Consider the following 55,478-nt stretch of genomic DNA (forward strand, 5'->3'; position numbering starts at 1 on the left):
ATACAAGGGCGGGGGTGAGGGCCAGCGGCGGTGGAAGTGCTGAAGTCTTCTTGCTGACTGCCTAGTCCGCTGGCCCTCACCCCAACCCTCTCCCGCAAGCGGGAGAGGGAGCAAGAGGAAAGCGGAGCGCGGAGAGCGTCAGGGCTTCAGTGGATCAGTGATGGTGCCCGTGCGCGCCATGCGCGTGACCGTGCTCGATCTCTTCCTGCGACGCGGCCCGCACGTCCGTGACCTTGACGCTGATCTTCAGATGCTGACCGGCCAGCGGGTGGTTGCCGTCCAGGTGCACGGTGTCGCCCTTGACCTTCACGACGGTGAAGACGTGGAAGCCGTCGTCCGCCGCCGGCTCGTCCTCGCCGTCCTTGGCCTGGCGGATCTGGATCTGGCCGCCGACCTTCACGCCAGGCGGGAAGTCCTTCTTCGGGATCGTGATCAGCAGGCTCTCGTCGCGCTCGCCGAAGCCGGTCTCGGGCGTCAGCTCGATCGTCGTGGCGAAGCCCTTCTCCTGGCCTTCCAGCGCGGCTTCGACGACCGGCAGCGTGTTGCCGTAGCCGCCGATCAGCAGCGCCATCGGCTCGTCGGTCTTCTCGATGATCTGGCCGAGCTTGTTCGCGACCTTCAGTTCGACGGTGGCGATGGTGTCCTTGGTGATCTTCATGGGTGTTGCTTCGGGTGTTGCTGCTTGAGAAGGCCCCGCATGGAGGCCGCTGGGGGTCAGCCCGGGCGCCGGGGCCGTTGGGCGGTCTTGGGACGGAACGCGGCGCAGACCGCGTCGCGTGTTTCGAGGTAGGGGCCGCCGATCAGGTCGATGCAGTACGGCACCGCGGCGAAGATGCCGCTGGCGGCGTCGTGGCCGGCGAGCGTCTCGGCGATCGCCTTGGGCTGGCCCGGCAGGTTGATGATCAGCGCGCGGCCGCGGATCACCGCGACCTGGCGCGACAGGATCGCGGTCGGCACGAAGCGCAGCGAGATCTGCCGCATCTGCTCGCCGAAGCCGGGCATCACGCGGTCGGCGACGTCCATCGTCGCCTCGGGCGTGACGTCGCGGATCGCGGGACCGGTGCCGCCGGTGGTCAGCACGAGGTCGCACTGGCCTTCGTCGACGAGCTCGCGCAGCGTGCGCGCAATCAGCTCACGTTCATCGGGGATCAGGCGCGGCTGGAACTCGATCGGATTGATCAGCGCCGAGCGCAGCCAGTCCTGCAGCGCGGGCAGGCCCTTGTCCTCGTAGACGCCGCTGGAGGCGCGGTCGCTGATCGACACGATGCCGATGCGGACCGGTTCCGGCGGTGCGAGCGCCGCGCCGTTGTCCGACGGGGCCGCCTGTTCACTCATCGGCATCCTCGTCGGACGCGTCCGCATCGTCGCCGGCCGCCGACTCACCCTTGGCGGCAAGCACGTGGCCCTTCACGAATTGGAAGAGTTCGCGCCAGGCGCGGCCGTTGCGCTGCTCGGGCGCCTGGGCGCGGTCCTTGCGGGCGGCGCGGATCAGGCTGCGCAGCTGCTGCGTGTCGACCTCGTCGAAGCTGTCGATGAAGCCCTGCAGCGCGCCGTCTTCGTCGACCAGGCGCAGGCGCCAGCGCTCGGCCTGGTGCAGCTCGAGCGAGTCCTGGGCGCGGCCGAGCTTGAACTCGGCCACGGCTTCGCGGATCGGGGCCGGATCGACCTGGCGCATCAGCTTGCCGATCAGCTGCAGGTGGCGCTTCTTGCCGCTGCGGGCGGTGCCCGCGACGATGCGGCGGCCTTCCTTGATCGCGTCGAGCAGCGACTCGGGCAGGTCGAGCGCGGCCACGCGCTTCTCGGGCAGCGTGAGCAGTTCCTCGCCCAGCGCCTGCAGCGCATCCATGTCGCGCTTGAGCTGGCTTTTGCTGGGGCGGTCGTCTTCGAAGTCGTCGAAGTCCGCGCGGTCGTCGTGGTCGTCGTGATCGGGGGTCATGAGAGGGAGAAAGCGAGAAGCCCCGACCGGAAGGGCGGGGCACAGCGCCCGTATGATAGTCGCCACCCCGTCGCGGCCTCGGATTCCCCCAGGCCGCGCTGCTTTCAAAGAGACCGCATTCATGAGTCAAGCCGAGCAAGGATTCGCCTACAGCCAGGACCACTTCCGCCAGTTGATCGAGGACGTCCTGGCCGAGGCCAAACGCCAAGGCGCCAGCGACGCCGGCGCGGAGGTGTCCGAGGGCAGCGGCATGTCCGTGTCGGTGCGGCGCGGCCAGCTCGAGAACGTAGAACGCAACCGCGACAAGTCGCTGGGCATCTCGGTCTACCTCGGCCAGCGCAGAGGCAACGCGAGCACCTCGGACTTCTCGCCGCAGGCGCTGAAGGACACGGTCAGGGCGGCTTACGACATCGCGCGCTTCACGGCCGAGGACGAGTTCGCCGGCCTGCCCGACGAGCAGGACCTGTCGCTCGACGAGGCGGCACGGCCGTCGCTGGACCTCTTCCACCCGTGGGCCATCACCGCCGAGCAGGCCGCCGAACTGGCGCTGCGCTGCGAGGACGCGGCGCTGAAGACGGACGCGCGCATCACCAACTCGGAAGGCGCGGCGGTGTCGGCGCAGCAGTCGCACTTCTATTCGGGCAACTCGCGCGGTTTCCGCGGCGGGTATGCGAGCTCGCGGCATTCGGTGTCGGTGGCCCCGATCGCCGGGCGCGGCGCCGGCATGGAGCGCGACGCCTGGTACAGCTCGATGCGCGACGCGGCGGACCTGTCTTCCGCGGAATCGATCGGCCGCTACGCCGCCGAACGCGCGCTGGCGCGGCTCAAGGGCCGCAAGGTCAAGACGGCCAGCGTGCCGGTGCTGTTCGAAGCCCCGGTCGCGGCCGGCCTGCTGGGCGCGCTGGTGCAGGCCACCAGCGGCGGCGCGCTCTACCGCCGCGCGAGCTTCCTGCTCGACAGCCTGGACCAGCAGATCCTGTCGCCGCACGTCGAGGTCGTCGAGGATCCGCACATCGTCAAGGGCAAGGGCAGCTCGCCCTTCGACGACGAAGGCGTGGTCACGAAGGCGCGCACCGTGGTCGACGCGGGCGTGCTGAAGGGCTACTTCCTGTCGACCTACTCGGCGCGCAAGCTGGGCCTGCGCACGACGGGCCATGCGGGCGGCTCGCACAACCTGACGATGCGCAGCAAGGCGACGGCACCCGGCGACGATCTGCCGACGATGCTGCGCCGCCTCGGCACCGGTCTGTTCGTGACCGAGCTGATGGGGCAGGGCGTCAACTACGTGACCGGCGACTACTCGCGCGGCGCGAGCGGCTATTGGGTCGAGAACGGCGTCATCGCCTTCCCGGTCAACGAGATCACGATCGCAGGCAACGTCAAGGAGATGTTCAAGCAGATCGTGGGCATCGGCGCCGACACCTACACGCTGGGCAGCAAGACGGTGGGCTCCATCCTGCTGGAGAACATGAAGCTCGCCGGGGCCTGATCAGGCCCCCTTCCTGCAAGCACCGAGCGCCGGCCCAGGAGGCCGGCAGGCCCGCGTCGTCAATCGCGTCGCAGGCTCCGCATTCCTCCTCGGACCTGCCGGCCTCCTGGGCCTTTCGGGGGATGCCGAGGGTGGTGGTTGTCAGGTTGACGCCAGCCCTTCAGTGGTTAATCCTGTTTTCGCTCAGAGGCGCCCGTGACGCGGCGCCCATACCAACGAAAAAGGAGACTTCATGGAGCGTCGTTCGTTCGTCAAGAATGCCGGCCTGGCCGGCGTGCTGGCCGCAGGCGCGGCACCGGCCATCGTGCATGCGCAGGCCAACCTCCGGTGGCGGATGGCGTCGAGCTTTCCCAAGCAGCTCGACACGATCTACGGCGGCGGCGAGGTCTTCGCCAAGAAGGTCAGCGACCTGAGCGGCGGCAAGTTCCAGATCAGCGTGCACGCGGGCGGCGAGTTGATGCCGGCGTTCGGCGTGGTCGACGGCGTGCAGAACGCGACGGTCGAGATCGCGCACACGGTGCCGTACTACTTCTTCGGCAAGGACGAGACCTTCGCGATCGGCGCGTCGATCCCGTTCGGGCTGAACTCGCGGCAGATGACGGCGTGGACCTTCCACGGCAATGGTCTGAAGCTGATGCGCGAGTTCTACCGGAACTACAACATCATCAACTTCCCCGGCGGCAACACCGGCGCGCAGATGGCGGGCTGGTACCGCAAGGAGATCAAGTCGGCGGCGGACTTCAAGGGCTTGAAGTTCCGCATCGGCGGCTTCGCCGGCCGGGTGATCGAGCGCATGGGCGGCGTGCCGCAGAACCTGCCGGGCGGCGAGCTGTATTCGGCGCTGGAGAAGGGCACGATCGACGCGGCGGAATGGGTCGGGCCGTACGACGACCTGAAGCTGGGCTTCAACAAGGTCGCGCCGTTCTACTACTACCCCGGTTGGTGGGAGGGCGGCCCGCAGGTCGACTTCTTCATCAACACCAAGGCTTATGAAGCGCTGTCGCCCGAGTACAAGGCGATCGTCGAGGCGGCCTCCGCGTATGTGCACGTGGACATGCAGGCCAAGTACGACGTGCTGAACCCGCAGGCACTCAAGCAGCTGGTGGCGGCCAAGACCAAGCTGATGCGCTTCCCGAAGGACACGATGGACCTGGCGTTCAAGGAGTCGATGGCGCTGTACGCGGAGCTGTCGGCGAAGAACCCGAACTGGAAGAAGGTCTACGAGGATTACGCCAACTTCCGGCGTGACCAGAACCTGTGGTTCCGCTTCGCGGAGGCGGGCTTCGACGACTACATGCAGTCGCAGCGGTTCTGATTCGCGGCGAGGTCCGGAGCGAGGTCCGGACCGATATCCGCACCGACCTCCACCGCGAACGCCACCGCGACTTCCGCTGACCGCGGGCCGCGCTCCGACAAGGGGCGCGGCCCGTTCCGCTTGTGGGATGCCTGTGCGCCGAGGGCAGGGGCCGTGGCGTCACAATCGGGCCTCGATCAAACGGCATCAGGATGGGTTCATGAATCAGGAAACGCAGTCGCTCGAGGCGCTCCTCAAGGCCCTTCGCGTGCTGCTCACGGTGCTGCTGACGCTGACCGTCATCGCCGTCATCTGCTTCCGCCTCTTCGCTTACTCGTTCACCTATGCGTCGCCGCCGTTCTGGTCGCTCGTGCCGGCGGGTGTGCTCGCGGGGCTGCTGATCATGCTGCCCGTGCCGCAGCCGGTGCGGCGCATTGGTGCGGTGCTGCTGCTGGTGCTGTATGCGCTCAGCATCGCCTTCTTCGGCTGGCGCCATGTCATGGAGCTCTACGCCTCGGACGGTCCCTACGCCTTCGATCTCTTCGAAGCGGTGTTGATCGTCCTGCTGGCCGTGCCGAGTCTGGTGCGACCAAGATCCACGTTCTGAATTCGACGAGTCCACCGCACAGCCGATCGGATGGCTGAGGCCGGTCGCGCCGCAGCGTGCGCCAGGTCGCTCACAACTCGCCGAGGAAGTCGTCCACCGCGAATGGGAAACAGAGGAGGTGCGGCGTGGACACGCTCCGGGCGTGCTTGAGGATCTCCCGCACGACCAATGACTCCTCGCGGCAATCGCCCAGCGTCGCACTGGCAACGCGTGGGCGCTGCCCCTGGAGCAGGGCCAGCATGTCGTCGGTGTTGCGCGAGGCCAGCAGCGTGTCCTTGCTGTAGCGGTAGAGCGCCATCTTCGCCATCGGCACGTCGTATCTCAGCGATGCTTCCGGCAAGCTGTTCACGGTCAGATGCGTGGCGAGCAGGCCGTACTTGCCGTTGACGTAGTCGGCCAGGAAGGACGGCAGGGGCGCGCCCTGGTCGTCGAGCACGGCCTTCGGGTCGTAGCTGAAGCCCTGATAGGCGACCAGGGCGTCCAGCGTCGGGCGCAGGTAGTCCGGCAGACGGGCCAGGTTGGCATCCGTGGCGTAGGGATCGCGCGGCCGCCCGGCGGCCGCGCGGAGCGCGCCGTCGAGCGTGCGATGGATGTCGTACGGCCCCGCGGCGCCGTAGACCGCGCGCACCGTCGTCAGCCGCGACAACGCCGGCAGCGCGGCCATCGCCGAGAAGGCGCCCTGCGACAGGCCGATCACGCGCAGGTCCCGGCCCAGCGGGGCGCGGTGGACTTGCAGGAAATACTCGCGCACCGCCGTGAGCATGTCCTCCGTGTGGGCCGAGGTGTCCTTGCCGATCACGAAGGCCTGCGGCAGCGCGGCCGAGGCGCCGAGGCCGATCAGGTCGGGCGCGAAGTAGACGTGCCCCTTGCCTGCGGACCACAGGCCCGGCAACAGCATGGCGTCGGCACCGGACGACGGCGCGGCCGCGCCGCCGAGGACGGTCGGGTGCATGCCCAGCACCAGCGGCAGTCCGGCGAGGTCGATCGCGGGACCGCCGGCGGACGCAACGGGAAACACCAGCAGGCCGCTGAGCGACACCGGCGCGCCGGCGGCGTCGGTGCTGCGGTAGACGACGCGTTTCACCTGCGCGTCGTACCGCGCGTCGGGCTGGGCGATCCGCGGCAGTTCGGCGCGCAGCAGGATCCTGAGCACGGGCTCGACGGCCCCCGGGATGTCGTGGGCCTTCAACTGCGCCGCGATGAAGGCGTCGGCCAGGGCGTTGATGCGGTCCCGGGGGATGCGGGAGGCAGAGGGCAGCGACGGGAAGTTCACCGTCATGTCGTCCACCTTCAGCAGATGACCGCGCCGTTCCACGCCCGTGGCGAAGGTCGACACGGACCGGCCATCGAGGAAGGCGGCGTAGGCGGTCGACGGCCGGAGGTCCGCCAGCGGCTCGATCGTGAGCGAGCCCACGAGTCCGCCTCCGGGCTTGGCCTGCACGGTGGCGCTCACCGTGCGGGTCGGGACCACCGCGCCCGCGTCGTCCTTCAGCACCAGGCTGTCGCACCCGCCGGCGACCGGCGTGGTGTAGACCACGGAGATCAGCGGGTTGACGACGGCACGCCGGGTCTGACGCTCCGGCGTGATCTTGAGGACCTGGCAGTCGGAGATGTTGGAGACGTCGGAGATCCTGGGGGTGTCCGTCCCGTTCTGCTGGCCGGCGCAGGCCGACAGCACCAGGGGCAGGGCCAGGACAGCGATCAAGGTCAGTCGGTCCATGGCCGTTCAGAGCTCACCGACGAAGTCGTCGATCTGGAAGGCGACGCACAGCGTGTGGGTCGTGAGCTTGCCCCGCTTCGGATCGAAGGCGTAGTTCCCATAGGCCAGGAAACTGGTCATGACGTTGCGGACGTGGCTGGACAGGAAGTCCAGGTTCTCACGCATTGCATAGGCGTCCCGCGCGGCGCCGCCGGCGGCCAGCAGCGCGCCCTGGAAGGTCCGGTAGACGTCATACGGACCCTGCTGTGCGGCGGAGACGATGCGCACCGTGCCCTCGCGGGCCAGGTGACGCAGCGAGGCGATCGTCGAATACGCCCCTTGGGAGCCGCCGACCAGGCGCAGGTTCGTGCCGAGGCGCGCCTGATGCCGCTGCTGGACATGGGTGCGGACCGCCCGCAGCAGGTCCTGCGTCTGGCCGGCGGTGTCGGCGGCCACGAGGTAGGCCTGCGGCAGCGCGCTGGTGTCGCCGACCCCGATCAGGTCGGGCGCCGGGAACAGGTGTCCCTTGCCCGCGGCGATCAGGCCGGGGACCGCCATCGTCGTGGCGCCGGAGGAGGGCGCTTCGGACTCGACGAAGGTCTGCTGGATCGCATCGCCCGGTGTGACGCGCAGGACGTTGCAGGCGACGGCCGGATCCGGGATGGGAATGAGGGTGCTGGACGGAGCGGGATCCGGCGGCTTCGACCCGCCGCCGCAGGCGGCGACCAGCGCGGACAGGCAGAGCACGGAGAACGTCGAGCGAAGGGGACGGCGCATGGAAGAAGGCGGGGATAGGCGGGGAAGGCATCGTCGATGGCCCGACCCCTCGGCTCAATGCGGCAGACGGGTAGGGCGGAGGGGTCGGACCAGCCTGTCGAAGCAGGGTGGCCCACTCAAATGCGGGGGTGGTGGCGGTCGATGGGCCGGACCGGCGTCATCGAGCCGGCCGGCGGCTTCTGTAGACTGCTTCCCCGATGAATCCGCCGGCCCGCTTTCCGATCGCAACGCCTGACCCCGGCATCGACGCCGCGTCGCGCGACTTCCCGACGACCCCGCGTTTCGACCGGCTCGATGCGCTGCGGGGGCTGGCGATGGTCTGGATGACCGTCTTCCACTTCTGCTTCGACCTGAGCTTCTTCAAGGTCGTGGTGCAGGACTTCTACCGCGACCCGTTCTGGACCTGGCAGCGCAGCGGCATCGTCAGCCTGTTCCTGCTGTGCGCCGGCATGGGCCAGGCGGTGGCGCTGGCGCAGGGCCAGACGGCCTACCGTTTTTGGCGCCGCTGGGGTCAGGTCATGGCCTGCGCGCTGCTGGTGTCGATCGGCTCGTGGTGGATGTTCCCGCGCTCCTTCATCAGTTTCGGCGTGCTGCACGGCATGGCGCTGATGCTGATCCTGGTGCGCTTCGGCTTCTCCAGACTGCCGACGGCCGCGCTGTGGGTGCTGGGCGCCATCGCGCTCGCGCTGCCGTTCCTCATCGCGGATCCCTTCTTCGACACCCGCACCACCAACTGGGTCGGCCTGGTCACGCGCAAGCCGCTGACCGAGGACTACGTCCCGATCCTGCCGTGGCTCGGCCCGATGCTGTGGGGCTGCGCGCTGATGCGCGTCGAGGCGGTGCGGCAGTGGATGCAACGCCCGCTGCTGCCGGCGATCCGCCCGCTGTCGGTGATGGGCCGGTGGTCGCTGTCGTATTACATGGTCCACCAGCCGGTGATGATCGGCGCGTTGATGGCCGCGCGGCACTTCGGCATCCTTTGACGGGTCGACAGGGTCGACAGGGCCGCCAGGGATGCGTCCGCCTCGACCGGCGGGCCGTCACGGGTGCGCGACAATCGCGCCCCATGAGCTCCTCCCCCTCCAAGACCCAGATCCTGTTCGGCTTCCACGCCGTCACCGTCCGCCTGAAGACCGCGCCGGCCTCGGTGCAGGAGATCCTGTTCGACGCCACCCGCAAGGACCAGCGCATGCGGGGCTTCCTCGAGAAGGCCGAGGCGGCGGGCGCGAAACTCGTCGAGAGCGACGACGATCGCCTCAAGGCGCTGTGCGGCACGCACCGCCACCAGGGGGTGGTGGCGCGGGTGAAGGCGGTGGCGCAGTCGCATTCGCTGGACGAGGTGCTGGAACAGGTCGAGGGCCCGCCGCTGGTGCTGGTGCTGGACGGCGTCACCGATCCGCACAACCTCGGCGCCTGCCTGCGCGTGGCCGACGGGGCCGGCGCCCATGCGGTGGTCGCGCCCAAGGACCATGCGGTGGGGCTCAACGCCACGGTGGCCAAGGTGGCCAGCGGCGCCGCGGAGACCGTGCCCTACCTGATGGTGACCAACCTGGCGCGGTCGCTCAACGAGCTCAAGGAGCGCGACATCTGGGTGATCGGCACCTCGGACCAGGCGGAGAAGACCTTGTACGACCTGGACCTGACGGGACCGGTGGCGCTGGTGCTGGGCGCCGAAGGCGACGGCATGCGCCAGCTGACCGCGAAGACCTGCGACGAGCTGGTGCGCATCCCGATGCAGGGCGCGGTGGAAAGCCTGAACGTCTCGGTCGCGGCCGGCGTGTGCCTGTACGAGGCGCTGCGCCAGCGTCAGAAGAAGGCCGAGAAGCCCGAGAAGGCCTGAACACCGACGCGAGATAATCGCGACCATTCCGGCGCCCACGAGGCGCCGTTCCAAACTCCGCATTCCCATCCGGTAGCGCCATGCCAGTCATCGAAGTCACGCATCCCCTCGTCAAGCACAAGATCGGCCTGATGCGGGAGGGCGACATGTCCACCAAGAAGTTCCGCGAGCTGACCGGCGAGGTCGCGCGGCTGCTGGCGTACGAGGCGACGGCGGACTTCCCGCTGGAGAAGACGACGATCGAGGGCTGGTGCGGCCAGGTCGAGATCGACCAGATCGCGGGCCGCAAGGTCACGGTGGTGCCTATCCTGCGTGCGGGACTGGGCATGCTGGACGGCGTGCTGGACATGATGCCCAACGCCAAGGTGAGCGTGGTCGGCCTCGCGCGCGACCACGAGACCTTGCAGCCGGTGAACTACTTCGAGAAGTTCGTCGGCAAGCTGGACGAGCGCACCGCGCTGATCGTCGACCCGATGCTGGCGACGGCGGGCTCGATGATCGCGACGGTCGACCTGCTCAAGCAGCGCGGCTGCAAGGACATCCGCGCGCTGGTGCTGGTGGCGGCGCCGGAAGGCGTGGCAGCGCTGAACAAGGCGCATCCGGACATCCGCTGCTGGACCGCGGCGATCGACTCGCACCTCAACGAGAACGGGTACATCATCCCGGGCCTCGGCGACGCCGGGGACAAGATCTTCGGGACGAAGGACGTTTGAGGTCTTCCGGCTGCGAGGCACCAAGTCCTGCTGACAAGGGTCAGAGCGGCGGAAAGCGATTCGTACCTTCCGCTGGCAACTTGTGCATGCAAGCAACGAAGAGCGGACTGACGAGCCAGCCGTTCAGCCAGGACCGCACCGACGGCAAGTCCAGCGTTGAAAACCACTCCGGCTCCACTGCGGCGAACTGGCGCACGAAGGGCAACACGGCCAGGTCGGTGGCACATGGCGTGTCGCCGCCCAGGCAGGGCGCGCTGCTCAGCCGCGCTTCCAGTGGTCGCAGAAGCACATCGACCGCGCTGTCGCGGTGCGCGTCTGGCGCGAGCGTCTCGCTTGCGTAGCGCTGCGGGTACTTCCAGCGGTCCAGGTGGTGCTTGAAGTCGCCGTCGTTGCGCTGGACCAGGTCAAGGTTCTCAGGCGACTGCGCGCGCGCCCACCAACCCTGCGCATCGGGCGCAGCCAGTGCCCAGCGCATGATGTCCCAGCTCTCCTCGATCACGCGGCCATCAGGCAGCTGCAGCACGGGCACCGTGGCCTTGGGAGACAAGGCCAGCAGGCTCGCCGGCTTGTCGCGCAAGCTGACCTCCATGGCCTCGAAGTCCCGCCCGGCCTGCAGCAGCGCCATCCGTGCGCGCATCGCGTAGGGGCAGCGACGAAAGGTGTAGAGCAGCGGCAACTGGCTCATCGCACCCACAGCACTTCGAACTGCTGTCGGACGGAAGCGACCTGGATCGATACTTCGTCACCCTCGCATTTACCCAGCACGGCCCTGCCCAACGGGGCTTCGCTGCTGATGACCTGAACGAGCTGAGCGCCGCTCACCAACTGCATGCTGCCCCCATCGGGGCCGAGAAAGAGCAGTTGCTGCTTGTCGTCGGCATCGACCAGGCAGACCAGCGCACCGAGCTGTATCCCTTTGCTGGCGTCGTAGGCGGGCGGGCGGAATTGGCGCCAATGGGCCATCGCCTGGCGGATGGCTTCGGCGCGACGCGCCTGGCCGGTGGCCAGGTAGGCGGCTTCGAGACCCAAGGTGTCGTACTTGTTTTCGGCGATGTTCTCTTCGTGAGTCGCCGTTTCATGCGCCGCACGCGCGGCCTGTTCAACTTGCAGCAGGTCTTCGGCGAGCCGTTCCAGCACCTGCTGCTGCAGCAAGGATTTATCCATGATGAAAGGTCGACAGCCCGGTCTCTAAACGACCCCGAGCGCGCCCAGCACGCCACCCGCCAGCACCATCCACACGATCCCGATCTTGGTCCGCATCGTGAGGACCACGGTCGCGACGATCATCGCCAGCGTCGCCCAGCGATGGTCAGGCTCGACCAGGTAGGGCGCCGCAAGCAGCCAGCCCGTTGCAATCATCAGCCCCAGCGTCAGCGGCGCCATGCCGACGGTGAAAGCGCGCACCCCGAGGTGCTCGCGGTTGTTGCGCGCCCAGCGCGTCGCCGCCACGACCAGCGTCGTCGACGGCAGCAGGATGCCCGCCATCGCCGCGGCCGCGCCCAGCAACCCCGACACGTTGAAGCCCAGCACCGCGACGAACAGGATGTTCGGACCCGGCGCGGCCTGCGCCAGCGCGATCGAGCTGGTGAAGCTCTGGTCGGTCAGCCAATGGCGTTCGTCGACCAGGTAGCGGTGCATGTCCGGCGCCGTCGTGATCGCGCCGCCGATGGACAGCAGCGACAGCATCAGGAAGTGCAGCATCAGCGCGCCGAGCTCGGGCCAGCTCAAGCTGCCGACCAGCATCTGGGTCCAGCCGGCATGAGCACCGACTTGCACACCGACTTGCGCGCCGACCTGGGCGACGGCGCTCATGCGCGGACTCCCGCGCGGCTGCGCTTGAGCGCGATCAGCGCCAGCGTCATGCCCAGCCCGCCGACGCTCAGCACGATCCAGAACAGCGGCAGCTTCAGCCACACCGTCGCGCCGAACACCAGCGCCGCGAGCGCGAGCCCGGGGGCCAGGCCGATCGGGTTCTTCTTCAGCGAGGGCAGCAGCTTGAAGCCCGTGGCCAGGATCAGTCCGGCCGATACGGCGCCCATGCCGCGCAGCGCCCCGGTCATGCGCGGCGAGGCCAGCCAGGTCGTCGACAAGGCCGCGAGGATCAGCACGATCACCGCCGGGAACAGCATCATTCCCGCCAGCGCGACCAACGCGCCGCGCAGGCCGAAGAAGCGGTCGCCGATCATCAGCGAGATGTTCACGATGTTCGGCCCCGGCAGCACCTGCGCGACGGCGAGCGTCTCGACGAACTCCTCGCGCGTCATCCAGTTCAGGCGCTCGACCAGCTCCCGCTGCGCCACCGCCAGTACGCCGCCGAAGCCCTGCAGCGCCAGCCAGGTGAAGGCCCAGAACAGCTGGGACAGGGACCCGGGTTGCGCGAGCGCGGGCTCGGGCGTGAAGGGGGCGGCGCCGGGCTCGGCGCCTTCAGGGGAAGGGGGCGGCGCGGAGGAGGGCCCCGCGCTCACCGGTGCCCCTTCAGCACATCCGGATTGACGATGTTGGACGGCTTGCCGGCCATGTAGTTCAGGACGTTGTCGAAGGCCGCGTCGAAGTACATCTGGTAGCTGTCCTGCTCGACGTAGCCGATGTGCGGCGTGCACACGGCGTTCTCCAGGCGCAGCAGCGGGTGGCCCTGCAGGATGGGTTCGGACTCGAACACGTCCACCGCCGCCATGCCGGGCCGGCCGCGGTTCAGGCCGGAGACCAGCGCGCCGTCCGCGACCAGCTCCGCGCGCGAGGTGTTCACGAACAGCGAGGTCGGCTTCATCCGCGCCAGGTCCTCGGCGCTCACGATGCCGGTGGTCTCGTCCGACAGCCGCAGGTGCAGCGTCAGCACGTCGGCCTGTTCGAAGAAGGCCTCGCGGGTGTCCGCGGCCTGGTGGCCGTCAGCCTGCGCGCGCAGCCGCGAGGCCTCGCTGCCCCAGACGAGCACCTGCATGCCGAAGGCCTTGCCGTACCCGGCGATCAGCTGGCCGATCTTGCCGTAGCCCCAGATGCCCAGCGTCTTGCCGCGCAGCACCATGCCCAGGCCGAAGTTCGGCGGCATCGAGCCGGACTTCAGTCCCGACTGCTGCCACACCCCGTGCTTGAGCGTCGAGATGTACTGCGGCAGCCGCCGCATCGCGGCCATGATCAGCGCCCAGGTCAGTTCCGCCGGGGCGATGGGCGAACCGCCCCCTTCCGCCACGGCGATCCCGAGCCGCGTGCAGGCGTCGACATCGATGTGCTTGCCGACGCGGCCGGTCTGCGAGATCAGTTTGAGCTTGGGCAGCTTTTCCAGCAGTTGGCGGGGGAAGTGGGTGCGTTCGCGGATCGTCACCAGCACTTCGGCGTCCCGCAGCCGGACCGACAGCTGTCCGATGCCCTTGACGGTGTTGGTGAAGACCTTGGCGTTCAGCGCGTCCAGTTTGGCGGCGCAAGGGAGCTTGCGCACGGCGTCCTGGTAGTCGTCGAGGATGATGATGTTCATAGGCGTGCGGACGTCGATCCTACTCGCCTGGATCGATCACCCCAAGGCCATTGGGCGAGCGTCGTGCAACAGATCGGAACAGGCACTAGCATCGCGCCCGCATCGCATCCCCCATTCCAGACAAGGAGACTCCCATGGACATGTACGCCGCCACCGTGCCGGTGTTCGACCGCATGCTGAGCAACATGCAGACCTGGATCCGCACCGCGCGCGATCACGCCATCGCCAAGGGCTTCGACGAATCCGTCTACCTGACGCTGCGCCTGGCGCCCGACATGCTGCCGCTGCCGCGCCAGGTCCAGATCGCCAGCGACGCCGCCAAGAGCGGCGCCGCGCGCCTGGCCAGCATCGAGGTGCCGAGCTGGCCCGACAGCGAAGCGTCGATGGAAGAGCTGATCCAGCGCATCCAGAAGACCCGCGACTTCATCAAGACGATCACGCCCGAGCAGATCAACGGCTCCGAGACCCGTGCGGTCAGCGTGCCGCGTCGCGACAAGGAGCCGCTGAAGTTCGAGGGCCAGGACTTCGCCCGGTTCTACAACCTGCCCAACTTCTTCTTCCACGCCACCACGCTGTACGCCCTGCTGCGCAACGCGGGCGTGCCGCTGGGCAAGATGGACTTCCTGGGTCAGCCGAAGTGATCAGCCGAGCAGGCGGCGGAGCAGGCTTTTCCCCTGCTCGAGCTGGCGGTTGAGCGCGATCAGGCGCGCCTCGGCCTCCGCCTGGTCGAAGCGTCGGGCCACTTCCGTGTAGATCGCCGTCCGCAGGTGCCACAGGTCCTGTGGATGCCGTGCATGGACGATATGGCGGAGCAGGGCGGTGACGCGCTCCTGCGCGTCCGTGTCGGCGTCGACGGCCAGATCGTTGACGCTGGCGCGGAACGCCATGCGCAGCCTGGCCATCGTGCGGGCGCTGGCCTGGGGACGGCGCCCTTCGCCGGGCCACAGCCGCATCAGGCTCTGGAAGATGGAATCCCCGTTGCGCCGCCGCGTCGGCGCATCGTTCATCGCCGCGCCGCCGGCACCGCCGCCGAGGCGGACCGCCGGTTCCACCCCGGTCTGGGTGTCCACCGCGCGCGTCTCGAAATCGTCCGGCTCGAGGGCTTCCACCGCCTCCGCCGCTTCGACGATCTCATCCCAACGAGACAGACTAGGCATCGCTTTCATGGGCTGCGTTCTTCTTGTCCTGGTTGATCGGACGCGCGTCCCTCGACGTCCCTTGGCGGGCTTGCTCTATCGCGCGGCGTCCCGGCTCTTGGAGGCTGGGATCGCGAGACGATTGTGGAAGTCGGACCTGTAACAAGAAGCTCCGAAAAGGCCGTGACGGGGGCCTCAGATCGTGCTCAAGTTCTCACTCCGGCGGCCGATAAGGGACTGAATGGGCGGGTCGCCGGTGTCCGCGGCATGTCCAGAGGGGGGCTCCCAGGCGGGGAAATAGGCGGTCGGCACCGTCCATTTGCCCGGATGCCTCGCGGGGACGCACGGACACAATCCCGTACAGGCGGCCAGAGGGCCCGAGCCGGCATGTCCGGTCGCGCCCGCCGGACCGCGCCACCGCGCTTAGGAAGCCCGATCACATGGACATCGCCCGCCCCAGCATGCCGAACTTGAGCGTTCCCGCCCCGTTGGCCCAGGAATGGGAGCAGTTGCTGACCCGTGCCCGCGAGGGCGCGCTCCCCCTGCCGGAGCTGATGGACCGCGGCAACTTCTTCCAGGGCCAGAACCTCGGCGATGCCGCCGCCCATCTGTACGAGACCTGGCTCGCGCATGAGGGCCAGGCGCCGGCGGCGCGCCTGGTCGCCCTCTACAACTGGGGCACCGTGCTGGGCAACATCCAGCAGCACGAGCGCGCGGAGCAGGTCTACCGCCAGGCGCTGGCGATCAGCCCGACCTTCGCCCAGGCCCGCCTGAATCTCGGTCACCAGCTGGAGCATCTGGGGCGCGTCGACGAGGCGCTCGGCGCCTGGCGCGAGGTCTATGAGGGCGCCGGTCCGATGGAGGCGCTCGGTGCCGACCAGACGGGGCTGCGCACCCATGCCTTCAACAACGCGGCCCGGCTGCTGGAACTGCAGCGCCGTTATGACGAGTCGGAAGCGCTGATGGTGCGCAGCCTCACGCTCAATCCGGAGCAGACGGACGTGATGCAGCACTACGTGCACATCCGTCAGAAGCAGTGCAAGTGGCCGGTGTACGAGGCCTTCGGCGAAGTCACGCACAACAAGCTGCTGATTGCGACCTCGTTGCTGGCGACGCTGAGCGCCACGGACGACCCCGCGCTGCAGATGGGCGCCGCCCAGCGCTTCGTCCATGAGAAGGTGACGAAGCAGAAAGACGTGCTCTGGCGCCATCCGGTGTCCGTGGCGGCCCGCGAGCAGGGCGGCAAGATCAAGATCGGCTACCTCTCCGGCGACCTCTGCATGCACGCCGTCGGTCTGCTGACCGCCGAGCTCTACGAGTTGCACGATCGCGAGAAATTCGAGATCCACGCCTTCGACTGGAGCCGCGAGGACGGCACCGCGCTGCGCAAGCGGATCCTGATGTCGATGGACAAGGTGTGGCGCCTGAACGCCATGGACGACGCCACCGCCGCCAAGCTGATCGCGCAGGCGGGCATCGACGTGCTGGTCGACCTGCAGGGCCTGACCAGCGGCGCCCGGCCGAATATCCTGGCGCATCGTCCGGCGCCGGTGCAGGTCAGCTACCTGGGCCTGCCGGCGACCTCGCTGCTGCCCGGCGTCGACTGGATCCTGGCGGATCGCTTCACGATGCCGCCTGAATACCTGCCGTACTGCAGCGAAAATCCCATTTACCTGCCGCATTGCTACCAGGTCAGCGATCGCAAGCGCGACATCGGCGCCGATCCCACCCGCGCCCAGTACGACCTGCCCGAGGACGCTTTCGTCTTCTGCTCGTTCAACAACAACCACAAGATGAACGCCGAGATGTTCGGTGCCTGGATGCGCATCCTGCACGGCGTGCCGAATTCGGTCCTGTGGCTGCTGGCGGACAACGAATGGGCCAAGGGCAACCTGCGGCGCGAGGCCGAGGCCGCCGGCATCGATCCGTCGCGGCTGATCTTCGCCCCGCGCGTGGCGCCGCCGGACTATCTGGCGCGCTTCCAGCTGCCGGACCTGGTGCTGGACACCTTCCCGTACAACGCCGGCACCACCGCCAGCGACTGCCTCTGGATGGGCACCCCGATCCTGACCCGCTCCGGCCGCAGCTACATCTCCCGCATGTGCGGCAGCCTGCTGACGGCCGTCGGCCTGCCGGACCTGATCACCTTCTCGGTCGAGGAATACGTCCAGCGCGCCATCCAGATCGGCCTCAACCCGGGCCGCGCCAAGTCCTACAAGCGCTACCTGCGGGACGAAGGGCGCAACAGCGCACTTTTCGACATGCCGAGCATCGTTCGTGACATCGAGCGCGAATTCGAGCAATTGGCACTCGCACATAGAAGCTGAAATTGACAAGATTTGATCAATGAACCGGCCTCACGACCCCTTCTTCGACGGTGACCAGCGCGCCCGCGGCCCCGGCCTGCGCCTGGCGGCGGAAGACGGCCAGCGTGCGCCCGGCATTCCGGACGCGCCGCACGACCCGCTCGCGGACCTGGCGCAGCAGCCGGCGATCGATCCGCTGCTGCAGTGCCTGTCCTGGCTGACGCAGCATCACGGCCGCGCCCGCTCGGTCGAGTCGCTGCGCGCCGGCGCACCCGTCGAAGGGGCGCTCAGCCCGGATCAGGCCATCCGCCTGATGCGCGAAGCCGGCTACAACGCCGGCCTGCTGCGCAAGGGCATCGAGGAGATCAACCAGCTGCTGCTGCCCGCGGTGCTGCTGCTCAACGGCGGCGACGCCTGCGTGCTGGTGCGCCGTCTGGACGACGACGGCTCGGGCGCCGTCCGCTACGAGGTGGTCTTCCCCGGTCCCGAGGCCGCGAGTTGCGTCGCCCCGGCCTCCGAACTGGACCAGGAGTACAGCGGCTTCATCCTCGCGATCGCTCCGCAGGAGGTGTCGCAAGCCAAGCCGATCAGCGGCGCCAAGGACGACGACACCCCGCTGCTGCAGGCCGATTCGCACTGGCTGTTCGGCACGCTCAAGCGCTTCATCCCGTATTACCGCTCGGCGATGCTCGCCGCGCTGCTGAGCAACGTGCTGATGATGGTGTCGGGCCTGGTGACCTCGGTCATCTACGACAAGGTCATCCCGCACCAGGCCTTCGTCACGCTGTGGACGTTGGCGGTCGGCGCCGGGCTCGCGCTGGTCTTCGACCTGTTCGCGCGTCAACTCCGCGCCCACCTGATCGACCTCGCCGGCCGCAAGACCGACCTGATCGTCGGCGCCAAGCTGTTCCGCCAGACGCTGGGCGTGCGGATGGAACATCGCCCGGCGTCGGCCGGCTCCTATGCGCACTACCTGGCGCAGGTGGAGGTCGTGCGCGACTTCTTCACCTCGGCCACGATGTCGGTGCTGACGGACCTGCCGTTCGTGATCCTCTTCGTCGCGATGACCTTCATCATCGGCGGCCCGCTGGGCTGGGTGCTGATGGCGGCGATCCCGCTGATGCTGCTGATGAGCTTCGGCATCCAGGGCTACCTGCGCCGCGCGATGCGCACCAACATGACCGAGGCGGCCGACCTGCACGGCACGCTGGTCGAGGCGCTCGAAGGCCTCGAGGACCTCAAGACCACCGGCGCCGAAGGCCGCTTCCTGCGCCGCTACGAACACAGCACCGCCATCGTCGCCGAGTCCGCGCTCAAGGCCCGCACGATGGCCAGCTGGAGCATGAACATCTCGATGACGATGCAGCAGGCGATCAACCTCGTGATGCTGGTCTGGGGCGTCTACCTGATCAACGAGAGCGTCATCAGCGCCGGCGCGCTGATCGGCGCGGTCATGTTCGCCGGTCGCGCCACGGTGCCGCTGAACAGCCTGGTGAGCCTGGCGACCCGCTACCAGGGCGCCCGCGCGGCGATGCTGTCGTTGAACTCGGTGATGAGCGCGCCGGTGGAGCGCGACTCCACCCGCAACTACGTCCCGCTGAACCAGATCACCGGCCGCATCGGCCTGAACGACATCGGCTTCTCGTACCCGGCGCAGGGCGACGCCCAGTCGCCGAAGGTGCTGCGCAACGTCACCATGCGCGTGCAGCCGGGCGAGCGCCTCGCGATCCTGGGCCGCATCGGCAGCGGCAAGTCGACCGTGCTGCGCATGCTGGCCGGTCTGTACCAGCCGACCGAGGGTCACGTCGAGATCGACGGCATCGATCTGCGCCAGGTCGACCCGGCCGAGTTCCGCAGCAAGGTCGGCTTCGTGTCGCAGGAGCCGCGGCTCTTCCACGGCACGCTGCGCGACAACGTGCTGATGGGCCGTCACGTCGATGCGCAGCGGCTCGTCGAGGTCGCCAAGCTCACGGGCCTGGACCGCGTCGTCGCCGGCCATCCGATGGGCTGGGACCTGCCGGTGGGCGAGATGGGGTCGCTGCTGTCCGGCGGTCAGCGCCAGCTCGTCGCGCTCGCGCGCAGCCTGGTCACCAAGCCGCAGATCCTGCTGATGGACGAGCCGACCAGCTCGATGGACGCGCAGTCCGAGATCGCCTTCCTGCGCCAACTGCGCGACGCCGCCGGCGACTGCACCCTGATCATGGTCACCCACCGTCCGGCGGTGCTGGAACTGGTGTCGCGCATCGTCGTGGTCGACACGGGCCGCCTCGTCATGGACGGACCGCGCGACCAGGTCCTGGCCGCGCTGTCCGGCGCCCGTCCGCCGGGCCAGCCGCAGCAACAGCAGCCCCAGCCGGGTCAGGCGGCCCAGCAGCCGCAAGGCGCGCCCGTCCACGTCCATCCGGCCGCGCAGGCGCTGAACCGCGCGGCGTCCGTCTGACGTCCGCCAGACATCCGTCCTGAAACCGTCCTGAAGTCCCCCTCCCATGTCGCAGTCCCGCACCCTCAGCCGCGAAGAAGGCCTGTTCGTCGGCAGCGTCCAGTCGGCGCTGATCGACGAGCCGCTGCCGCGCGCCGTCTGGGCGCTCTACCTGATGGCGGCGGTGTTGCTGGTGGGGCTGGCCTGGTCGTCGATCGCGACGGTCGACGAGGTCACCCGCAGCGACGCGCGCATCGTGCCCGACGGCAAGGAGCAGGTCATCGCCAGCCTGGAGTCCGGCACGCTGGGCAAGCTGCTGGTCCACGAAGGCGAGGAAGTCGAGGCCGGCGAGCCGCTGGCCGAGCTGGACCCGACCCGAGCCGAAGCCGCCGAGAACGAAAGCCAGGCCAAGCGCCTGGGCCTGATGGCGCAGGTCGCGCGGCTGCGCGCCGAGGCGCTGGGCGTGCCGCTCAAGTTCCCCGACGAGGTCAAGGGCGTGCAGCGCCTGGTCGACAGCGAATCCGAGGTCTTCGACACCCGCCGCCGCGTGCTCGAGGAAGCTACCGCCAGCATCAACCGCAGCATCGGGCTGCTGGCCACCGAGCAGAAGATGGCGCAGGACATGGCGTCCAAGGGCCTGATGTCCAACGTCGAGGTCATGCGCGTCACGCGCCAGGTCAACGAGCTGCAGCAGCAGCGCAACGAGCGCATCAGCCGCTTCCGCCAGGACTCGAGCTCCGAGCTGTCGAAGGCGCAGACCGACCTCGCGCAGCTGGATGAGCAACTGGTCGTGCGCCGCGACGCGGTCACGCGCTCGGTGCTGAAGTCGCCGGTCAAGGGCCTGGTCAAGAACATCAAGATGAACACGGTGGGCGGCGTCATCACGTCCGGCACGCCGATCATGGAGATCGTCCCCATCGGTCCGCGCATCCTGATCGAGGCGCGCATCAAGCCCAAGGACATCGGCTACATCCAGGTCGGGCAGACGGCCATCGTCAAGCTCAACGGCTACGACTTCAACGTCAACGGCGGCCTGCACGGCAAGATCGAGTACGTCAGCCCCGACGCGCTCGGCGAAACCGAGAAGAACAACGAAGGCACCTACTACCGCGTCCTGATCACGGCCGAGCGCAACACGCTGCGCGCCAAGGGCGAACCGCTGCCGGTGATCCCCGGCATGACGGCGATGGTGGACATCCGCACCGGCGAGCGCTCGGTCCTGAGCTATCTGCTGCGTCCGATGCTGAAGTCGAAGGAAGCGCTGCGGGAACGTTGAATCCGCGTCGCGTTGAATCCGCGTCGCATCACGCCGCCGCCCCCCGCCCCCCGCCCGCCTCCCGCGGGCGGTTTCATTTGTAAGCCCCGTCTGAAGGTCACGAACAGTCCGGTTGCGCGCCGCTTATCGGCGCTTCGATTTCCCACTGGAATGGTCCAGTAGAGCCCATGGGAAATTGCTTGCAGTACGCGTGACCATGACCGACACCAACCGGCGCCGCAGCCCGCGGCGCGCCTCCGCCGCCTCGTTCCGACTGACCGCCGGTGCCACCGTCGTGCTGACGGCGCTGTGCGCCTTCAGCGCGTCCGCCTGGGCGCAGGATCCGCCGCCCAGCCGCTGCTCCGACGAGCGCACCCTGCCGCCCGCACAGCTGTCCCCCAGGGACACGGCGCTGCTGGACGTCGCCGACTCGGACCCGCGCGCGCAGCTGCAGGAGCTGGTCAACCGATCGCTGACCCGCAGCAAGGCGCTGGGGGCGACGCGCATGCTGACGCAGGCCGCCGAGGCCGACTTCGCGGAAGCCAAGGCGCAGCGCCTGCCGACGGTGACGATGGGCCTGACCGCCGGACACACCGGGACCGTCGTGCCGGGCAACGGCTCGCTGGACAACACCAGCGGCCTGCAGGGGCGCGGCTCGTTGAGCGTGACGGCGCCCCTCTACGATTCCGGCCGCATCACCAAGCTCACGGAATGGCGATCGCAACTGCTCGAGGCCGCGCGCTTCGGACAGTCGAGCGCCGAGGAGCAGGTCGCGCTGCAGACCGTGTCGCTGGCGCTGGACCGCGGGCGCTATCAATTGCAGGCGCAGGTCTACAGCCAGTACGTGCGCAAGATGTCGTGCCTCGTCGAGGCGCTGGAGATAATCACCAAGGCCGACCGCGGCCGCGCCAGCGAGCTGGTGCAGGCGCAGAAGAGCCTGCAGCAGGCCGACCTCTCGTATGAGCAGACGACCTCGGCGCTGCGCCAGACGGAAGTGCGCCTGAAGCGCTTCGTCGGCGACGAACTGCCGCGCGGCGCGGCGATGAGCTCGGTGCTGGCACGGCTGCCCGACCTCAATGAAATGCTGGCCGACGTCATGGTGTCGCCCGACGTCTCGGCCGCCGCGGCGCAGGCCCAGGCGCAGCGCAGTTATGCGGAATCGGTGCGCGCCGGGCAGCAGCCCAGCGTGAGCCTGCTGGTCAGCGGCAACTCGACGATCGGCCAGGCGCGGCAGACCGACTGGATCGGCGGCGTCACGGTGAACATCCCGATCGTGCAGCCGGGCGCCGACTCGGCGTTGACCTCGGCGCGGCGACGCGCCCAGGCGGCGTCGCTGCAGCGCGACGAGACGATCGAGGCCAAGCGCTATCGCGTGCAGGAGATGTACGAGGCGGCGTCCTCGTCGCTCGACCGCTCACGCCGGCTGGTCGACATCCTGCGCAGCAGCGAACGCGTCCGCGGCTTCACGCTGCAGCAGTGGCAGCAGCTCGGCAAGCGCTCGCTGTTCGATGTGATGGCCGCCGAGGGCGACTATTACTCGAACCGCATCGCGCATGTGAACGCGCTCTACGACGCGCAGCAGGTGGTGGCGATCATCTGGTCGCAAGGCCGCGGGGTCGTCACGCCGCTGCGTTGAAGGATCCGTCGACACAATGAAAAAAGCCGCCCCGAGGGGCGGCTTCTGCATCCGGGAGACCCGAATTACTTGCGCAGGGCGCGGCGGCGTTGGGCGAAGCCCACGCCCGCCAGGGCCAAGCCGACCAGGGCCAGCGTGCCAGGTTCCGGCACGTTGATGACCAGGGAACCGTCCAGCGTCGACTGACGGATCAGGCCGCTGCCGGAGTTGTACAGCTGGGCCGGGGTCGGGATCGGGGGATCGACGTTGGTGTCGAGCACCCAGCTCACCGAGATGTTGTTGTTCAGCCAGTTGCTGTACAGCGAGCCCAGGCCATCACCGGAGTTGAAGAAGTTCTGGACGAAGGTGTCGCCGCCAGCGTAGCTGTAGTCGACATAGCCGCTGACGTTCAGGTTGGTCAGCTCGATGTTCGAACCCGTGACGATCAGGCGCAGGACTTCCTTGCCGTTGTTCGGGTCCGTCGCCGCGCTCTGGTAGAACACGCTGAACACGCCGGTGTTGTAGGTCACGTAGTCGGACACACCGTCACCGTTGGAATCGACGGTCTTGCCGACGATCTGGTACTGGTAGGTCAGGCCCCAGGCGCCGCCCAGGCCGCCGACGTTGCCGAAGCCGTAGGCCGGGAAGCCCACGCCGCCGACGAAGCCGTTCAGGTCGGACGGGTTGGTCGGGTTGTTCAGCGAATCGATGTTGGTCTGTGCCGGCGCGTTCGGGTAGTTGAACGAAGCGGAACCGCCAGACAGCGTGGTGTGCGTGCCGGGCGTGAAGCCGTAGAAGTTCATCACCGACGGGATGTTGGTGTCGATCACCGTGGTACCCGGGGTGGACGGCGAACCCAGGTAGATCGAGGTCGCCAGGGTGCCGCTGTAACCCAGCTGGTCGAACGTCGTGGTGTTCGTCGAACCGTTGGGTTCGGGAACGAAGTCTTGCCCGGTGTTGATGTACAGCGGTGCTGCCATCGCCGGCAACGTCGCGGCGGCCAGCGTCATCGCGGCCAGTGCGAGCTTTGCTTGCTTGAACATGTGTCTCTCCTTGAGGATGCGTCTTGCCAGAAGCACGTTAGGAAGCGGCACGTGCCGGCTTCTTGGCGGACATCAAAGCGAGTACCGTGCCAGGCGACTTTCTTCATTGAAAATCAAAGACTTAACATTCGGATGCGGGAATCTTCGACGGGTCGTGTCAAGTTTTTCGACAGCGGTCTGGCACGCATATCGGGGGGTGTCGAGGGGGTGTCCGGGGTGTCGAGGGGAGGGGCGGCCCGTCCCTGGTGGTGCGATCGCGGTCACCGGGCAGGGCGCTTTTCCGCGTTTTGCCGTCATGGCGCAGGCGCATACTCTTCGCTTGCGCCGCGGGAACTGTTTTCGCGTGATCTGACGGCGGCGCCATACGAATAAAGGGAGAGCCCATGACGCGAGACACCCCGTCCGGTTTCGTCTTCGATTACGACCGCGCGTTCTCGCGCAATATCGGCTGGGTCACGAAGGACGAGCAGCAGCGTTTGCGCCGGGCCCGCGTGGCGGTGGCCGGGCTGGGAGGCGTCGGCGGCGCGCACGTGCTGGCCTTGTCGCGCCTGGGCATTGCCAATTTCAATATCGCCGACTTCGATGAGTTCGATGTCCACAACATGAATCGCCAGGCTGCGGCGTTCATGTCGTCGATGGGGCGCCCCAAGATCGACGTGGTCACGGAAATGGCCCGCGACATCAACCCGGAAAGCGACATCCGGCTTTTCCGGGACGGCGTCACCGACGCCAACCTCGATGAATTCCTGAAGGGCGTCGACGTGTATGTCGACAGCCTCGACTTCTTCGTGCTGGAGGTGCGCCGCAAGGTTTTCCGCCGCTGCCGTGAGTTGGGCATCCCGGCGATGACCGCCGCGCCTCTGGGAATGGGGACCGCGTTCCTGTACTTCAGTCCGACCGGCATGAGTTTCGAGGACTATTTCCAGGTCGAGGGCCGCGATCACGAGGAACAGTATGCGCGCTTCATCGCCGGGGTGTCGCCGGCAATGCTCAGCCGGCAATATCTCGTGGCGCCCGAAGCGGTGAATTTCAAGGAAAAGCGCGGCCCTTCCACGGGTATGGCCTGCGAGTTGTGTGCGGGGCTCATGGGGACCAGCGTGCTGAAGCTGCTGTTGAATCGCGGCCCCTTGCGCGCCGCGCCCTGGGGCATGCATTTCGACGCCTATCGCGGACGTCTGCGGCACACGTGGCGGCCCTGGGGAAACGCCCATCCGCTGCAGCGGCTGCTGATTGCGCTGATCAAGCCGGTGCTGCGTGGAAAATAGCGCCCGGCCTCGTCGGCGCCGTCGGCTTGCGGGTTTTCCATGAAGCCGGCGTGAGGTTTGCGCGAGGTTTTGACGGGCGCTCGCGCCGGGTTGTTTCGGGCTTGTATCCGGACGGTTCCGGGCCGGGATCCGCTAGCACGGAATTCGATCACGCCAGGGAGGGATCGCCCTCAGTCCAGGGGGTTCCACACCCGTGCGCGCTGAGGTGCAATCCGGTCAGCTTCCTGCAGGGGTGGACATGTTGAAGAACACTGGATTGAAGATCGCTTCCATCAAGGCGGCACATGCTGCATTGCTGGCCGCCGCCGCGGCGCTCGCCGGCTGCTCGACCACCGGCAACCTGCCGCCCGCGCCGATCGCGGCCTCGCAGGCGGACTACAGCTACGTCGTCGGTGCCGGCGACCAGCTGAACATCATCGTGTGGCGCAATCCGGAGCTGTCGTTGACGGTGCCGGTCCGCCCCGACGGCAAGATCGCCGCGCCGCTGATCGACGAGCTGCCGGTGCAGGGCAAGAACTCGGTCGAGGTCGCCCGCGACATCGAGAAGCAGCTCGGCAAGTACGTCCGCGATCCGGTGGTGACCGTGATCGTCACCAGCTTCGTCGGTCCGTACAGCGAGCAGATCCGCGTCGTCGGCGAAGCCGCCAAGCCGATGTTCCTGCCCTACAAGCAGAAGATGACGCTGCTGGACGTGATGATCGCCGTCGGCGGCCTGACCGACTTCGCGGCCGGCAACTCCGCCAGCATCCTGCGCACCGCCGAGGGCAACAAGCAGTACGCGGTGCGCCTCAAGGACCTGATCCGTCGCGGCGACGTGTCCGCCAACGTCGAGATGCGCCCGGGCGACATCCTGATCATTCCGCAGAGCTTCTTCTGACCGTTCCCGGACGGCCGCGCGCGCCGACCTCCGGGTCGGCGGAGGCGGCCGGCGGGCACCTGCCGGGTCGCTCCCCGCGCTTCCAGATTTTCCCGCAGTACCGGCCCGCTCCGAACCGGGCCCCGCCGGCGCTCCAGCCGGTGCAACCGAGATCGCCGCATGGATTCCCTCATCGCGCAACTGATGGCCGTGTTCAAGCGGATGTGGCGCTACCGCTGGCCGGGGCTGATCGCGTCCTGGCTGGTCGCCATCGGCGCGGCCGTCGTCGTGTTCGTCGTGCCCGACCGCTACGAGGCGAGCGCGCGCGTCTACGTCGACACGCAGTCCATCCTCAAGCCGCTGATGTCGGGCATGGCCGTGCTCTCCAACACCGAGCAGCAGGTCAACATGCTCAGCCGCACGCTGATCAGCCGGCCCAACGTCGAGAAGCTGGTGCGCATGGCCGACCTGGACCTGAAGGCCACCAGCAAGTCGGACCAGGACGCGCTGATCGACCGCGTCACCCGCAACCTGTCGATCCAGACCGCCGGCAACTCGGCCAACAACCTGTACCTGCTGTCCTACCGCGACTCTTCGCCGGAGATCTCGAAGAAGGTGGTGGCCTCGCTGCTGTCGATCTTCATGGAGTCCAGTCTGGGCGCCAGCCGCAAGGACAGCACGACCGCCGCGACCTTCCTGAACGAGCAGATCAAGACCTACGAAACCAAGCTGGAAGAAGCCGAGGCGCGCCGCAAGGAGTTCCGCCTGCGCAACCTGCAGCTGACGCAGGCTGACGGCAAGGACGCCGCGGCCCGCCTGGCCGAGACCAGCAACCAGCTCGAGGCCGCCCGGTTGCAGCTGCGCGAGGCGGTCAACGCCCGCGACGCCGCGCGCCAGCAGATCGAGGCCGAGCGCAAGCGCAACCAGCCCGGCACCAGCCTGCAGAGCCTGATGCAGGAAAGCGCGCAGAAGTTCGCGACGCCGGAACTGGACAACCGCATCGTCGAGCTCAAGCGCAACCTGGACCAGATGCAGCAGCGTTACACGGACGCGCATCCGGACATCGTCAACGTGAAGCGCCAGATCCGCGACCTGGAAGAGCAGCGCCGCAAGGAAGTGGCCGACCTGCAGAAGGCCGCGCTGGCCAATCCGTCGCCGACCGGCGGCCCCAACGACAGCCTGGCCAACCAGGAGCTGGCCCGCATCCTGGCGGCCAAGGAAGTCGAGGTCGCGCAGATCCGCGCCCGCGTCGACGAGTACAGCTCGCGCTACGGCTCCGCGCAGGGCGCGATCAAGCTGGCGCCGCAACTCGAGGCCGAGTTCGCGCAGCTGAACCGCGACTACGACATCATCAAGAAGAACTACCAGGAGATGGTCGAGCGTCGCGAATCGGCCTCGCTGTCGACCGACCTGGACAACACCTCGGGTGTCGCCGATTTCCGCATCATCGACCCGCCGCGCGCGTCGCCCAAGCCGGTGTCGCCCAACCGGCTGATGCTGCTGGCTGCCGGCCTGGTCGTGGCGGCGCTGGCCGGGCTGGTCACGGCCTTCGCCGCGAGTCAGATCCGGCCGGTCTTCCACGATCTCAATGAGCTGCGCCATCGCCTGGAACTGCCGATCCTGGGCGCCGTGTCGCGCCAGGAAACGCGCGAGGACCGGCGCCGGCAGAAGGTGGACCTGCTGCGCTTCGGCGTCGCCTCGGGCAGCCTTGTCAGCCTGTACGCGGTCGGCCTGATCGGCATGGCCATCTGGATCAGCCGCCAGGCCGGATGAGGGGAGCTTCCACAACATGACGAGCCTGATCGAACAAGCCGCCGCGCGGCTGGAACAACTGAAGCAGGCCGGCGTCGACGTCGGCCTGACACCCGTCGCCGCGCCGGCGGCGGCCGCTCCCGCCGTGGCACCGCAGGTGGCGCCGGCCACCTCGCCGGCCAACTCGCCGGCTCCAGCGCAGGCTGTCGCGCCGGCTGTCGCGCCCGTGGCCGCCCCGGCGGTGATCCGCGCCCCCGGCGACGTGCATTCCAAGCGCGTCGACCTCGACCTCGAGGCGCTGGCCGCGCAGGGCTTCCTGACGCCCAACGCGCCGCGCACGGTGATGGCGGACCAGTACCGCAACATCAAGCGCCCGCTGATCCGCAACGCGATGAACAAGGGCGCCTCGTCGCTCAATCACGCCAACCTGATCATGGTGACCAGCGCGCTGCCCGGCGAGGGCAAGAGCTTCACCTCGTTGAACCTGGCCATGTCGATCGCGGCCGAGTTCGACAGCACCGTGATGCTGGTCGACGCCGACGTCGCCCGCCCGTCGATGCTGCGCATGCTGGGCCTGCCGCCCGGCCCCGGCCTGCTCGACGTGCTGGAGAAGGAGACCGACATGGCCAGCGTCCTGCTCAAGACCAACGTCGACAAGCTGACGCTGCTGCCCAGCGGCCGCCCGCACGCGCGCGCCACGGAACTGCTGGCCAGCGACGCGATGACCGCGCTGCTGGACGACATGGCCAAGCGCTACCCGGACCGGATCATCATCTTCGACAGCCCGCCGCTGCTGCTGACCACCGAGTCCCGGGTGCTGGCCACGCACATGGGCCAGATCGTGATCGTCGTGCAGGCCGAGCGCACGCCGCAGAGCGCGGTGCAGCAGGCGGTCGCCGCGATCGAGCACTGCCCGCTGAAGATGCTGCTGCTCAACCAGGCCAGCAACAAGCGCAGCAGCGGCTACGGCTACGGGTATGGCTACGGCTACGGCTACGGTTACGGGTACGGCAGCGCGGACGGCCAGGGCCATGCGCCGGATGGCTCGGCCAATCCGGTCGCCAATCCGGTCGCCAATCCAGTCGCCGGCCCGGATCGGACCTGACCCGATGACGCGGGCCCACGACCTCCGCCGCCGGCCGCTGTCCGCCGTCCGTTGCGCCTGCCTCGCGACGCTGGGGCTGGCCGCCGCCGTGGCGCAGACGCCGGCCGCCGCGCAGGACGCGGCCACCGGCGCCGAAGGCTCGCGCAAGGGCATCGTCTTCACGCCGCGGGTCAGCGTCTCCGAGACCTGGACCGACAACCTGGCGCTGTCGCCCGACAACTCGCGCGATCGCGCCTTCATCACGACGGTCTCGCCCGGTCTGACGATCTCCAGCACCAGCGGCGCGATCCGCGGCAACTTCGACTACACGCTGGACGGCATCGTCTACACGAAGAGCCAGCGCGACGCGCGGCTCCAGAACCAGATGAGCACCCGCCTCACCGCGGAGCTGGTGCAGTCGGCGCTGTTCGTCGACGTCACCGGCAACATCAGCCAGCAGACGGTCTCGGCCTTCGGCCAGCAGTCGCCGGACGGCACGCTGGACAACCCCAACCGCACGGAGACGCGCACGCTGCAGGTCTCGCCTTACTGGCGCGGCCGCCTGGGCAGCTTCGCGGGCTTCGAGCTGCGGGCGATGGGCCAGATGCGCGATTCCAGCGAGGGCGGCACCGGTGCGACCAGCGGCAGCGGCAACAGCAAGGAAGGCTCGCTGTCGCTGAACCTGTTCGGTCCCGCCGGCCGCGAACTCAACTGGGGTCTGAACACGTCGACGTCGCGCATGCACTTCGAGCAGACGGGCATCGACTACCGCACCACCAGCGTGATCGCGTCGCTGAACTGGGTACCCGACGTCGACTGGGGCGTGGGCCTCACCGGCGGCCGTGAACGCAGCGACTACTTCGGTCCCGAGACGACCTCCGTCTACGGCGCCAACCTGCGCTGGTCGCCGGGCCCGCGGACGAAGTTCTCTGGCGATTGGCAGCACCACAGCTACGGCAACAGCCACAACCTGAGCTTCGAGCACCGCATGGCGCAGTTCTCGGTGCGGGCCAACAGCAGCCAGAGCGTCAGCACCGGCGAGACGCCGACGCAGGCGACCAACTACCAGCTGCTGGACCTGCAGTTCGGCAGCCTGGAGCCCGATCCGGTCAAGCGCGATGCGTTCGTGCGCGGGCTGCTGGCCGCGCTGGGCCTGGATCCGAATTCGTTCAGCGGCACCGGTTTCCTGAGCAACACCGCGTCGCTGCAACGTCGCAGCGACCTGTCGCTGATCTGGACCGGTCCGCGCGTGACGCTCACGCTCAGCGGCAACGACAACAACAGCCGCCGCCTCATCAACTCGCCGCTGGGCGTGGGCAGCGGCGACCTGGCCCTGACCGACCGCGTGCGCCAGCGCGGCGCGACGGTGTCGGTCGGGTACCGGCTCACGCCGCTGGCCAACGCCAACGTGAGCTACTCGCGGCAGAACTCCCGCGGCGACGGCGGCGTGGGCGGCAACGACATGCGCACCTTGACGGCCAATGCCACCTACCGGCTGGGCCCGCGCACCGATGCGGCCTTCGGCCTGCGTCAGACCAAGTTCGACGACACCAGCCTGTTCGCCTCCAGCTATCAGGAAAACGCGATCTACGCATCGCTGACCCAACGCTTCTAAGCAGTCACCGACATGTACGAGGCCTTCTACGGGCTGGCCAGCAAGCCGTTCCAGCTCAGTCCCGATCCCAGCTTCTACTTCGGCAGCAAGCAGCACCGCCGCGCCAAGGCCTACCTCGACTACGGGGTGCTGCGCAGCGACGGCTTCATCGTCATCACCGGCGAGATCGGCGCCGGCAAGACGACCCTGGTGCGCGGGCTGCTGGACAGCCTGAACCGCAGCAACGTCGTCATCGGCAACATCGTCACCACGCAGCTGGACGCCGAGGACACGCTGCGCCTGGTCGGCGCCGCCTTCGGCGTGCGGGTCAAGGACCTGCCCAAGAGCGAAGTGCTGATGGCGCTGGAAGCCTTCTTCGTCAGCGAGGCCAGCCGCGGCAAGCGCTGCCTGCTGATCGTCGACGAGGCGCAGAACCTCACCGCGCGCGCGGTCGAGGAACTGCGCATGCTGTCCAACTTCCAGTTCGGCAACCAGTCGCTGGTGCAGACCTTCCTGGTCGGGCAGCCGGAGTTCCGCGCGATCCTGCAGCGGCCCGAGATGGAGCAGTTCCGCCAGCGCATCGCGGCGAGCTGCCACATCGGCCCGCTCGACGAGGAGGACACGCAGCGCTACATCGAGCACCGGCTCAAGTGCGCCGGCGCCGCGGGCAAGCCCGGCTTCGACGCCGACGCCTTCACCGCGCTGCACCGGGCCAGCCACGGCATCCCGCGCCGCATCAACACCTTGTGCGACCGGCTGCTGCTGCTGGGCTTCATGCACGAGAACCCGCACCTGACCGCGGCCGACGTCGAAGAGGTCGTGCAGGACCTGGCCGCCGAGTCGGCGTCCGCGCCGGCCCCGGCGGTGCACGGCGCCGGGATCGACGGCCATGCCACCGAGGGCGAACTCGCGGTCGACCTGGACCTGACGCGGATGCGCTCGCGCATGGCGGGCGGCGGACTGGGCGGCGGCCTGCACGGCGAACTCGGCGCGCTGGCCGACGGCCTCGCGGGCCTCAGCCTGGACGGTCAGGACGCGCGCCTGCAGCGCATCGAAGACAGCCTGACGCGCCTGGAACGGATCAACCAGCAGACGCTGGCGCTGCTGCAGAAACTCGTGGGAGCGATGCGATGAACACGACGACCCGTTCACCGATCCGCAATGCGATGAGCATCGACGTCGAGGACTACTTCCAGGTCTCCGCCTTCGCGCCCTACATCGCCCGCGGCGACTGGGACGCGCGCGAATGCCGCGTCGAGCGCAACATCGCCCGCATCCTGGATCTGCTCGACGCAAAGCAGGTCAAGGCGACCTTCTTCACGCTGGGCTGGATCGCGCAGCGCTACCCGCGGCTCGTGCGCGAGATCGTCGCGCGCGGGCACGAACTGGCCAGCCACGGCTTCGGCCACGAGCGCGCCAGCGACCTGGACCGCGCCGCGTTCCTGAAGGACGTCGGCGACGCCAAGGCGCTGCTGGAGGATCTGGGCGGCGTCGAGGTCAAGGGCTACCGCGCGCCGAGTTTCTCGATCGGCAAGGACAACCTCTGGGCTTTCGACGTGCTGGCCGAATGCGGTTACCGCTACAGCTCCAGCGTCTATCCGATAGCGCACGACCACTACGGCATGCCCGATTCGCCGCGCTTCGCCTACGAGGTCCGTCCGGGCCTGATCGAGGTGCCGGTGACGACGCTGCGCTGGCGCGGCAAGAACTATCCGAGCAGCGGCGGCGGCTGGTTCCGGCTGCTGCCCTACGGCGTGTCGCGCTGGATGATCGAGCGTTTCAACCGCATCGAAGGCCGCAGCGCGGTCTTCTACTTCCATCCCTGGGAGATCGATCCGGAGCAGCCGCGCATTCCCGGCATCGACGCGAAGACGCGTTTCCGCCATTACGTCAACATCGGCCGCACCGAGTCGCGCATCGAGCAGCTGCTCGGCGACTTCGCCTGGGCGCGGATGGACGAGATTTTCCTCGCGCCGACCGGCGCCGAGCGGTTGGCGGCATGAGCGCCGTGCTGAAGGGCGCGATCCAGGTCAAGCACCTCGCGCTGAAGGACGCGGACGGTGCCAGGCGCTGGGACGACTTCGTGCAGCGCTGCCCGTCGGCCACCTTCTTCCACCTGGCCGCCTGGCAGCGGATCATCCGCAAGCAGTTCGGCCACGCGGGCCACTTCCTGTACGCCGAGCGCGACGGCGTCATCGAGGGCGTGCTGCCGCTGGCCGAGAACAAGAGCCGGCTCTTCGGCCACGCGCTGGTGGGGCTGCCCTTTGCGGTCTACGGCGGTGTCGCCGCGACCAGCGACGACGCGGCCCGCGCGCTCGAGGACGAGGCGCAGGCGCTGGCGCGCCGCCTCGGCGTCGAGCACCTGGAGCTGCGCAATGTCGAGCGCCGCCACCTCGACTGGCCACACCAGGACCTGTACGTGACCTTCCGGAAGGAGATCCTCGAGGACGAGGAGGCCAACATGCTGGCGATCCCGCGCAAGCAGCGCGCGATGGTCCGCAAGGGCATCAAGAACGAGCTGAAGGCCGAGATCGATCGCGACGTGTCGCGCTTCTTCGCGCTCTACGCGGACAACGTCCACCGCCACGGCACGCCGGCGATGCCCAAGCGCTACTTCCAGGCGCTGCTCGACGAGTTCGGCGACGCGGCCGAGGTGCTGATCGTCAGCAGCCCGCAGGGCGAGCCGCTGTCCGGCGTGCTGAGCTTCTACTTCCGCGACGAGGTGCTGCCGTACTACGCCGGCGACGCGGTCGCCGCACGCGATCTGGCCGCCAACGACTTCAAGTACTGGGAACTGATGCGCCGCGCCTGCGGCCGCGGGCTCAAGGTCTTCGACTACGGCCGCAGCAAGCAGGGCACCGGCAGCTATTCGTTCAAGAAGAACTGGGGGTTCGAGCCCACGCCGCTGAACTACGAGTACTGCCTCTACAAGCGCGAAGCCGTGCCGCAGAACAATCCGAGCAACGCCAAGTACCAGCTCATGATCAAGGCCTGGCGCAAGCTGCCCATCGGCGTCGCCAACTGGCTGGGCCCGCACATCGTGCGCAGCCTGGGCTGAGGACGCCATGGCCAACATCCTCTACCTGGTCCACCGGCTGCCGTACCCGCCCAACAAGGGCGACAAGCTGCGCTCGTACCACCTGCTCAAGCACCTGACCGCGCACCACAAGGTCTGGCTGGGCACCTTCGTCGACGACGCCGAGGACTGGGCCCACGTGCCCGCGCTGCGGGCGCAGTGCGAGGAGCTCTTCGCCGCCGACCTGAATCCGCTGCTGGCGCGCGTGGCCAGCCTGCGCGGCCTGGCGACCGGCGAGGCGCTGAGCCTGCCGTACTACCGCCATCGCGCGATGCGCGACTGGATCGCGAAGATCGCCAAGACGCAGCGCTTCGACGCGATCGTCGTGTTCTCGTCGACCATGGCGCAGTACGCCGAGCAGCTGCGCGCCGTGGCCGGCCCGGTGCCGATGCTGATCGACTTCGTCGACGTGGATTCGGCCAAGTGGACCGATTACGCCAAGGCCAACCGCTGGCCGATGTCGTGGCTGTACCGCCGCGAGGGCCGCGAGCTGCTGGCCTACGAGCGCCGCGTCGCCGAACAGGCGCGCTGCTCGTTCTTCGTCACCGAGGGCGAGAAGGCGCTGTTCCAGCGCCTGTCCTCCACCGGCGCGCCAGTCGAGGCGCTGGGCAACGGCGTCGACAGCGGCTACTTCGCCCCGCTGCCGCAGCAGGCCAGCCCCTTCGCGCAGGATGAGCTGCCGCTGGTCTTCACCGGCGCGATGGACTACTGGCCCAACGTCGACGCGGTGCAGTGGTTCGCCGCCGAGGTGCTGCCGCAGCTGCGCCAGCGCTGGCCGACGCTGCGCTTCACCATCGTCGGCCGCGCGCCGACGCCCGCGGTGCTCGCGCTGGCCGGCGACGCCGTGCGCGTGACCGGCACCGTGCCTGACGTCCGTCCCTATCTGCAGCACGCGGCGGCCGTCGTCGCGCCGCTGCGGCTGGCGCGCGGCGTGCAGAACAAGATCCTCGAGGCGATGGCCGTGGGCCGGCCGGTCGTGGCGGCGCGCAGCTGCGTCGAGGCGCTGGGCGCCGACGGCGTGCTGGCGGGCCAGGACCTGCTGTCGGCCGAGAGCGCCGCCGACTACCTCGAACTGGTGCACGCGCTGCTGAGCGCACCGACCCGCGCGCAAGCGATCGGCCAGCAGGCACGGGAACGCGTGCTGCGCCAGTTCAGCTGGCAGGCGCATCTGGCCAAGCTGGACGGCTACCTGCCGCAAGGACAGGCGGCATGAGCGCCACCACGCCCGCCGCGCTCCAGCAGCGCGGCGTCCCCGCCGCCTGGCGCCGCCCGCTGACGGTGCTGGTGCTGCTCGTCGTCGCGCTGCTGCTGCTGTACCGGCACACGGCGCTCGGCATGGTGACGATCTGGTGGCGGTCCGGCACCTTCACGCATGCCTTCCTGGTGCCGCCGATCGTGCTGTGGCTGGCCTGGCGGCGGCGCGCGATGGTCGCGCCGCTGACGCCGCGGCCGGTGCCGTGGCTGGCGCTGCCCATCGTGGCGCTCGGCGGGGTGTGGCTGTTCGCCGACTTCGCCGCGATCAACGCGGTCACGCAGTTCACCTTCGTCGCCATGCTGGTGCTGCTGGTCCCGGCCGTGCTGGGCCGGCGCGTCGCGCGCGAGATGGTCTTCCCGCTGGGCTTCCTGTTCTTCTGCGTCCCGGTCGGCGAGTTCCTGCTGCCGCAGCTGATGGACTGGACCGCGAAGTTCACCGTCGTCGCGCTGCGGCTCAGCGGCCTGCCGGTCTACCAGGAGGGCCTGCAGTTCATCATCCCCAGCGGCCAGTGGTCGGTCGTCGAGGCCTGCTCCGGCGTGCGCTACCTGATCGCCTCGGCGATGGTGGGCACGCTCTACGCCTACCTCAGCTACCACTCGAACCGCCGCCGGCTGGGCTTCGTCGCCTTCGCGCTGGCGCTGCCGCTGGTGGCGAACTGGGCGCGCGCCTACCTGATCGTGATGATCGGCCACCTATCGGGCAACACCTTGGCCGTCGGCGTCGACCACCTGATCTACGGCTGGCTGTTCTTCGGCATCGTGATGCTCGCGATGTTCCTGATCGGCGCGCGCTGGGCACAGCCGGAACTGCCGCTGGTGCCGCCGAACCGCGACGTCACCCCGGCCGCCGATACCTCCCGGACCGCCTCGACGGCCTGGATGGCTGCCGCCGCGCTGCTGGTGGCCATCGCGCTGCCGGTCACGGCCGGCGTCCTGCTGCGCCAGGGGCATTCGACCGCCATCGGCGCGCTGCCCGCGGTGCCGGTGGAGCCGGGCTGGTCGGACCAGGTCGTGCCGTCCGACGCCTGGGTCCCCGACTTCGAAGGCGCGAATGCCGCGCTGCATCAGGAGTTCACCGGCCCGGCGCAGGTCGGTGCCGCGAAGCCGCGCGTCGGCCTGCACCTGCAGTACTTCCGCGACCAGGATTACGAGCGCAAGCTGGTGAGTTCCAGCAACGCCGTCGTGGCCGCAGAGGACAAGCACTGGGCCGTCACCGGCCGCGGCGAGGCCAGCTTCGTGCCCGTCACCGGCGGCTCGGCGACGCCGGTCACCATGCTGACCACCCAGGTGCGCGCCTCGTCGCTGGACGCGGTGACCGCGCCGCGGATGCTGGTGTGGCATGTCTACTGGATCAACGGCCGGCCGATGACGAGCGCCTGGCAGGCGCGCGTGCGTGGCGCGCTGGAGCGCCTCCAGGGCCGCGGCGACGACGCGGCGCTGGTGCTGGTCTACACCGAGGCCGACGAGTTGGCGCCGCAGCGGCTGGATCTCTTCCTGCGTCAGCACTGGGGCACGATCGATGGCGAACTCCGCCGCGTGCGCGACGGCGGCGCGCGGGGCGCGCCTTTGACGACGCCGCCGTCGCCAACGACACCAACGACATTGAAGCCCTCCACGCCAGGAGCGCCGACATGAGCGCCGGCCTGAGCGTCGAGCGCGCGCTCGCGGCCGCCGACGAGCGGCCCCTGGTGCTGCATGTGATGTACCGCTTCGACACCGGCGGGCTCGAGAACGGCGTGGTGAACCTGATCAACCACATGCCGGCGGACCGCTACCGCCACGCGATCGTCGCGCTCACCGAGGTCACCGACTTCCGCAAGCGGCTGCAGCGCGACGACGTCGCGTGCTTCGCGCTGGACAAGCCGCCGGGGCAGGGCTTCTGGCTCTATCCCAAGCTCTACCAGCTGTTCCGCGCGCTCAAGCCCGCGATCGTGCACAGCCGCAACCTGGCCGCGCTGGAAGTCCAGCTGCCGGCCTGGGCCGCGCGCGTGCCGGTGCGCATCCATGGCGAGCATGGCCGCGACGTCGGCGACCTCGACGGCCGCAATCGCGCCTATCAGCGCGTGCGCCGCTTCTACAAGCCTTTCGTCTCGCACTACATCGCGCTGTCGCGCGACCTCGGCGACTACCTGACCGGGCCGGTCGGCGTGCCGCCGGCGCGCGTGAGCCAGTTCGTCAACGGCGTCGACACCGCGCGCTTCCAGCGCCAGCAGGTCGAGGCCATCCCCGGCTGCCCCTTCGATCCCGCGTCGCACTGGCTGATCGGCACCGTCGGCCGCATGGCGCCGGTGAAGGACCAGGTCATGCTGACGCGCGCCTTCATCGCGCTGATCGCCCAGGCGCCGGACCTGCGCGCGCGCGCCCGGCTCGTGCTGATCGGCGACGGCCCGCTGCGGGCGCAGTGTCAGTCGCTGCTCGACGAGGCCGGCCTGGCCGATCTCGCCTGGTTGCCGGGCGAGCGCACCGACGTGCCGGCGGTGATGCGCGGGCTGCATGTCTTCGCGCTGCCGTCGCTGGCCGAGGGCATCTCCAACACCATCCTCGAGGCGATGGCCAGCGGGCTGCCGGTGGTCGCGACCGAGGTCGGCGGCAATGCCGACCTGGTCACGCGCGAGCGCAGCGGCCTCCTGGTGCCGGCCGCGGATCCGGCCGCGATGGCCGCGGCGCTGCTGCGTCTGGCGCGCGATCCGGCGCAGGCCGCCGCGATGGGCGACGCGGGCCGGGCGCGCGTCGAGCAGGATTTCAGCATGCGCGCCATGGTCGCTCGGTACCAGGGCCTGTATGACACGCTGCGCGGCCACAATGCCGCCGGCCACAAGAACTGACACGGACGGACGCGGGGTAGGACCATGTGCGGAATCAGCGGACTTTTCGATACCCGGGGGCGGCGCGACTTCGACGGCGCGCTGATGCATCGCATCAACGACTCGCTGCACCACCGCGGCCCGGATGAGGGCTCCATCCACCTGCAGCCCGGCCTGGCCTTCGGCCATCGCCGGCTGTCCATCATCGACATCGCGACCGGGCAGCAGCCGCTGTTCAACGCGGACCACTCGGTGGGCATCGTCTTCAACGGCGAGATCTACAACTACCGGGAACTGACGGCGGAGCTCACCGCGCTCGGCTACCAGTTCCAGACGAAGAGCGACACCGAAGCCATCGTGCACGCCTGGTCCGCCTGGGGCGAGGACTGCGTGCAGAAGCTGCGCGGCATGTTCGCGTTCGTGATCTGGGACAAGGCGCGCGACCAGCTCTTCATGGCGCGCGACCGGCTGGGCGTGAAGCCGATGTTCTACGGCCTGCTGGACGACGGCACGCTGGTCTTCGGCTCCGAGCTGAAGGCGCTGCTGGCGCATCCGGGCATGAAGCGCGACATCGTCCCGCAGGCGGTGGAGGAGTACTTCGCGCTGGGCTACGTGGCCGAGCCGCGCACCATCTTCCGCCAGGCGCTGAAGCTGCCGCCGGCGCACACGCTGGTCATCCGGCGCGGCGAGCCGCTGGGCCAGCCGCGCCGCTACTGGGACGTCAACTTCACGACCGACAGCAAGATCGACGAGGTCCAGGCGCAGGAAGAACTGACCCGCCGCCTGCGCGAGGCGGTCAAGCTGCGGCTGATCTCCGAGGTGCCGCTGGGCGCCTTCCTGTCGGGCGGCGTGGATTCCAGCGCGGTCGTGGCGATGATGGCCGGCGAGACCAACGGGCCGGTGAAGACCTGCTCGATCGGTTTCGACGACCCGCAGTACAACGAGTCCGAATTCGCCCGGATGGTGGCGGACCGGTACCAGACCGAGCACCATGTCGAGACCGTCCAGAGCGACGACTTCGACCTGATCGACACGCTGGCGCGGCTCTACGACGAGCCCTATGCCGACAGCTCCGCGATCCCGACCTACCGCGTCTGCCAGCTCGCGCGCAAGCACGTGACGGTGGCGCTGTCGGGCGACGGCGGCGACGAGAGCTTCGGCGGCTACCGCCGCTACAAGCTGCACATGATGGAGGAGCGCATGCGCGCCAGCCTGCCGCTGGGGCTGCGCAAGCCGCTGTTCGGCACGCTGGGCCGGCTCTATCCGAAGGCGGACTGGGCGCCGCGCGTGTTCCGCGCCAAGACGACCTTCCAGGCGCTGGCGCGCAACTCGGTCGAGGCCTACTTCCACACGATGTCCGTGATCCGCGACAACGAGCGCATGCCGCTGTACAGCGCGCGCTTCAAGTCGGAGCTCGGCGGCTACAACGCGCGCGACCTGTTCCTGCAGCACGCGGAGCGCGCCAACACCGACGATCCGCTGGCGCTGATCCAGTACATCGACACGCACACCTACCTGGTCGGCGACATCAACACCAAGGTCGACCGCGCGTCGATGGCGCATTCGCTGGAAGTGCGCGAGCCGCTGATGGACCACCCGCTGGTCGAATGGCTGGCGACCCTGCCGTCCCACCTGAAGCTGCGCGGCGGCGAGGGCAAGTACCTGTTCAAGAAGACGCTCGAGCCGCACCTGCCGAGCGACGTGCTGTACCGGCCCAAGATGGGCTTCGCCGTGCCGCTGTCGCGGTGGTTCCGCGGACCGCTGCGCCAGCGCGTGCGGAACTCGCTGCTGGGCGGGCCGCTCGCGGACTCGGGCATGTTCGATCTCAAGACCGTCGGCCAGATGGTCGAGCAGCATGAGAACGGCAGCCGCGACCACAGCACGCCGCTCTGGACCCTGCTGATGTACGACGCGTTCCTGCGCAACGTGATGGGCGCGACCTCGATGCGCGAGGCCGCCTGAATCCTGTGAGTCCCGTGATCCCTGATTCCCCGATGTCCCTCCGCTCCGCATGAAGATCCTCTACCACCATCGCACCGCGTCCAAGGACGGCCAGGCGGTCCACATCGAGGAGATGATCGGCTCGCTGCGGGCGCTCGGCCACGAGGTCCGCGTGGTCGCGCCCGGCGGCGAGTCCGCGCCCGAGGACAAGGCGAAGATGGGCGACGACACCGGCTGGGTGCACCGCCTGCGCGCGAAGCTGCCCAAGTTCGTCTACGAGCTGCTGGAGCTGGCCTATTCGCTGGTGGCCTACCGCCGCCTTGCCGCGGCGGCCCGGGACTTCCAGCCCGACCTGATCTACGAGCGCTACAACCTCTTCCTGCTGAGCGGCCTCATGCTCAAGCGGCGCCTGGGGCTGCCGCTGCTGCTGGAGGTGAATGCGCCGCTGGTCGACGAACGCGCGAAGTTCGGCGGCCTCGCGCTGCCGCGCATCGCGCGCTGGGCCGAAGACACCGTCTGGCGCGGCGCCGACGCGGTGCTGCCAGTGACGAAGGTGCTCGGCGCGATGGTGAGCGCCCGGGGCGTGCCGCAGGACCGGCTGGTGGTGATCCCGAACGGCATCAACGAAGAGCACTTCGACGCGGCGCCGTCGCCCGAGGCGGCCAAGCGCACGCTCGGCTGGGACGGCGCGCTGGTGCTGGGCTTCACCGGCTTCGTGCGCGACTGGCACGGCATGGATCGGGTGATCCGCTGGATGGCGACGGACGCCGCGCCCGCGAATGCGCGGCTGCTGCTGGTCGGCGACGGTCCGGCGCGCGCCGACCTCGAGGCGTTGGCCGGCGAGCTGAAGCTCGGCGAGCGCGTGCGCTTCACCGGCGTCGTGTCCCGCGACGCGGTGCCGGCCTACGTGGCCGCCTTCGACATCGCGCTGCAGCCGGCGGTGGTCGCGTACGCCTCGCCGCTGAAGCTGTTCGAGTACCTCGCGCTCGGCAAGGCCATCGTCGCGCCGAACCAGCCCAACATCGAGGAAGTGCTGGACGACGACCTCAACGCGCTGCTCTTCGATCCGGCGCAGCCCGGCGCGCTGGAAGCGCTGCTGGCGCGGCTGGCGTCGGACGACGCCCTGCGCCGCCGCCTGGGCGAGGGCGCCCGCGCGACGATCGGTCGACTCCAACTGACCTGGCATGGCAACGCCGCGCGCGTCGTGGCCCTGGGCCGGGCCCTGAAGAACGGGCAGGGCGCGCGCGAGGCGCAGCAGGCCGCGCACGCGGCCGTCGCCCCGGAGACGCGGGCCGTCGCTGCCGCCGCCGTCGACGGCGCTCCTGCGGCGCCTGTCCGCGCCGGGGACGCGAAAGCCTGAGCATGCTGAAACTGCTGACCTTCTCGACGCTGTACCCGAGCGCGGTGATGCCCAGCCACGGCATCTTCGTGGAGACCCGGCTGCGCCACCTGATCGCGTCGGGCCAGGCCGAGTCGCGCGTCATCGCGCCGGTGCCGTGGTTCCCGCTCCAGGGCGAACGTTTCGGCGAGTACGGCAAGTTCGCCGCGACGCCGGCGCGCGAATCGCGCCACGGGCTGGACATCAGCCATCCGCGCTTCGTGCGGCTGCCCAAGGTCGGCATGAGCAGCGCGCCGTACACGCTGGCCTGGACCTTCCTGCGCGCCGCGCGCCAGTTGCAGGCGAGCGGCTACGACTTCGACCTGATCGACGCGCACTACTTCTACCCCGACGGCGTCGCCGCGGTGATGGTGGCGCGGGCGCTGGACAAGCCGGTGGTGATCACCGCGCGCGGCACCGACATCAACCTGATCCCGCAGCACGCCTTCCCGCGCAAGCTGATCCTGCGCGCGGCCCACCAGGCCGACGCGATGATCACCGTCTGCGAAGCGCTCAAGGACGAACTCGTCGCGCTGGGCGCGGACGCCGCCAAGGTGACCGCGCTGCGCAACGGCGTGGACCTGGCGCTCTTCCATCCCGCCGGACGGGACGAGGCGCGCGCCGCGCTGGGCCTGGCGACCGAAGCGGGGACGCGCCGCTTCACGCTGGCCTCCGTCGGTCACCTGATCGAGCGCAAGGGCCATGAACTGGTCATCGGCGCGCTCGCCGAGCTGCCCGACGTCGACCTGCTGATCGCCGGCACCGGCCCGGAGGAGGGCGTCCTGCGTCGCCTGGCCGAATCGCTGGGCGTGGCGTCGCGCGTCCGTTTCCTGGGCGCGCTGCCCCAGGCGCGACTGCGCGAGGTCTATGTCGGCGTCGACGCGCTGGTGCTGGCTTCCAGCCGCGAAGGCTGGGCCAACGTGCTGCTGGAGGCGATGGCCTGCGGCACGCCGGTGGCGGCCTCCAAGGTGTGGGGCACGCCCGAGGTCGTGGCCAGCCCGGAGGCCGGCGAACTGATGCCCGAGCGCACGGCGGCCGGCGTGGCCGAGGCGGTGCGCCGGCTGCGCGCGTCGCCCCGCGATCGCGCCGCGACGCGGCGTTACGCCGAGCGCTTCAGCTGGGATGCCACGACGCAAGGCCAGCTCGACCTGTTCCACCGCATCCTGACCGCGCGCCGGTCGCCGGAGCTGCGCCATGCGTGACCTGCTGATGCTGGGCCTGTTCATGGCCCTGATCTACAAGACCTTCAGGGACCCGATGTGGGGCGTGCTGGGCTGGGTGTGGATGGGGGTGATGAACCCGCACCGCCTGGCCTACGGCTTCGCGCACGACGCGCCCTGGTCCATGGTGATCGCGCTGGCGCTGTTCGCCAGCCTCATCGTGCATCGCGACAAGCTGGTCAAGTTCCCCGTCAACGCGGTGACCGTCCTGCTGGCGATCTGGATCCTGTGGATCGGCGTGTCGCCGCTGCTGTTCTCGTTCTATCCGGACAAGGAGATGAACTTCTGGTCGCGCGCCTTCAAGGTGCTGCTGATGGTGCTGGTGTCGCTGCTGGTGGTGAAGCGGCGGCGCGACCTGGACTGGCTGGTGCTGGTGCTGGTGATCTCGATCGGCTACTACGGCATCAAGGGCGGCGTGTTCACGGTGCTGTCCGGCGGCTCGGCGCGGGTGTGGGGCCCGGAGGGCTCGTTCATCGAGGACAACAACTCGCTGGCGCTGGCGACCATCATGACGGTGCCCCTGATCCGCTACCTGCAGCTGCAGGCGACCAGGCCCTGGCAGCGTCACCTGGCGACCTTGGCCATGCTGCTGTGCATGGCCTCGGCGGTGGGCTCGCAATCGCGCGGCGCTTTCCTGGCGATCGTGACGATGTCCTTCTTCATGTGGCTGAAGAGCCGCAACAAGCTGCCGCTGGCGCTGGTGGTGCTGGTGGCGCTGCCGCTGATCTTCGCGTTCATGCCCGACAGCTGGACCGACCGGATGGAGACCATCAAGACCTACGACCAGGATTCGTCGGCGATGGGACGGATCAACGCGTGGCAGATGGCCTGGCGGCTGGCGATCGACCTGTTCCCGTTCGGCGGCGGCTTCACGGTCGCGGGTCCGGCGGTGTTCGCCAAGTACGCACCCGATCCGTCGGTGCCGCTGACCGCGCACAGCATCTACTTCCAGGCGATGGGCGAACACGGCTTCTTCGGCCTGGCGATCTTCGTCGGCATCTTCGCGACCACCTGGCGGCTGGCGAGCGCGACCATCCGCAACGCCAAGGACCTGCCCGAGCTGCAGTGGGCGCGCGACCTGTCGGCGATGTGCCAGGTCGGCCTGATCGGCTACGCGACCGGCGGCGCCTTCCTGAGCCTGGTGTACTTCGATCTGCCCTACTACCTCGTGCTGATCGTGGTGGTGGTGAACCGCGTGGTCGCCTCGGAGGTGGCCGGCCGCAAGCAGGCCGCGGTCGCCGCGGGCCAGGCGCCGCGGGACGTGCATTCGCCGTACTGGGGAGGCACCTGATGCTGGCGTCGCTGAGCCTGCTGGGCTGGCCGCGCGGCGAGCCCGCGCTGAGCATCCTGATCTATCACCGCGTGCTGCCGGCGCGCGACGCGATGCGGCCCGGCGAGATCGACGCGGCGCGTTTCGAGGCGCAGGTGGCCTTCCTGGCGGACCACTTCACGCTCATGACGGTGAGCGACGCCGCCGCCGCGCTGCGCGAGGGCCGCCTGCCGAAGCGGGCGGCGTGCATCACCTTCGACGACGGCTACGCGGACAACTGGACGGTGGCGCATCCGATCCTGGCGCGCCACGAGGCGCGCGCGACGGTGTTCATCGCGACCGGCTACCTCAACGGCGGCCGCATGTTCAGCGACACGGTGGTCGAGTTCGTGCGCCTGGTGCCGGGCCCGGTGCTGGACCTGTCGACGGTGGGCATGGGCGTGCATCCGGTCGCGACGACCGAGGAGCGCCTGAAGGCCATCTCCGCGCTGCAGGTGCAGTTGAAATACCTGGCGCCCGACGAGCGCGACGCGCAGGTGCGCCGGATGCTGGCGGCGCAGCCGGTCGGTGCGATGCCGGACGACCTGATGCTCACCGACGCGCAGCTCAGGCAGCTGGCCGACGCGGGCCACGAGATCGGCGGCCACACGGTGGACCACACGGTGCTGACGACCTTGTCGCCCGAAGGCGCGCGCGCGCAGGTGCAGGCGGGACGCGACCACCTCGCGGCGTTGCTGGGCCGGCCGGTGCGCAGCTTCGCCTATCCGAACGGCCGGCCGGTGCGCGACTACGACGCGGGTCACGCGGCGATGCTGCGGGAGCTCGGCTTCGAGGCCGCCGTCAGCACTGCGGCCGGCGTGGCGCTGCCGGGGGCCGACCTGTTCCAGTTGCCGCGCTACACGCCGTGGGGCCATTCCACCGCGATGTTTGCCGCGCGGATGATGCGCAACGCGCGCATGGGCGGGCCGGCGGCGGTGGTCTGACTTCTGTCGCCGACTTCTGCCGCCGACCTCTGCCGCCGACCCTTTCACCAGGGCATCGAGAAGGTCTTGGTGTTGCTGAAGGACTTGATCGCCTCCTGCACGCCTTCCTTGTGCCCCAACCCTGAGTCCTTGATGCCGCCGAAGGGGGTCAGCTCGATGCGGTAGCCGGGCACCTCCCACACGTTGACCGTGCCGACGTTGAGCTCCTGGGCGAAGCGGATCGCGTCGGGCAGGCGGTTGGTGCAGACGCCCGAGGACAGCCCGAACGCCGTGCCGTTGGACAGCGCGATCGCCTCGTCGATCGTGCGGAAGCCGAGGATGGGCGACACCGGCCCGAAGGTCTCCTCGCGCACCACGGTCATCTCCGGCCGGACGTTCTCCAGCACCGTGGGCGCATACAGCGCGCCGTCGCGCCGATGGCCGGCCAGCACGCGCGCGCCCTGGGCCACCGCCTCGTCGACCACGCGCTCGAAGTGCTGCGCGGCCGCCTCGTCGATCACCGTGCCCATGTCGTTGCGCTCGTCCATCGGATCGCCGAAGCGCCAGGCCAGGGTCTTCGCGACGACGAGCTCGGTGAAGCGCTCCTTCACGGACTCGTGCACCAGCATCCGCTTGACCGCCGTGCAGCGCTGGCCCGAGTTCTTGTAGGAGCCATGGACCGCCAGATCGCTGGCGCGTTCCAGGTCGGCGTCGTCCATGACGATCAACGGGTCGTTGCCGCCGAGCTCCAGCACCGTGCGCCGGTAGCCCGCCTTGCAGGCGATGGCCTTGCCGATGGCCACGCCGCCGGTGAAGGTGATGAGGTCGACGTGCGGATTCATCAGCAGCTCGTTGGCGATCTCGCGCGGATCGCCGGTCAGGACCTGCAGCATCTCGCGCGGCAGGCCGGCCTCGTACAGCAGTTCGGCGAAGAAGTAGGCCGAGAGCGGCACCTTCTCCGACGGCTTGAGCACCATCCGGTTGTTGGACGCGATGCTCGGCACCACCTTGTGCGCCACCTGGTTCATCGGGTGGTTGAACGGCGTGATGGCGGTGATCACGCCCTGCAGCGGTTCGCGCATCGTGATCACCTTGCGGCGCTTGCCGTGCGGCGTCAGGTCGCAGGAGAACACCTGGCCGTCGTCGCGCAGCGCCTCGATCGCGCCGAAGCCCAGCACGTCGGCCACGCGGCCGATCTCGTAGCGGCTGTCCTTCTTCGACAGGCCCGATTCCATCGTGATCAGGTCGGAGGCCGTCTCGGCGCGGGCGCGCAGCAGCGCGGCGGCGCCGTTGAGGATCTGCGCCCGCGCATGCCGCGACAGCGTGGGCCGGTAGGCGTGCGCGATGTTCATCGCCCGGCGCACGTGGTCGACGGTGGCCATCGCGACCCGGCCCACCTGCTGGCCGGTGTAGGGACTGCGCACGTCCAGGTGGCGCTCGGTGTGCAGGATCTCGTCGCCCAGGCGCAGCCCTTCGTCGATCAGGACGCGCGCGCCGGCGGGGTAGAGGCTGCGGGCCGCGCCCGCGAGGGGGAGGGCGCTCGTCGGGAGCGTGGTCGTGCCGGTGCTCATGCGATCTCCTCGGTCGTGTCGGCGTCGGCGCCGATGAAGTTGCGGCCGCGCGCGCCGGTCAGCGCGCGCGCGATCAGTTCGCGGGCCTCGACGTCGCCCAGGCCGTAGGAGGCGAAGTTCGTCTGCACGCCCAGGCCCTCGAGGAAGGCGGCCAGCCGGCCCGGCGCGTCCGCCAGCGGCAGTCCCAGCGCCCGCGCCAGCACGGCGTCGCGCTCGGCCGATTGCCCCAGCGCCATCTGCAGCACCAGCGGCAGCGGGAACGAGCAGGCGATGCCGTGCGGCAGCCCGAGCCGCAGCGTCATCTCGTAGGAGATGGAGTGCGCCAGCGCGGTCCGGGTGTTGGAGAAGGCCATGCCGGCCTTCAGCGCGGCCAGCGCCATGCCGGCGCGCAGGCCGCGGTCCTGCGGCCGCCGCATCAGCGCCGGCAGGGTCTCGAAGATGTCCTGCGCGGCGGACACCGCGTAGGTGTCCGACAGCGGATTGGCGTTGCGGTTCCAGATCGCCTCGAGCGCATGCGACAGCGCGTCCAGCCCGCTCTGCAGCGTCACCGAGGGCGGCAGCGACATCATCAGCAGCGGATCGACCAGCGCGATCTCCGGCCAGGTCGAGGGCAGGTGCAGCGAATGCTTGCGCTGCCGCTCGCGGTCCCAGATCGTGGCCCAGGGCGTGACCTCGCTGCCGGTGCCGGCGGTGGTGGGCACGGCGATCAGGGTCTTGACCGCGTGCGGCTTGAACGGCTCGCCGCGCTGCAGCAGCCCCAGCAGTTCGTCGAAGCGGCCGCTGGCCGTGCCGATCATCAGCGCCTTGGCGGTGTCGATGGCGCTGCCGCCGCCCAGCGCCACGATCACGTCGGCGCCGGGCTTGGCGCCGTCGCTGCCGTTGCCGTTGCCGTTGCCGTTGCCGCCGTTGCCCGTTTCGCGCCAGAACCGCTCGTACTGCCCGCGCAGTTCGGCCACGTCGGGGTTGGGGCGCACGTCGTCGATCACGCCGGCCAGCCGGTCGCCGAGCAGCGTCCGGATCTGGTCCACCAGCCCGAGCGCAGCCGCCTCGGGGAAGGTCACCAGCACCGCGCGGCGGCGGCCCAGCAGCGTGGGCAGGGACAACAGGGCCCCCTCCCCGTAGACGCTGCGCACGGGGTTGAAGTAGTCATGGATCATGAGGAGTCCCTAGGCGGATTGGGCGTGGTTGAGCGCCAGGTCGAAGACGTCGAAGTTGCGCAGCCGGCGGGCCGGGTCGACGCCGCTCAGCAGGCGGTTGAAGAGCAGCGGCACCAGCTGCTCGGACAGCCCGCCGTGCGAGCGCAGCGGCACCGTCAGGCCGCTCAGGTCGTGCCGTTCGGCGCGCGTGCCCAGGACGGTCAGGTGGTCGCCGACGACGACCAGGTCGCCGATGCGGTCCGGCGGCAGCTCGAAGCGCTCCGCGGCCGTCTCGCGGTCCAGCACGCACTCGATGCCGGGCAGGCGATCCAGGCACTCGCGCGTCTGCGCGAGCGACGCCGGCGGCACGTAGACCGTGGCGAAGGACCCCAGCGCGCCGTGGTGCACGACGTAGGGATCGGTGATGGGCAGGATCACGCGCGCGGCGCCCTCGCCGAGCACGTCGTCCAGCACCCGCTGCAGGTAGAGCACCCGGGGCCGGCCGGCCGCGTCGGTCTTGGCGCTCATGCCGTGGTCCGCCGTCAGGCCGATCACCGCGCCCATCCCGTCCATGCGCTCCAGGTAGCGGTCCATCATCGCGTAGAAGGCGTTGGCCTCGGGCGCGCCGGGCGCGCACTTGTGCTGGACGTAGTCGGTGGTGGAGAGGTAGGTCAGGTCGGGCCAGTGCGTCTCCAGCAGCCGCGCGCCGGCGGCGAAGACGAACTCGCTGAGCTCCGCGCTGTAGACCGACGGCACCGGCAGTCCGACCAGCTCCGGCACGCGCTCGATGCCGGCGTTCTCCAGGGTCGCCTCGGCCGCCTTCTCCGCGGAGAAGCAGATGCCCTGGAGCCCGTGGCCCAGCAGCGTGCGCAGCTTGTCCTTGGCGGTGACCACGGCGACCCGGGCGCCGCTGGCCGCGAAACGCGCCAGCAGCGTCGGCGCGCGCAGGTAGGCGGGGTCGTTCATCATGACCTCCTCGCCGCGCTCGACGTCGAGGAAGTAGTTGCCGCAGATGCCGTGCACCGAAGGCGGCACGCCGGTCACGATCGAGAGGTTGTTCGGGTTGGTGAAGCTCGGCACCACGCACTCGCCGACCAGCGAGGTGCCCCTCTCCAGCATGCGCGCCAGGAAGGGCGCGACGCCGGCCTGGATGGCGTGCGTGAGGTAGTCCGGCTCGCAGCCGTCCACGCACACCACCACGACGGGGGTGAGCGGGCGGGCGTAGCGGCGGCCGTTGGCCTCGACCGCCTCGTGAATCGCGTTCATCAGTGAGCTCCTTTCTGGATCCAGGCGCGAAGCCGGGTGGACATCTGGTCGGCGGCCATGACCATCACGATGATCACGACGATGCAGGTGGCGGTGTCCTGGTACTGGAACAGCTTCATGCTGCCGACCAGCTCGAAGCCGATGCCGCCGGCGCCGACCATGCCGAGCACGGTGGCCTGGCGCAGGTTGGTCTCGAAGCGGTAGAGCACCACCGCGATCCAGGCCGTGACCACCTGCGGCAGCACGCCGAAGATGATGGTCTGCACCGGCCCGGCGCCGGTGGCGCGCAAGGCCTCGATCGGTCCCTGGTCGATCTCCTCGATCGACTCGGCGAAGAACTTGCCCAGCATGCCGGCGCCATGCACCGCCAGGGCGAGCACGCCGGGGAAGGGGCCGAGTCCCACCGCCGCGACGAAGATCAGCGCGAGGATGATCTCGTTGATGCCGCGCGTCACGTTGAACACCTGCCGCATCGCATGGAACACCAGCGCGTTGGGCGCCAGGTTGCGGGCCGCCAGGAAGCACACCGGCACCGCCAGCAGCACGGCGAAGAGCGTGCCCCAGATCGCGATCTGCAGCGTCTCCAGCGCCGGCTGGACGAGCTTCTCGAGGAAGCCCCAGTTCGGCGGCACCATGCGGCCCAGGAAGTCGCCGATCCAGGGCAGGCCCTTGATCAGCTCGCCGAAGCTCACCTGGGCGCCGCGCGCGGCCCATTGCAGCAGCACGAGGAAGGCCGCGCCCGTGAGCAGCCGGGGCCACCAGCCGTGGCGTCCCGAGGGCCGCCCCAGCAGCAGCGTGTAGGCACCGAGTTTCATGCTTCCTCCAGGGTCAGGTTGTGCGGCGGCGACGAGGGCCGGGCGCGTCCGGCGGACCCGGGCGCGGCGCCGTCGTCCAGTCCCGGATAGATGCGGCGCAGCACCTCGGGGGTCAGGCCGTCCGGCCGGCCGTCGAAGACGATGCGGCCGCCGGAGACGCCGACGATGCGTTCGCCGAATTCGCAGGCGTAGTCGATCTGGTGCAGGTTGCAGACCACGGAGATGCCCAGCTCGCGGCTGGCCTGCTTGAGGTAGGTCAGCACCGTGCGCGAGGTCTTCGGATCGAGGCTGGCCACCGGCTCGTCGGCCAGGATGACCAGCGGCTGCTGGGCCAGCGCGCGGGCGATGCCGACGCGCTGCTTCTGGCCGCCGGACAGCGTGTCCGTGCGCAGGTCCGCCTTGCCGGCCAGCTCGACGCGGCGCAGGCATTCCATGGCGATGTCGATGTCCCGGCCCGGAAAGATCTGCAGCCACGAGAGCAGCGCGGGCATCGTGCCGAGGCGGCCGGTGAGCACGTTCTTGCGCACCGACAGCCGCGGCACGACGTTGTAGTGCTGGAAGATCATCGCGACCTTGCGCCGCGCCTGGCGCAGGCTGGCGCCGCCCGCCTCGACGCGCAGGCCGTCGACGTGGACCTCGCCCTGGCTGGGCGTGCAGAGCCGGTTGATGCAGCGCAGCAGCGTGGACTTGCCCGCGCCCGAAGGCCCGAGCACGACCAGGAATTCGCCGGGCGCCACGTCGAGGTTCACGTTGCGCAAGGCCTCGAAGTCGCCGTAGCGCTTGGACAGTCCTCGGATCTTGATCACTTCATGCTCCTCAGGTCGAGTTTCAGGACGCGCGCCGTCTCCCGGATCACGTCGTAGGCGGCGTCGTTGGTCGGATGGAAACCGTTGAGCAGCCCCTGGTCCGACCACGGGATGTCCTTGACGTCGAGGAAGGCGGCCTGCACGCGCTTCTTGAGCGCCGGATCCAGGTCCTTGCGCAACACGGTGGGCGACTCGGGGATGGGGTCGGACTTCCACACCACGACGAGGTCGTCGCGCTTGGCCAGGCCCTTGGTGATGGCGGTGTCCAGGATGCGGTCGGCGATCGCGACCGCGTCGATGCGGCGGTTCTGCACCGCCACCGCGTTGGAGTCGTGGGAGCCGGAGAAGATGACGCGGCCGAAGTCCTTCTCCGGGTCGAAACCGAGCTTGAGCAGGCCGACCTTGGGGAACAGGTGGCCGGAGGTCGAGGTCGGGTCGACGAAGGCGAAGGTGCGTCCCTTGAGATCGGCCACCGTGCGGATGCCGCTGTCCTTGTGGGCCACGATCAGCGAGTGGTAGGACGTGCGTCCGACCTTCTTGGTCTCCGCGACGGCGAAGGCCTCGATGTTGGCGACGGTCGCGCCCAGCACGTAGGAGAACGGGCCGAGGTAGGCCACGTCCAGGCGCCGCGAGCGCAGCGCCTCGATCACGCCGTTGTAGTCGGCCGCCACGAAGGGCTTGACCGGCATGCCCAGCGAGCGCGACAGCATGTCCATCATCGCCTGGCTGTTGGCGATCATGGCGCGCGAGTCCTCGGAGGGAATCAGGCCGACGGTCAGGACGCCGTCCGCGGCGCGGGCGTCGTCGGCATGGCTCAGCAGGGCCGGCGCCAAGAGGGCCGGGGCGGTGGCTAGCAGGTGTCTCCGAGTGATCGGCATGTCGGTCTCCAGTGGCTTTTCTTGTCGCGACCCCCGTCACCTGGGGGTTCCTGCGAGGTGCCCGGATCGGTCGCGTGGTGCTACTGTGCGACGTACGCGAGCATTGGGCCAATTCAAGTTTCCGGCTCGATGCATTCACCGGCTCTATGCATCGCCAGGGAAAACCAGCAGAGGACGGGCGCCCCGGCGGGGGCCGATCCGTCCCGCCCGACGAGGAGACACCATGCGCCTGACCCAGCTCCGCTCCTTCCATGCCGTGGCCGCCACGGGGAGCTTCACCCGGGCCGCCGACAGCCTGCACGTCAGCCAACCCACCGTGACCACGCAGGTGGCGCAACTGGAGGCGTTGTACCGCGTGGAGCTGTTCCATCGCAGCGGACGGCGGGTGCGGCTCACGCAACTGGGCGAGCGGCTGCTGCAGCTGTCGCGCCAGATCTTCGGCCTGGAGGCCGAGGCGGTGCAGCTGCTGCGCGACGAAGGCGAGGTGCGCTCAGGCCATCTGCGCGTCGCGGCCGTGGGACCGCACCACGTCACCCGCATGCTGATGGCCTTCCACCAGCGCCATCCCGGCGTGAGCATGGCGGTCACCACGGGCAACTCGCAGGACGTGCTGGACCGGCTGCTGGCCTACGAGGCCGATGTGGGCGTGCTGGCGCAGGCCTCGCAGGACCGGCGTTTCGCGGCGGTGCCGTACAGCCAGCACCCGGTGCTGATCTACTGCAACCGCGCGCACCGGTTCGCGCGGCGGCGGTCGATCCGCATCGCCGAGCTGCAGCACGAGAAGCTGCTGATGCGGGAGCAGGGCTCGACGACGCGCCTGGCGCTGGAGGCGGCCCTGCGGGCGGCCGACGTCAAGCCCGAGGTGGTCATGGAGATCGCCAGCCGCGAGATCATCCGCGAGGCGGTCGCGCTGGGCGCCGGCGTGGCGGCGGTTTCCGAGGTGGAGTTCGTGCCCAGCCCGGGCCTGCATGCGGTGACCATCAGCGACGCGCAGGTGCAGACCTGCGCGCACCTCGTGTGCCTGGCCGAGCGGCGCGACATCGGCATGGTGCGCGTCTTCATGGACCTGTCGGAATCGGCGCAGCAGGCGGCGGCCTGACGGCGCCGCGCACCCACAGCCGATCTGCGCCCCGTGATCACACCCGATAGTTCGGGCGTCGCCCGCGCAGCCACTGCTCCAGCATCATCAGGATCCAGACCATCTCGCCGTAGTACCCGGGGTGTTCCGGCAGCCGTTCCTTGAGCAGGCCGCGGATGAACTCCGGGCGGACGATGCCGCGCGTGGACAGGCTGCCCAGCGAGTCCTCCGCCAGCGCGCGCAGGTTGGCGTCGCGCGTGGCCCAGACGCCGAAGGGCAGGCCGAAGCCCTGCTTCTTTTTGACGATGATCTCGTCGGGCAGGAAACCGCGCAGCGCCTCCTTGAAGAACCAGCGCAGCTGCAGCCCCTTGAGCTTGTAGTCGGCCGGCAGGCGCTCGGAGAAGGCCAGCAGCTCGTCGTCCAGCATCGGGAAACCGACCGAGGTGCCCGCCAGCCGCGTCGTGCCCACGACCTTGGGCAGGTCGGTGTCGGCCAGCGTGTAGCGCCAGTCGAAGGCCAGCATGCGGTCGACCAGCTGGCCGGTCTTCAGCCCGGCCCACACCTGGCGCTGCTGCTTCTGCGGCCCCAGCGGGTCCACGCGGCGCAGGAAGTCGGTCTCCAGCACCTCGCCCATGCCCAGTCGCGTGAGGAGGTTGTAGCTCTGCAGCCGGTCCGGCATCGGCACGCGCGCCTGGTCGATGTAGCTCGCGCCCTTCCTGAGCAGCGGCAACCTGCCGATCGGCGAGCCGAACACCGGCTGCAGCACGAGGTCGCGCAGCGGCCCCGGCACATTGCCGTACCAGGAGAACACGGTCTGCTTCGCGTAGCGGGTGTTGCCGCCGAAGAGCTCGTCCCCGCCGTCGCCGGCCAGCAGGTGCCGCACGCCGTTGTCGTAGGCACGGCGGGCGCAGTAGTAGGCCGGCAGCGCCGAGCTGTTGCCGAAGGGCTGGTCGTAATGCGTCGCGACCTTGGCGATCCCGTCGACCAGGTCCTTGGGCGTCACGTAGTACTCGTGATGCCGGGCGCCGAAGTGCTTGGCCGCGATGCGCGCGAAGGCCATCTCGTCGTAGCCCTCGGCCTCGAAGCCGATCGAGTAGGTGTCCGCCGGACGCCCCGCGACGCGGCTCAGCATGCCCGCGACGGTCGAGCTGTCGGTGCCGCCGCTCAGGAAGCAGGCGGCGTCCGGCGCGTGCATGGCCCGCTGCACGGACCGCTGCAGGATCTCCTTGAATTCGACCTTCAGGTCCTCGAGCTTGGGCGCCGGGTCGGCGCGGAAGGTCGGCGTCCAGTAGGGCGTGACGCGCAGCTCGCCGCGCTCGAAGATCGCCACATGCCCCGGCGGCAGGCGGAAGATGTTGCGGAACACCGTGCGCGGCGACGGGATGACGTGGAAGTAGAGGTAGTCGAACAGCGCCTGCGGATCGAGGTCCACGTCGTCGCCGGCCAGGTCGTCGGCGCGGGTGGCGAACTGCAGCTCATGGCCGACGATGCGGTAGCACAGCGGCTCGATGCCGAAGCGGTCCGTGGCCAGCAGCGTGCGTCCGCCGGGCTGCCGCCAGGCCACCGAGAAACGACCGCCGACCTGCGCCAGCGCCGGGGCCGGGTTGGCGGCCGACAGCAGCGTCTGCCACGCGGCGTCGCGTTGCGCGGGCGGGGCGTCGGCGGCGAGGCCCGGCAGCACCGGTTGACCAGTGGAAAGGAAAGTGGCGGTGCTCGTCGTCATCGTTGGGTACGGACCGGCGATGCGGCCAGGTGGCTGTGAGGCAGTGAGGCAGTGAGGCGGAACAAAGGGGCGGCCACGCGGCGTGGATCGCCCCCGCCGGATTCTGGCGTGGAAATGAGTCGGCACGTCCGTCCTCGACCCCACCCACTTGGAGGGCCGCCCGTCGGGGAGAGGTTTCCGACCATGCCGCACAATCGCGGCCTGCCCGCTGTCGGAGGCGGGCGCTGGAGCCGGTTTGCAGATTCACTGGATGCCTCACGCGCTGAACCCGGCCTACGCCGGCGTGCGCCTGCGCTGCCTGATGCCGAGCCGCGAACTGCGCCGCTCGGGGCTGGTGTCGCGCGTGCTGGATCCGGCGCGGGACGATCAGCCGCTGCCGGCGACGGGCGTGCTCGTGGTCCAGGCGAAATGGCTGCTCGACGCCGGCTCGCCCGAAGCCTTGCGCGAGCGCGCGGCCCGCCTGGCCGAGGCCCGCGCGCAAGGCGTGCGGCTCGTGCTGGACAGCTTCGACAACTATTTCCTGAACGAGTCCGGCGACCCGGCCCGCGCCGCGCTGCTGGCCGCCTACCGCGAGGCGCTGCCGCTGTTCTCGCTGTTCACCTTGTCCTCGCCGGGCCTCAAGCCGCTGCTGGAAGCGGAGCTTCCGCCCAATCTGCGCGCTGCCGCGCCGGTGCGGGTCGTCGGCGATCCGGTCGAGACGCCCGCCGCCGCCCGCGACTTCGAATCATGGCCCCATCGCATGCACCCGGGCCGTTGGGGCGGCCAGTGGCGCGCCTGGCGCGAACTGCGCGAGCACCGCGCGCAGCGCCGGGTCGCCCGGCAGCTGGTGTGGTTCGGCAATCACGGCAGCGCCTACGCGACCGGCGGCATGGCCGAACTCGAACCGTTGATCCCGCTGCTCGAGGCCGCCGCGCGGCGCCAGCCGCTGCGCCTGACGGTGGTCAGCAATTCGGAACAGCGGTATCGCGAGCTGCTCGGTCGCGCCGCCTTTCCGCATCGCTACCGGCCCTGGGACCGGCTGCATTTCCTGACGCTGCTCGGCGAGCAGGACCTGGTGCTGCTGCCCACCCGCATGACCGCCTTCACGATGGCCAAGAGCAACAACCGCATGCTGCTGGCCCTGGCCCAGGGCGTGCCGGTGATGGCCGACCCCTTGCCCGACTACCAGCCCTGGCGCGCGCATTGCGCGCTGGACGACTGGGCGCAGCTCGCCGATCACATCGCCGATCCGGCGCCGCTGGCCGCCCGCGCGCGCGCCGCGATGCCGGCCATCGAGCGCGACTATTCCACGCGCGCCATCGCCGCCCAATGGCGCGAGGCGCTGCAAGCCCCCGCTTCCCGATGAACCGCATGACGCCAGATTCCCTCGCCCGCCCGGACCCCGCGCACGCCGATGCAGATGCAGGTGCAGGTGCTGCCACAAGCGCGGACGCAAGCGCGGACAAACACGCCGACGCTCAAGCATCGTCGACGCCGGCGTCTTCGCCGGAGCATCCGCTGGCCATCGCCGTCGTGCTGCCGCAGTTCCATCCGTTCCGGCAGAACGACGCCTGGTGGGGCAAGGGCTTCACCGAGTGGCGCAACGTCGCCAAGGCCCGGCCGCTGTACGAGGGCCACTACCAGCCGCGGCTGCCGGGCGAGCTCGGCTTCTACGACCTGCGGCTGCCCGAGGCCCGCGCGGCGCAGGCCGAGCTGGCCCGCGAGCACGGCATCGGCGGCTTCTGCTACTACCACTACTGGTTCACCGGCGAGCGCCTGATGGAGCGCCCGGTCGAGGAGATCCGCGCCAGCGGCGAGCCCGACTTCCCGTACTGCCTGGCCTGGGCCAACGAGAACTGGACCCGCGCCTGGAACGGCAAGGACCGGGAGATGCTGATCGAGCAGCGCTACTCGGACGAGGACGACGAGGCGCACATCCGCACGCTGCTGCCGCACTTCCGCGATCCGCGCTACATCCGCATCGACGGCAAGCCGCTGTTCATCGTCTACAAGGTCGATCACCTGCCGGATCCGCAGCGCACGCTGGCGACCTGGCGCCGCATCGCGCGCGAGGAGGGCGTCGGCGAACTGACGCTGGCGCAGTTCGAGTGGAGCGGCACCGGCTCGGGCGCCGATCCGCGCCAGGTGGGCCTGGACCTGTCGATCGAGTTC

49 protein-coding genes (1 of these 49 running past the window's edge) are annotated in these 55,478 nt (G+C 69.3%); 30 read left to right on the plus strand and 19 right to left on the minus strand.

What is annotated here, in order from left to right:
• Nucleotides 1-154 precede the first annotated feature (154 nt).
• From AC07O8_RS16680 to yjgA, 3 genes are read right to left on the minus strand one after another with little or no spacing between them, the layout of a single operon-like run.
• Nucleotides 155-658, minus strand: coding sequence for an FKBP-type peptidyl-prolyl cis-trans isomerase (locus AC07O8_RS16680; RefSeq protein ID WP_495049110.1), 504 nt, complete (start codon nucleotides 656-658; stop codon nucleotides 155-157).
• A 56-nt stretch (nucleotides 659-714) separates the two neighbouring features.
• Nucleotides 715-1,341, minus strand: a complete 627-nt coding sequence (gene mog, locus AC07O8_RS16685; RefSeq protein WP_495049111.1) for a molybdopterin adenylyltransferase — start codon at nucleotides 1,339-1,341, stop codon at nucleotides 715-717.
• Nucleotides 1,328-1,936, minus strand: a complete 609-nt coding sequence (gene yjgA, locus AC07O8_RS16690) for a ribosome biogenesis factor YjgA (RefSeq protein ID WP_495049112.1) — start codon at nucleotides 1,934-1,936, stop codon at nucleotides 1,328-1,330. The genes mog and yjgA overlap by 14 nt, the downstream gene beginning before the upstream one ends.
• Nucleotides 1,937-2,057: 121 nt before the next feature.
• Between yjgA and pmbA the strand changes: the two genes are divergently transcribed.
• From pmbA to AC07O8_RS16705, 3 genes are all read left to right on the plus strand, one after another.
• A complete protein-coding gene (pmbA, locus tag AC07O8_RS16695) occupies nucleotides 2,058-3,425 on the plus strand; it encodes a metalloprotease PmbA (protein ID WP_495049113.1) in 1,368 nt (455 codons plus the stop codon).
• 232 nt (nucleotides 3,426-3,657) lie between these two features.
• Nucleotides 3,658-4,740: a TRAP transporter substrate-binding protein gene (locus AC07O8_RS16700; protein WP_495049114.1), complete on the plus strand. Its 1,083-nt coding sequence runs from the start codon at nucleotides 3,658-3,660 to the stop codon at nucleotides 4,738-4,740.
• A 199-nt stretch (nucleotides 4,741-4,939) separates the two neighbouring features.
• Entirely contained in the window at nucleotides 4,940-5,326 is a 387-nt protein-coding gene (locus AC07O8_RS16705; RefSeq protein WP_495049115.1) for a hypothetical protein, read from the plus strand.
• Nucleotides 5,327-5,396: 70 nt separating this feature from the next.
• Here the strand turns inward: AC07O8_RS16705 and AC07O8_RS16710 are convergent, their stop codons facing one another.
• Together AC07O8_RS16710 and AC07O8_RS16715 are read right to left on the minus strand one after the other, a co-directional pair.
• Nucleotides 5,397-7,046 carry a hypothetical protein gene (locus AC07O8_RS16710; RefSeq protein WP_495049116.1) on the minus strand — a complete coding sequence of 550 codons (1,650 nt, stop codon included), beginning with the start codon at nucleotides 7,044-7,046 and terminating at the stop codon, nucleotides 5,397-5,399.
• A gap of 6 nt (nucleotides 7,047-7,052) precedes the next feature.
• Complete coding sequence (locus tag AC07O8_RS16715) at nucleotides 7,053-7,802, minus strand: hypothetical protein (RefSeq protein ID WP_495049117.1); 750 nt, start codon at nucleotides 7,800-7,802, stop codon at nucleotides 7,053-7,055.
• A gap of 197 nt (nucleotides 7,803-7,999) precedes the next feature.
• Between AC07O8_RS16715 and AC07O8_RS16720 the strand changes: the two genes are divergently transcribed.
• The 3 genes from AC07O8_RS16720 to upp all read left to right on the plus strand — a co-directional run bounded on the left by AC07O8_RS16720 (nucleotide 8,000) and on the right by upp (nucleotide 10,355).
• The gene (locus tag AC07O8_RS16720; protein WP_495049118.1) at nucleotides 8,000-8,785 is read left to right on the plus strand and encodes an acetyltransferase domain-containing protein; all 786 of its coding nucleotides are present in this window, start codon (nucleotides 8,000-8,002) and stop codon (nucleotides 8,783-8,785) included.
• A gap of 83 nt (nucleotides 8,786-8,868) precedes the next feature.
• Nucleotides 8,869-9,642 (plus strand): 23S rRNA (guanosine(2251)-2'-O)-methyltransferase RlmB, encoded by a 774-nt coding sequence (gene rlmB / locus AC07O8_RS16725; RefSeq protein ID WP_495049119.1) that lies wholly within the window; start codon nucleotides 8,869-8,871, stop codon nucleotides 9,640-9,642.
• Between the two features lie 80 nt (nucleotides 9,643-9,722).
• The gene (gene upp, locus AC07O8_RS16730) at nucleotides 9,723-10,355 is read left to right on the plus strand and encodes a uracil phosphoribosyltransferase (protein WP_067274770.1); all 633 of its coding nucleotides are present in this window, start codon (nucleotides 9,723-9,725) and stop codon (nucleotides 10,353-10,355) included.
• Nucleotides 10,356-10,395: 40 nt separating this feature from the next.
• On the opposite strand, the gene AC07O8_RS16735 is transcribed toward upp, so the two are convergent.
• The 5 genes from AC07O8_RS16735 to AC07O8_RS16755 are packed head-to-tail and all read right to left on the minus strand — an operon-like array spanning nucleotide 10,396 to nucleotide 13,824.
• The gene (locus AC07O8_RS16735; RefSeq protein WP_495049120.1) at nucleotides 10,396-11,040 is read right to left on the minus strand and encodes a glutathione S-transferase; all 645 of its coding nucleotides are present in this window, start codon (nucleotides 11,038-11,040) and stop codon (nucleotides 10,396-10,398) included.
• Nucleotides 11,037-11,519, minus strand: a complete 483-nt coding sequence (locus tag AC07O8_RS16740) for a GreA/GreB family elongation factor (protein ID WP_495049121.1) — start codon at nucleotides 11,517-11,519, stop codon at nucleotides 11,037-11,039. Before AC07O8_RS16740 ends, AC07O8_RS16735 begins: the two co-directional genes overlap by 4 nt.
• A 24-nt stretch (nucleotides 11,520-11,543) precedes the next feature.
• Nucleotides 11,544-12,167, minus strand: a complete 624-nt coding sequence (locus AC07O8_RS16745; RefSeq protein ID WP_495049122.1) for a chromate transporter — start codon at nucleotides 12,165-12,167, stop codon at nucleotides 11,544-11,546.
• Nucleotides 12,164-12,820, minus strand: a complete 657-nt coding sequence (locus AC07O8_RS16750) for a chromate transporter (protein WP_495049123.1) — start codon at nucleotides 12,818-12,820, stop codon at nucleotides 12,164-12,166. Before AC07O8_RS16750 ends, AC07O8_RS16745 begins: the two co-directional genes overlap by 4 nt.
• Entirely contained in the window at nucleotides 12,817-13,824 is a 1,008-nt protein-coding gene (locus AC07O8_RS16755; protein WP_495049124.1) for a D-2-hydroxyacid dehydrogenase family protein, read from the minus strand. Before AC07O8_RS16755 ends, AC07O8_RS16750 begins: the two co-directional genes overlap by 4 nt.
• A gap of 134 nt (nucleotides 13,825-13,958) precedes the next feature.
• On the opposite strand from AC07O8_RS16755, the gene AC07O8_RS16760 reads away from it, so the two are divergent.
• On the plus strand, nucleotides 13,959-14,465 hold the full coding sequence (locus AC07O8_RS16760; RefSeq protein ID WP_495049125.1) for a DUF1993 domain-containing protein: 507 nt from the start codon (nucleotides 13,959-13,961) through the stop codon (nucleotides 14,463-14,465).
• On the opposite strand, the gene AC07O8_RS16765 is transcribed toward AC07O8_RS16760, so the two are convergent.
• Nucleotides 14,466-14,990: a hypothetical protein gene (locus AC07O8_RS16765; protein ID WP_495049126.1), complete on the minus strand. Its 525-nt coding sequence runs from the start codon at nucleotides 14,988-14,990 to the stop codon at nucleotides 14,466-14,468.
• 410 nt (nucleotides 14,991-15,400) lie between these two features.
• Here AC07O8_RS16765 and AC07O8_RS16770 point away from each other — a divergent pair, with 410 nt between their 5' ends.
• From AC07O8_RS16770 to AC07O8_RS16785, 4 genes are all read left to right on the plus strand, one after another.
• Complete coding sequence (locus AC07O8_RS16770; protein ID WP_495049127.1) at nucleotides 15,401-17,287, plus strand: O-linked N-acetylglucosamine transferase, SPINDLY family protein; 1,887 nt, start codon at nucleotides 15,401-15,403, stop codon at nucleotides 17,285-17,287.
• 19 nt (nucleotides 17,288-17,306) lie between these two features.
• Complete coding sequence (locus AC07O8_RS16775) at nucleotides 17,307-19,706, plus strand: type I secretion system permease/ATPase (protein WP_495049128.1); 2,400 nt, start codon at nucleotides 17,307-17,309, stop codon at nucleotides 19,704-19,706.
• Between the two features lie 46 nt (nucleotides 19,707-19,752).
• Nucleotides 19,753-20,961, plus strand: a complete 1,209-nt coding sequence (locus tag AC07O8_RS16780; RefSeq protein ID WP_495049129.1) for an HlyD family type I secretion periplasmic adaptor subunit — start codon at nucleotides 19,753-19,755, stop codon at nucleotides 20,959-20,961.
• Nucleotides 20,962-21,157: 196 nt separating this feature from the next.
• Nucleotides 21,158-22,576, plus strand: coding sequence for a TolC family protein (locus AC07O8_RS16785; RefSeq protein WP_495049130.1), 1,419 nt, complete (start codon nucleotides 21,158-21,160; stop codon nucleotides 22,574-22,576).
• Nucleotides 22,577-22,641: 65 nt separating this feature from the next.
• Here the strand turns inward: AC07O8_RS16785 and AC07O8_RS16790 are convergent, their stop codons facing one another.
• Nucleotides 22,642-23,598, minus strand: a complete 957-nt coding sequence (locus AC07O8_RS16790; RefSeq protein WP_495049131.1) for a PEP-CTERM sorting domain-containing protein — start codon at nucleotides 23,596-23,598, stop codon at nucleotides 22,642-22,644.
• Nucleotides 23,599-23,981: 383 nt separating this feature from the next.
• On the opposite strand from AC07O8_RS16790, the gene AC07O8_RS16795 reads away from it, so the two are divergent.
• From AC07O8_RS16795 to AC07O8_RS16870, 16 genes are all read left to right on the plus strand, one after another.
• Nucleotides 23,982-24,863 carry a ThiF family adenylyltransferase gene (locus tag AC07O8_RS16795; protein WP_495049132.1) on the plus strand — a complete coding sequence of 294 codons (882 nt, stop codon included), beginning with the start codon at nucleotides 23,982-23,984 and terminating at the stop codon, nucleotides 24,861-24,863.
• A 238-nt stretch (nucleotides 24,864-25,101) separates the two neighbouring features.
• Nucleotides 25,102-25,740: an XrtA/PEP-CTERM system exopolysaccharide export protein gene (locus AC07O8_RS16800; RefSeq protein ID WP_495049133.1), complete on the plus strand. Its 639-nt coding sequence runs from the start codon at nucleotides 25,102-25,104 to the stop codon at nucleotides 25,738-25,740.
• Nucleotides 25,741-25,899: 159 nt separating this feature from the next.
• Nucleotides 25,900-27,492: an XrtA system polysaccharide chain length determinant gene (locus AC07O8_RS16805; RefSeq protein ID WP_495049134.1), complete on the plus strand. Its 1,593-nt coding sequence runs from the start codon at nucleotides 25,900-25,902 to the stop codon at nucleotides 27,490-27,492.
• A gap of 16 nt (nucleotides 27,493-27,508) precedes the next feature.
• The gene (locus tag AC07O8_RS16810) at nucleotides 27,509-28,576 is read left to right on the plus strand and encodes an XrtA-associated tyrosine autokinase (protein WP_495049135.1); all 1,068 of its coding nucleotides are present in this window, start codon (nucleotides 27,509-27,511) and stop codon (nucleotides 28,574-28,576) included.
• A gap of 4 nt (nucleotides 28,577-28,580) precedes the next feature.
• On the plus strand, nucleotides 28,581-30,170 hold the full coding sequence (locus AC07O8_RS16815; RefSeq protein WP_495049136.1) for a TIGR03016 family PEP-CTERM system-associated outer membrane protein: 1,590 nt from the start codon (nucleotides 28,581-28,583) through the stop codon (nucleotides 30,168-30,170).
• Nucleotides 30,171-30,182: 12 nt separating this feature from the next.
• Nucleotides 30,183-31,283 (plus strand): XrtA/PEP-CTERM system-associated ATPase, encoded by a 1,101-nt coding sequence (locus AC07O8_RS16820; RefSeq protein ID WP_495049137.1) that lies wholly within the window; start codon nucleotides 30,183-30,185, stop codon nucleotides 31,281-31,283.
• Nucleotides 31,280-32,152, plus strand: a complete 873-nt coding sequence (locus AC07O8_RS16825) for an XrtA system polysaccharide deacetylase (protein ID WP_495049138.1) — start codon at nucleotides 31,280-31,282, stop codon at nucleotides 32,150-32,152. Before AC07O8_RS16820 ends, AC07O8_RS16825 begins: the two co-directional genes overlap by 4 nt.
• A complete protein-coding gene (locus AC07O8_RS16830; protein ID WP_495049139.1) occupies nucleotides 32,149-33,207 on the plus strand; it encodes a FemAB family XrtA/PEP-CTERM system-associated protein in 1,059 nt (352 codons plus the stop codon). Before AC07O8_RS16825 ends, AC07O8_RS16830 begins: the two co-directional genes overlap by 4 nt.
• 7 nt (nucleotides 33,208-33,214) lie before the next feature.
• Nucleotides 33,215-34,438, plus strand: coding sequence for a TIGR03087 family PEP-CTERM/XrtA system glycosyltransferase (locus tag AC07O8_RS16835; protein ID WP_495049140.1), 1,224 nt, complete (start codon nucleotides 33,215-33,217; stop codon nucleotides 34,436-34,438).
• A complete protein-coding gene (gene xrtA / locus AC07O8_RS16840; protein ID WP_495049141.1) occupies nucleotides 34,435-36,114 on the plus strand; it encodes an exosortase A in 1,680 nt (559 codons plus the stop codon). Before AC07O8_RS16835 ends, xrtA begins: the two co-directional genes overlap by 4 nt.
• Nucleotides 36,111-37,304: a TIGR03088 family PEP-CTERM/XrtA system glycosyltransferase gene (locus tag AC07O8_RS16845; RefSeq protein WP_495049142.1), complete on the plus strand. Its 1,194-nt coding sequence runs from the start codon at nucleotides 36,111-36,113 to the stop codon at nucleotides 37,302-37,304. The genes xrtA and AC07O8_RS16845 overlap by 4 nt, the downstream gene beginning before the upstream one ends.
• A 24-nt stretch (nucleotides 37,305-37,328) precedes the next feature.
• Nucleotides 37,329-39,245, plus strand: coding sequence for an XrtA/PEP-CTERM system amidotransferase (locus tag AC07O8_RS16850; protein WP_495049143.1), 1,917 nt, complete (start codon nucleotides 37,329-37,331; stop codon nucleotides 39,243-39,245).
• A 49-nt stretch (nucleotides 39,246-39,294) separates the two neighbouring features.
• On the plus strand, nucleotides 39,295-40,584 hold the full coding sequence (locus AC07O8_RS16855; RefSeq protein ID WP_495049144.1) for a glycosyltransferase family 4 protein: 1,290 nt from the start codon (nucleotides 39,295-39,297) through the stop codon (nucleotides 40,582-40,584).
• Between the two features lie 5 nt (nucleotides 40,585-40,589).
• A complete protein-coding gene (locus AC07O8_RS16860) occupies nucleotides 40,590-41,804 on the plus strand; it encodes a glycosyltransferase family 4 protein (RefSeq protein WP_495049471.1) in 1,215 nt (404 codons plus the stop codon).
• Complete coding sequence (locus tag AC07O8_RS16865; protein ID WP_495049145.1) at nucleotides 41,797-43,113, plus strand: putative O-glycosylation ligase, exosortase A system-associated; 1,317 nt, start codon at nucleotides 41,797-41,799, stop codon at nucleotides 43,111-43,113. The genes AC07O8_RS16860 and AC07O8_RS16865 overlap by 8 nt, the downstream gene beginning before the upstream one ends.
• The gene (locus tag AC07O8_RS16870; RefSeq protein WP_495049146.1) at nucleotides 43,113-44,075 is read left to right on the plus strand and encodes a polysaccharide deacetylase family protein; all 963 of its coding nucleotides are present in this window, start codon (nucleotides 43,113-43,115) and stop codon (nucleotides 44,073-44,075) included. The genes AC07O8_RS16865 and AC07O8_RS16870 overlap by 1 nt, the downstream gene beginning before the upstream one ends.
• A 44-nt stretch (nucleotides 44,076-44,119) precedes the next feature.
• Here AC07O8_RS16870 and phnY read toward each other — a convergent pair whose 3' ends face one another.
• Genes phnY through phnD form a run of 6 tightly spaced genes read right to left on the minus strand, consistent with a single transcriptional unit; the run spans nucleotide 44,120 to nucleotide 50,526 of the window.
• Complete coding sequence (gene phnY, locus AC07O8_RS16875) at nucleotides 44,120-45,625, minus strand: phosphonoacetaldehyde dehydrogenase (protein WP_495049147.1); 1,506 nt, start codon at nucleotides 45,623-45,625, stop codon at nucleotides 44,120-44,122.
• Nucleotides 45,622-46,782, minus strand: coding sequence for an iron-containing alcohol dehydrogenase PsrA (gene psrA, locus AC07O8_RS16880; protein WP_495049148.1), 1,161 nt, complete (start codon nucleotides 46,780-46,782; stop codon nucleotides 45,622-45,624). Before psrA ends, phnY begins: the two co-directional genes overlap by 4 nt.
• A gap of 9 nt (nucleotides 46,783-46,791) precedes the next feature.
• Nucleotides 46,792-48,027 carry a phosphonoacetate hydrolase gene (gene phnA, locus AC07O8_RS16885; RefSeq protein WP_495049149.1) on the minus strand — a complete coding sequence of 412 codons (1,236 nt, stop codon included), beginning with the start codon at nucleotides 48,025-48,027 and terminating at the stop codon, nucleotides 46,792-46,794.
• Nucleotides 48,027-48,842 (minus strand): phosphonate ABC transporter, permease protein PhnE, encoded by an 816-nt coding sequence (phnE, locus tag AC07O8_RS16890; protein ID WP_495049150.1) that lies wholly within the window; start codon nucleotides 48,840-48,842, stop codon nucleotides 48,027-48,029. Before phnE ends, phnA begins: the two co-directional genes overlap by 1 nt.
• Nucleotides 48,839-49,648 (minus strand): phosphonate ABC transporter ATP-binding protein, encoded by an 810-nt coding sequence (gene phnC, locus AC07O8_RS16895; protein ID WP_495049151.1) that lies wholly within the window; start codon nucleotides 49,646-49,648, stop codon nucleotides 48,839-48,841. Before phnC ends, phnE begins: the two co-directional genes overlap by 4 nt.
• Nucleotides 49,645-50,526, minus strand: a complete 882-nt coding sequence (gene phnD, locus AC07O8_RS16900; RefSeq protein WP_495049152.1) for a phosphonate ABC transporter substrate-binding protein — start codon at nucleotides 50,524-50,526, stop codon at nucleotides 49,645-49,647. Before phnD ends, phnC begins: the two co-directional genes overlap by 4 nt.
• Before the next feature lie 223 nt (nucleotides 50,527-50,749).
• Here phnD and AC07O8_RS16905 point away from each other — a divergent pair, with 223 nt between their 5' ends.
• Complete coding sequence (locus tag AC07O8_RS16905; RefSeq protein ID WP_495049153.1) at nucleotides 50,750-51,625, plus strand: LysR substrate-binding domain-containing protein; 876 nt, start codon at nucleotides 50,750-50,752, stop codon at nucleotides 51,623-51,625.
• Between the two features lie 37 nt (nucleotides 51,626-51,662).
• On the opposite strand, the gene AC07O8_RS16910 is transcribed toward AC07O8_RS16905, so the two are convergent.
• Nucleotides 51,663-53,327: an asparagine synthetase B family protein gene (locus AC07O8_RS16910; RefSeq protein ID WP_495049154.1), complete on the minus strand. Its 1,665-nt coding sequence runs from the start codon at nucleotides 53,325-53,327 to the stop codon at nucleotides 51,663-51,665.
• Nucleotides 53,328-53,577: 250 nt separating this feature from the next.
• Between AC07O8_RS16910 and AC07O8_RS16915 the strand changes: the two genes are divergently transcribed.
• Nucleotides 53,578-54,672, plus strand: coding sequence for a hypothetical protein (locus AC07O8_RS16915; protein ID WP_495049155.1), 1,095 nt, complete (start codon nucleotides 53,578-53,580; stop codon nucleotides 54,670-54,672).
• A gap of 5 nt (nucleotides 54,673-54,677) precedes the next feature.
• Nucleotides 54,678-55,478, plus strand: partial view of a glycosyltransferase WbsX family protein gene (locus tag AC07O8_RS16920; protein WP_495049156.1) — the 5' portion only. The gene runs 432 nt beyond the window's last position; only the first 801 of its 1,233 coding nucleotides appear in the window; it begins with the start codon at nucleotides 54,678-54,680; its stop codon lies off the right edge, out of view.

The sequence above is a fragment of the Roseateles sp. GW821-FHT09G09 genome (assembly GCF_059415965.1).

What these genes read in the sequence shown, in the direction of transcription:
- AC07O8_RS16825 (WP_495049138.1), top strand. Translation starts at nt 31,280, where the DNA reads ATGAACACGACGACCCGTTCACCGATCCGCAATGCGATGAGCATCGAC.
- AC07O8_RS16850 (WP_495049143.1), top strand. Translation starts at nt 37,329, where the DNA reads ATGTGCGGAATCAGCGGACTTTTCGATACCCGGGGGCGGCGCGACTTC.
- AC07O8_RS16820 (WP_495049137.1), top strand. Translation starts at nt 30,183, where the DNA reads ATGTACGAGGCCTTCTACGGGCTGGCCAGCAAGCCGTTCCAGCTCAGT.
- AC07O8_RS16745 (WP_495049122.1), bottom strand. Translation starts at nt 12,167, where the DNA reads ATGAGCGCCGTCGCCCAGGTCGGCGCGCAAGTCGGTGTGCAAGTCGGT.
- AC07O8_RS16755 (WP_495049124.1), bottom strand. Translation starts at nt 13,824, where the DNA reads ATGAACATCATCATCCTCGACGACTACCAGGACGCCGTGCGCAAGCTC.
- phnD (WP_495049152.1), bottom strand. Translation starts at nt 50,526, where the DNA reads ATGCCGATCACTCGGAGACACCTGCTAGCCACCGCCCCGGCCCTCTTG.
- pmbA (WP_495049113.1), top strand. Translation starts at nt 2,058, where the DNA reads ATGAGTCAAGCCGAGCAAGGATTCGCCTACAGCCAGGACCACTTCCGC.
- AC07O8_RS16915 (WP_495049155.1), top strand. Translation starts at nt 53,578, where the DNA reads ATGCCTCACGCGCTGAACCCGGCCTACGCCGGCGTGCGCCTGCGCTGC.
- mog (WP_495049111.1), bottom strand. Translation starts at nt 1,341, where the DNA reads ATGCCGATGAGTGAACAGGCGGCCCCGTCGGACAACGGCGCGGCGCTC.
- AC07O8_RS16780 (WP_495049129.1), top strand. Translation starts at nt 19,753, where the DNA reads ATGTCGCAGTCCCGCACCCTCAGCCGCGAAGAAGGCCTGTTCGTCGGC.
- AC07O8_RS16715 (WP_495049117.1), bottom strand. Translation starts at nt 7,802, where the DNA reads ATGCGCCGTCCCCTTCGCTCGACGTTCTCCGTGCTCTGCCTGTCCGCG.
- AC07O8_RS16865 (WP_495049145.1), top strand. Translation starts at nt 41,797, where the DNA reads ATGCGTGACCTGCTGATGCTGGGCCTGTTCATGGCCCTGATCTACAAG.
- AC07O8_RS16870 (WP_495049146.1), top strand. Translation starts at nt 43,113, where the DNA reads ATGCTGGCGTCGCTGAGCCTGCTGGGCTGGCCGCGCGGCGAGCCCGCG.
- AC07O8_RS16710 (WP_495049116.1), bottom strand. Translation starts at nt 7,046, where the DNA reads ATGGACCGACTGACCTTGATCGCTGTCCTGGCCCTGCCCCTGGTGCTG.
- AC07O8_RS16720 (WP_495049118.1), top strand. Translation starts at nt 8,000, where the DNA reads ATGAATCCGCCGGCCCGCTTTCCGATCGCAACGCCTGACCCCGGCATC.
- AC07O8_RS16775 (WP_495049128.1), top strand. Translation starts at nt 17,307, where the DNA reads ATGAACCGGCCTCACGACCCCTTCTTCGACGGTGACCAGCGCGCCCGC.
- phnY (WP_495049147.1), bottom strand. Translation starts at nt 45,625, where the DNA reads ATGAGCACCGGCACGACCACGCTCCCGACGAGCGCCCTCCCCCTCGCG.
- AC07O8_RS16910 (WP_495049154.1), bottom strand. Translation starts at nt 53,327, where the DNA reads ATGACGACGAGCACCGCCACTTTCCTTTCCACTGGTCAACCGGTGCTG.
- AC07O8_RS16700 (WP_495049114.1), top strand. Translation starts at nt 3,658, where the DNA reads ATGGAGCGTCGTTCGTTCGTCAAGAATGCCGGCCTGGCCGGCGTGCTG.
- AC07O8_RS16810 (WP_495049135.1), top strand. Translation starts at nt 27,509, where the DNA reads ATGACGAGCCTGATCGAACAAGCCGCCGCGCGGCTGGAACAACTGAAG.
- upp (WP_067274770.1), top strand. Translation starts at nt 9,723, where the DNA reads ATGCCAGTCATCGAAGTCACGCATCCCCTCGTCAAGCACAAGATCGGC.
- AC07O8_RS16800 (WP_495049133.1), top strand. Translation starts at nt 25,102, where the DNA reads ATGTTGAAGAACACTGGATTGAAGATCGCTTCCATCAAGGCGGCACAT.
- AC07O8_RS16795 (WP_495049132.1), top strand. Translation starts at nt 23,982, where the DNA reads ATGACGCGAGACACCCCGTCCGGTTTCGTCTTCGATTACGACCGCGCG.
- AC07O8_RS16830 (WP_495049139.1), top strand. Translation starts at nt 32,149, where the DNA reads ATGAGCGCCGTGCTGAAGGGCGCGATCCAGGTCAAGCACCTCGCGCTG.
- AC07O8_RS16855 (WP_495049144.1), top strand. Translation starts at nt 39,295, where the DNA reads ATGAAGATCCTCTACCACCATCGCACCGCGTCCAAGGACGGCCAGGCG.
- phnA (WP_495049149.1), bottom strand. Translation starts at nt 48,027, where the DNA reads ATGAACGCGATTCACGAGGCGGTCGAGGCCAACGGCCGCCGCTACGCC.
- AC07O8_RS16845 (WP_495049142.1), top strand. Translation starts at nt 36,111, where the DNA reads ATGAGCGCCGGCCTGAGCGTCGAGCGCGCGCTCGCGGCCGCCGACGAG.
- AC07O8_RS16705 (WP_495049115.1), top strand. Translation starts at nt 4,940, where the DNA reads ATGAATCAGGAAACGCAGTCGCTCGAGGCGCTCCTCAAGGCCCTTCGC.
- AC07O8_RS16765 (WP_495049126.1), bottom strand. Translation starts at nt 14,990, where the DNA reads ATGAAAGCGATGCCTAGTCTGTCTCGTTGGGATGAGATCGTCGAAGCG.
- phnE (WP_495049150.1), bottom strand. Translation starts at nt 48,842, where the DNA reads ATGAAACTCGGTGCCTACACGCTGCTGCTGGGGCGGCCCTCGGGACGC.
- yjgA (WP_495049112.1), bottom strand. Translation starts at nt 1,936, where the DNA reads ATGACCCCCGATCACGACGACCACGACGACCGCGCGGACTTCGACGAC.
- AC07O8_RS16805 (WP_495049134.1), top strand. Translation starts at nt 25,900, where the DNA reads ATGGATTCCCTCATCGCGCAACTGATGGCCGTGTTCAAGCGGATGTGG.
- rlmB (WP_495049119.1), top strand. Translation starts at nt 8,869, where the DNA reads ATGAGCTCCTCCCCCTCCAAGACCCAGATCCTGTTCGGCTTCCACGCC.
- AC07O8_RS16735 (WP_495049120.1), bottom strand. Translation starts at nt 11,040, where the DNA reads ATGAGCCAGTTGCCGCTGCTCTACACCTTTCGTCGCTGCCCCTACGCG.
- xrtA (WP_495049141.1), top strand. Translation starts at nt 34,435, where the DNA reads ATGAGCGCCACCACGCCCGCCGCGCTCCAGCAGCGCGGCGTCCCCGCC.
- AC07O8_RS16835 (WP_495049140.1), top strand. Translation starts at nt 33,215, where the DNA reads ATGGCCAACATCCTCTACCTGGTCCACCGGCTGCCGTACCCGCCCAAC.
- AC07O8_RS16790 (WP_495049131.1), bottom strand. Translation starts at nt 23,598, where the DNA reads ATGTTCAAGCAAGCAAAGCTCGCACTGGCCGCGATGACGCTGGCCGCC.
- psrA (WP_495049148.1), bottom strand. Translation starts at nt 46,782, where the DNA reads ATGATCCATGACTACTTCAACCCCGTGCGCAGCGTCTACGGGGAGGGG.
- AC07O8_RS16815 (WP_495049136.1), top strand. Translation starts at nt 28,581, where the DNA reads ATGACGCGGGCCCACGACCTCCGCCGCCGGCCGCTGTCCGCCGTCCGT.
- AC07O8_RS16680 (WP_495049110.1), bottom strand. Translation starts at nt 658, where the DNA reads ATGAAGATCACCAAGGACACCATCGCCACCGTCGAACTGAAGGTCGCG.
- AC07O8_RS16760 (WP_495049125.1), top strand. Translation starts at nt 13,959, where the DNA reads ATGGACATGTACGCCGCCACCGTGCCGGTGTTCGACCGCATGCTGAGC.
- AC07O8_RS16740 (WP_495049121.1), bottom strand. Translation starts at nt 11,519, where the DNA reads ATGGATAAATCCTTGCTGCAGCAGCAGGTGCTGGAACGGCTCGCCGAA.
- AC07O8_RS16905 (WP_495049153.1), top strand. Translation starts at nt 50,750, where the DNA reads ATGCGCCTGACCCAGCTCCGCTCCTTCCATGCCGTGGCCGCCACGGGG.
- AC07O8_RS16770 (WP_495049127.1), top strand. Translation starts at nt 15,401, where the DNA reads ATGGACATCGCCCGCCCCAGCATGCCGAACTTGAGCGTTCCCGCCCCG.
- AC07O8_RS16785 (WP_495049130.1), top strand. Translation starts at nt 21,158, where the DNA reads ATGACCGACACCAACCGGCGCCGCAGCCCGCGGCGCGCCTCCGCCGCC.